Consider the following 57,671-nt stretch of genomic DNA (forward strand, 5'->3'; position numbering starts at 1 on the left):
ACGTCGCGCACAAGGACGAGGTGGCCCGCGCCGAGCAGCGGCTGCGCATCGAGCAGCTGGAGACCCGCGCGGTCGAGGAGCTGGGGCTCGACCCCGAGGTGCTGCTGGAGGAGTTCGGTCCGCACCGTGACGTCCCCGTCGTCCTGCCGCCCGGCACCGAGCCGGCGCCGGACGCGCCGACCGCCGTGCCCTACGTGCGGGCGGAGCAGGAGAAGCGGCTGCGGGCGGCCGAGCGTGCGCTCGCGCAGCTCGGGCGGGTCAACCCGCTGGCCCTCGAGGAGTTCGCGGCGCTGGAGGAGCGGCACCGGTTCCTCGTCGAGCAGCTCGCGGACCTCAAGAAGTCGCGCAGCGACCTGCTGGAGATCGTCAAGGACATCGACCAGCGGGTCGAGCAGGTGTTCACCGAGGCGTACCGGGACACCGCCGCGGCCTTCGACGTCGTCTTCCCGCGGCTGTTCCCCGGCGGTGAGGGGCGGCTGGTGCTCACCGACCCGGACGACATGCTGACCACGGGCATCGAGGTCGAGGCGCGACCCGCCGGCAAGAAGGTGAAGCGGCTGTCGCTGCTGTCGGGCGGTGAGCGCTCGCTCACGGCCGTCGCGCTCCTGGTGGCGATCTTCAAGGCGCGGCCGAGCCCGTTCTACGTCATGGACGAGGTCGAGGCGGCGCTGGACGACGCCAACCTCGGACGGCTGCTGGAGATCTTCCGGGAGCTGCAGCAGGACTCCCAGCTGATCGTCGTCACCCACCAGAAGCGCACCATGGAGATCGCGGACGCCCTGTACGGGGTGACGATGCGCGGCGACGGCGTGACCACCGTCATCAGCCAGCGCATGACCGAGGACGTCCCCGCCTGAGCCCCCGTCCCGGTCCGGGTCACCGGGCCGGTGGGTGGTCGGGTGACGCCGTGTGAAGGTTGTGCGGGGGTTGCCCGGCACACCGGGCGTGTGCGCGCCGGTCGCCGGCGGCGGTCGCAGAATCGTGTCGTGGCCGTCGTCATCACGCTTCTCCTCGCCGCCCTGCTCGTCGCCGCGGTGGTGCTCGTCGCCGTCCCCTCCGGGAGTGACGGCGAGAGCCCGTGGGTCGCGTTCCGACGTGGCCTGCGGGCACGCCGCGACCCGGACGCCGAGCAGACCGAGGCCGCCCGTGCCGCCGCCGCACGTCCGGTGGACCTGTCCCTGGCCGACTTCCTGCGGGCGACCGCCTCGGAGGGCGACGGCTACCTCCACCCCGACGAGCTGGCCGAGGACCTGCGACTCGCCCGCGAGCGTGCCGCCCACGTGCTGCGCGTCGGCCGCGAGACCACCCGGGCGCACGACGTCGGGCCCGACGGGGCACGCAGCCACGACGCCCACCGGTGATGCGGTCCTGACACCACCCTGACGTCCCGGGTCGCACCGGGGCCGCGCGGCCCGACAGACTGTCCGCGTGGACTTCAACGACCTCCTGCCCTACCTCGTCGGCGTGCCGGTGCTCGCCGCGGGCGTCGCCGCCGCGGTGCGCCTGCGCCGGCGTCCCACCGACACGCCGCCCGCCGACACCCCTGCCGCCGACACCCCTGCCGCCGGCAGCCCGCCCGCCGCGGGCGCGCAGGCCGCGGGGACCGCCGTCGCGGACCGTCCGGCCGCGCCCGCCGACGCCGGGCCGGCGGCGCCCGACGAGGGCCCGGACGGCGCGACCGACCTGCTCGAGGTCCCCGAGGACCTCGCGACCCCGCCGCTGGAGACCCCGGCCCCCACCGCGGGCCGGCTGCGGCGGCTGCGCGAGCGGCTCGCCCGCTCGGGCTCGCCCCTCGGCACCCGGCTGCTGGGCGTGCTCTCGCGCGACCAGCTGACGGAGGACGACTGGGACGAGCTCGAGGAGACGCTCCTGCTCGCGGACGTCGGCGCCGGCCCCACGGACGAGCTGATCCAGGCGCTGCGCACGCGCGTGCGCGTGGAGGGCCTGCGGGACGGCGAGCAGGCGCGCGCCGTGCTGCGCGAGCAGCTCCTCGCGCTCGTGGACCCCTCGCTCGACCGCACGCTGCACACCACGCCGTCCACGGGGGAGGACGGTGCGCGCGTGCCCGCCGTCGTGCTCGTCGTCGGGGTCAACGGCACCGGCAAGACCACCACGGTCGGCAAGCTGGCGCGCGTCCTGGTGGCCGACGGCAGCAGCGTCGTGCTCGGGGCGGCCGACACGTTCCGCGCCGCGGCGGCCGACCAGCTCGAGACCTGGGGCTCGCGCGTGGGGGTGCCCACGGTGCGCTCCGACCGCGACGGGGCCGACCCGGCCGCGGTCGCGTTCGACGCGGTGCGGGCGGGCGTGCGCGACGGCGCCGACGTGGTGCTGGTCGACACGGCCGGCCGGCTGCAGAACAAGGCCGGCCTGATGGACGAGCTCGGCAAGATCACGCGGGTCATCACCCGGACGGCCCCGCTGTCCGAGGTCCTGCTCGTGCTGGACGCGACGACCGGGCAGAACGGCCTGAACCAGGCGCGGGTGTTCGGCGAGGTCGCCGGCGTCACCGGCATCGTGCTGACCAAGCTCGACGGCACCGCCAAGGGCGGCATCGTCGTGGCCGTGCAGCGCGAGCTGGGCGTGCCGGTCAAGCTGGTCGGCCTGGGCGAGGGTCCCGACGACCTGGCGCCGTTCGACCCGGAGGCGTTCGTCGACGGTCTGCTGCAGTCCTGAGCCGCGACCGGGCCCCGTGCCGGGGCCCGGTCCGGTGCGGACCGGCTGTCGGGACGCGGCGTCCCGCACACTGGACATTTGCCCAGCACGAAACCCAACGTTTACGCGCGGGGGTCGGCTGTCACACGCGTGTAACCCTCGCGCCGGTACCGCGAAACGCGATCGCTCCACAGTTGTCCCCGTCCGGCCGCCCGGCTGGCGAGGGGAGTGCAGACATGGAGTGGGACACCGGAGCCGCAGCCTGGATGCTGACGTCAGCATCCCTCGTGCTCCTCATGACGCCAGGACTGGCGTTCTTCTACGGGGGCATGGTCAGGGGCAAGTCCGTCCTCAACATGATGATGATGTCGTTCGGCGCCATGGGCGTCGTCGGGGTCCTCTACGTGCTGTGGGGCTGGTCGATGTCGTACGGCTCGAGCGTGGCCGGCGTGTTCGGCAACCCGTTCGACCAGTTCGGCCTCAGCGGCACGCTCTTCGACGCGGACGGCCAGCCCATGGTCGGCCTGGGGAACTACCCGCAGGTCATCGACGTGGCGTTCCAGGTGACGTTCGCGATCATCACGGTCGCGCTCATCAGCGGCGCACTGGCCGACCGCACCAAGTTCGGGACCTGGATGGCGTTCGTCGCGGTGTGGGTCACCGTCACGTACTTCCCGATGGCCCACATGGTCTGGGGCGGCGGGCAGTTGTCCGGCGCCGAGGGCTCGATCGCGGCCGCCATGTTCGGCACCACCGACGGGGTGGCCAACACGGCGCCCATCGACTTCGCGGGCGGCACGGTCGTCCACATCAACGCCGGTGTCGCCGCGCTCGTCCTGGCGCTGCTCATCGGCAAGCGCAAGGGCTTCGGCACGGAGGCCATGCGGCCGCACAACCTGCCGTTCGTGATGCTCGGTGCCGCGCTGCTGTGGTTCGGCTGGTTCGGCTTCAACGCCGGCTCCGCCTTCGGTGCCGACGAGAACGCGGGCATGGCGTGGGTGAACACGACGACCTGCACCGCCGCAGCGATGCTCGCCTGGCTCATCACGGAGAAGATCCGTGACGGCCACGCGACGTCGCTGGGTGCCGCGTCGGGCATCGTCGCCGGCCTCGTCGCCATCACCCCGGCCGCCGGTGCGCTCCGCCCGGTCACGTCGATCGTCCTGGGCGTCATCGCGGGCGTGCTCTGCGCCCTCGCCGTCGGCCTGAAGTTCAAGTTCGGCTACGACGACTCGCTCGACGTCGTCGGTGTCCACCTCGTCGGCGGTCTCGTCGGTACCGTGATGATCGGCTTCCTGGCCGCCGACACGGGTCTGTTCTTCGGCGGTGGCGCCAACCAGCTCATCATCCAGATCGTGATCGCGCTCGTGGCGGTCGTCTTCTCCGGTCTGACGACGCTGGTGATCGGTCTCATCCTCAAGGCCACGCTCGGGTGGCGCGTCTCGCAGGACGTCGAGGTCGGCGGCATCGACCTCGCGGTGCACGGCGAGACGGCGTACGAGAACCTGGGCGGCGCCCGTGTCGTGTCGGAGGTGAAGTGATGACGAAGCTCGTGACGGCGATCATCCAGCCGCACCGGTTGGACGACGTGAAGTCGGCCCTCGAGGCCGCCGGGGTCCGCGGACTCACGGTCAGCGAGGCCAGCGGCTACGGCCGGCAGAAGGGCCACACCGAGGTCTACCGGGGTGCGGAGTACACCGTGGACCTGGTGCCGAAGGTGCGGATCGACGTCCTCGTCGCCGACGAGGACGTGGCAGGGGTCACCGAGGTGGTCGTCCAGGCCGCGCAGACCGGCAAGATCGGTGACGGCAAGGTCTGGGTGGTCCCGGTGGAGGACGTGGCTCGCGTCCGCACCGGTGAGCACGGCGACGACGCGCTCTAGGTCGCAGCCCACACATGACGACCGAACGGCCGCCCGCGGGGGGCGCGGCCGGGTCACCGCAGCAGCCGCAGGTCCCGTACCCCGCCGGGGTGCGGGACCTGCGCGCTGCCCGGCTCGACCTGGCCTCACGGATGACGGGACCGGGTGGGGACGGGGTGGCGCGCCGACGCGCCGTCGCGGACCTGGTGGTGGGTGCGCTCGCCCGCCTCTGGACGGAGGCGACGGACGGGCGCGACGTGCAGGGCGTCGCCCTGGGCGTCGTGGGGAGCATCGGACGCGGCGACGCCGGCCCGGTGTCCGACCTCGACCTCCTGCTCGTGCACGAGGGACGGGCGCGCTCGGCCGAGGAGCTCGGCGGCCTGGCCGAGCGGCTGTGGTACCCGATCTGGGACGCCGGGCTCGACCTCGACCACTCGGTGCGGTCGCTGGCGCAGTGCCGGCAGGTCGCGTCCAAGGACCTGCCCGCAGCGGTCGGGCTGCTCGAGCTGCAGCCCGTCGCGGGCGACGGCGTCGTCATCGCACGGGCGACGTCGGCCCTGCTCGCGGACTGGCGCTCGGCCGCGCGCCGCCGGCTGCCGGAGCTCCTCGCGTCGACCAGGCAGCGCGCGGACCGGCACGGGGAGCTCGCCTACCTCATCGAGCCGGACCTCAAGGAGGCCCGCGGCGGCATCCGTGACGCCGTGGTGCTCTCGGCGCTCGCCGCGACGTGGCTGACCGACCGGCCGCACGGGGCCGTCGACCACGCGTACACGCACCTGCTCGACGTGCGCGACGCGCTGCAGGTCGTCACGCGGCGCCGCACCAACCGCCTGCTGCAGGCCGACCAGGACGAGGTCGCCGCGCTCGTCGGCTTCGACGACCGGGACGACCTGCTCGCGTCCATCGCCGAGGCCGGGCGCGTGATCTCCTACGCGCTCGACACCACCGCACGCAACGCGCGGCAGGCCCTGCAGCGCCCCGCCCGCAAGCCGGTGCTGGTGCGCGGACGACGGACCCCGCCCCGGCTGCGCACGATCGCCGAGGGCCTGGTCGAGCACGACGGCGAGATCGTCCTGGCCGTGGACGCCCGGCCCGCCGAGGACCCGGTGCTGTCCCTGCGCGCGGCCGCGACGGCCACGCGCACGGGGCTCGTGCTGTCGCCGGTGACGGTGGCGAGCCTCGAGGCGACGCCGCCGCTGCCGACCCCGTGGCCGCGGGCGGCCCGCCAGCAGCTGCTGCACCTGCTGGGGTCGGGACAGGCGCAGATCCCCGTGTGGGAGGCGCTGGACCTGGCCGGGGTGGCCACCACCTGGATCCCGGAGTGGGCGGGGGTGCGCAACCGTCCGCAGCGCTCCGCCATCCACCGGCACACCGTGGACCGGCACCTCGTCGAGACCGTGGCGCGGGCAGGCCGCGACCGCCGCGCGGTGCAGGCCCCCGACACGCTGCTGCTCGCGGCGCTGCTGCACGACATCGGCAAGCGCGCCGGGGCGGGGGACCACTCCGTCGAGGGTGCGCGCCTGGCGGGGCCGGTCGTGGCGCGCATGGGCTTCGGCCCGCAGGTCGTCGGCGACGTCACGCGCCTGGTCCGGGAGCACCTGACGCTCTCCGAGCTCGCCACGACGGCCGACCCCGACGACCCGGCGACGATCGCACGGCTCCTCGACGCGGTCGACGGCAGGGCCGACCTGCTGACGATGCTGCGTGCGCTGACGGAGGCTGACGCGTCCGCCGCGGGGCCCGCCGCGTGGACCGCGTGGCGGGCCACGCTCGTCGACGACCTGACCGCCAGGGCCGCACGGGCGCTGGCGGGTACCCTGGGACGTCCGTAGCCGTCCGTCCGACCACCGCGAGGCCCAGGTTGTTCGCCACCCTCTCCGACCGTCTCACGTCGACGTTCAAGAACCTTCGTGCGAAGGGTCGCCTGTCCGAGGCGGACATCGACGCGACGATCCGCGAGATCCGCCGTGCGCTGCTCGACGCGGACGTCGCCGTGCCCGTCGTCCGGCAGTTCACCGGCGCCGTGCGCGAGCGCGCCCTCTCGGCCGAGGTGTCGGGGGCCCTGAACCCGGCGCAGCAGGTCGTCAAGATCGTCAACGACGAGCTCGTGGCGATCCTCGGCGGCCAGACGCGGCCGCTGACGTTCGCCAAGCAGCCGCCGACCGTCATCATGCTCGCGGGCCTCCAGGGCGCCGGGAAGACGACGCTCGCGGGCAAGCTCGCGCGGTGGCTGCGCGAGCAGGGGCACACGCCGCTGCTCGTCGCCGCGGACCTGCAGCGTCCCAACGCCGTCACGCAGCTCCAGGTCGTCGGCGAGCGTGCCGGCGTCCCTGTCCTCGCGCCGCACCCGGGCAACCAGGGCGCGGACGACGTGCTGCCCGCCGGTGCCGACCCCGTGGCCGTCGCCCGGGCCGGCCTCGAGACGGCCCGTCAGAAGCAGCACGACGTCGTGATCGTCGACACCGCCGGCCGCCTCGGCGTGGACGCCGAGCTCATGGCGCAGGCGGCGGACATCCGCGACGCCGTCTCCCCGGACGAGGTCCTCTTCGTCGTCGACGCGATGATCGGCCAGGACGCCGTGACCACGGCGCAGGCCTTCGCCGACGGCGTCGGGTTCACCGGTGTGGTCCTGTCGAAGCTCGACGGTGACGCCCGCGGTGGTGCGGCGCTGTCGATCGCCAGCGTGACCGGGCGCCCGATCATGTTCGCGTCGACCGGTGAGAAGCTCACCGACTTCGAGGTCTTCCACCCGGACCGCATGGCCTCGCGCATCCTCGACATGGGCGACGTCCTGACGCTCATCGAGCAGGCCGAGAAGGCGTTCGACGCCGGCGAGGCCGAGAAGATGGCCGGCAAGCTCGTCTCCGGCGAGGACTTCACGCTCGAGGACTTCCTCGTGCAGATGCAGCAGCTGAAGAACATGGGCTCCATCAAGAAGATGTTCGGCATGCTGCCGGGCATGGGGCAGATGCGTGAGGCCCTGGAGAACTTCGACGAGCGCGAGGTCGACCGGATCGAGGCGATCATCCGCTCGATGACGCCGGGTGAGCGGCAGAACCCGAAGATCATCAACGGCTCGCGCCGTGCGCGCATCGCGCGTGGGTCCGGCACCACCACGAGCGAGATCAACCAGCTGCTCGAGCGGTTCGACGGCGCCCGCAAGATGATGCGCCAGATGGCCAAGGGCGGCGGCATGCCCGGCGGGATGCCCGGGATGGGCAACCTGCCCGGCATGGGCGGCAAGAAGTCCCGTGGCAAGCAGGCGCCCGCGAAGCGGGCCAAGGGTGCCCGGTCGGGCAACCCCGCCAAGCGGGCCGAGCAGGAGCGTGCCGCGGCCGCGCGCGCGGCGGGGGCCACGCCGGCCGCACCCGCGGGCTCCGCGTTCGGCCTCGGCGGCGGCGCACCGGCTCCCACCGACCCCGCGTCCTTCGACCCGAGCGACCTGCCGACCGGGCTGGGTGACCTCTTCAAGGGTCGCTGACGCGCGTGATCACGCACCTGCGCGGCACGGTGGTCGTCGACGACGACCACGAGGTCGGTCAGGCGTGGGTCGTGGGGGACCGGCTCACCCTGGAGCGGCCGGGCCGTGCCCCGGACGCGGTGCTCGAGGGCTGGGTGCTGCCGGGCCTCGTCGACGTGCACTGCCACGTCGGCCTCGCGTCCGACGGCCCGGTGGACGACGCCACCGCGCAGGCGCAGGCGCGCGCCGACCGGGACGCCGGGGTGCTGCTCGTGCGTGATGCGGGCTCGCCCGCGGACACCCGCTGGATGGACGCGCGGGCGGACCTGCCGCGCCTGCTGCGGGCCGGTCGGCACCTGGCGCGCCCCAGGCGGTACCTGCGGCACTACGGACGCGAGCTGACCGACCCCGCGCAGCTGCCGCAGGCCGTGCGCGAGGAGGTGGCGCGCGGCGACGGCTGGGTCAAGCTCGTGGCCGACTGGATCGACCGTGACCTCGGACCCGACGGCGACCTCCGGCCGCTCTGGTCGGACGCGGTGCTGGCGGACGCGGTCGCGGCCGCGCACGACGCGGGCGCCCGCGTCACGGCCCACACGTTCAGCCACGAGGCGCTCGACGGGCTGCTCGACGCCGGCGTCGACGGGCTGGAGCACGCGACCGGCGCGACGCCGGAGCAGGTCGAGCGCATCGCCGCGGCCGGGGTGCCGGTCACGGCCACGCTGCTGCAGGTGGGGCAGTTCGCCGCGATCGCCGCGCAGGGCGAGGCGCGGTACCCCCGGTTCGCCGCGCGCATGCGTGCGATGCACGCCCGGCGGTACCAGCACGTGCGTGACCTGCACGACGCGGGCGTGCGGGTGCTGCTCGGCACCGACGCGGGCGGCACGATCGCGCACGGCCGCGTCGCCGACGAGGCCGCCGAGATGGTGCGCGCCGGCATCCCCACGCACGACGTCGTCGCAGCCGCGTCCTGGCGGACGCGTGCGTGGCTGGGCGTGCCGGGCGTCACCGAGGGCGCGAGCGCCGACGTCGTCGTCTACGACGAGGACCCGCGCGCCGACGTGCGGGCGCTGGCCCGTCCGACCGCGGTCGTGCTGCGGGGGGCGCGCGTCCGCTGACCGGTGGTCCGGGGGCGACGTGCCGGGGACCGACGGGTTGGGAGCGGTCGGTCACGTCTGGCACAATGGTCGGTTGTACTCGGTCCGTGCAGCCCCTCTACCTGCCCGGTGCCGTGTCCTCCGGCCGGAACGGCGCACCCACCCCACGGGACGCGCCGCGAGGCCACCCCAGCAGACATCAGGAGAACACCACCTCGTGGCAACGAAGATCCGTCTCAAGCGCATGGGCAAGATCCGCGCGCCGTACTACCGCATCGTCGTCGCCGACTCGCGCACCAAGCGCGACGGTCGCGTGATCGAGGAGATCGGCAAGTACCACCCCACCGAGGAGCCCTCGCTCATCGAGATCACCTCGGACCGGGCGCAGTACTGGCTGGGCGTCGGCGCGCAGCCGACCGAGCAGGTGCTCGCGCTGCTCAAGGTCACCGGTGACTGGCAGAAGTTCAAGGGCCTGCCGGGCGCCGAGGGCACGCTGCGCGTGAAGGCCCCCAAGGCCGACCCGAAGGCCGCCGTCGAGGCTGCCGCGCTCGACGCCGAGAAGGTCAAGGCCAAGGCGTCGGAGAAGAAGGCCGCCGCCACGGAGGAGCCCGCCGCGGCTCCCGCCGAGGACGAGCAGGCCTGATGCTGGCCGACGCGCTCGAGCACCTCGTGCGGGGCATCGTCGACCACCCCGACGACGTCCACGTCCGTGCGTCGTCGCTGCGCCGCGGTGAGATGCTCGAGGTGCGCGTGCACCCCGAGGACCTCGGGCGCGTCATCGGTCGGGGCGGCCGGACCGCGCGTGCGCTGCGCACGGTGGTCGGGGCGCTCTCGCCGGACGGTGCCGTGCGCGTCGACGTGGTCGACGTCGACCGGCGCTGACCGCAGACACCCGACGGCCCGGTCCCTCGACGAGGGACCGGGCCGTCGTCGTCCCCGACACGTCGGGGGAGGGAGTGACATGCTGCTGACCGTCGCCAGGGTCGGGCGTCCGCACGGTCTGCGGGGTGAGGTCGCACTCGACGTGCGCACCGACGTCCCGCAGGAGCGTCTGGTCGTCGGAGCCCGGTTCGTCACCGAGCCCGCCGCGGCGGGCCCGCTCGAGATCGCGCACGTGCGCGAGGCCCAGGGCCGTTGGTACGTGACGTTCGCGCAGGCGGACGACCGCACCGCGGCCGAAGGGCTGCGCGGCGTCGAGCTGCTCGTCGACAGCGACGAGGACGCGGACGACGACGACGGCTGGTACCCCCACGAGCTCGCGGGGCTGCGCGCCGAGCACGTGGCCGACGGGCGTCCGCTCGGCGAGGTCGTGGGGCTCGAGCACCTGCCGGCCCACGACGTGCTCGTGCTGCGGGAGCCCGACGGTGCGCGCACGCTCGTGCCGTTCGTCGAGGCCATCGTGCCCGTGGTGGACGTGGCCGGGGGCCGGGTCGTGCTCGACCCGCCGGGCGGTCTGCTCGCGGCCGACGCGGCCAACCTCGTCGTCAGCGACGAGACCCGCGGCACGGGCGAGGAGGCCTGAGGCGTGCGCGTCGACGTCGTCTCGATCTTCCCCGAGTACCTCGCGCCGCTCGAGCTCTCGCTCGTCGGCAAGGCCCGGACGGCCGGGCTCCTGGACCTGCAGGTCCACGACCTGCGCACGTGGACCGACGACCGGCACCGCACGGTCGACGACACGCCGTTCGGCGGTGGCGCGGGCATGGTCATGCGCCCCGACGTGTGGGGCCGCGCGCTGGACGACGTCCTGACGCCCGGCGCCCACCTGATCGTGCCGTCGCCCGCCGGGGCGCCCTTCACGCAGCGCACGGCCGAGGCGCTGGCGACCGAGCAGCACCTCGTCGTCGCCTGCGGTCGCTACGAGGGGATCGACGCCCGCGTGGCCGAGCACTATGCCGCGCAGGGCCGCGTGACCGAGCTGTCCCTGGGGGACTACGTCCTCAACGGCGGCGAGGTCGCGGCGCTGGTCGTCGTGGAGGCGGTGGCGCGGCTGCTGCCCGGTGTGGTGGGCAACCCGGAGTCGCTGGTCGAGGAGTCGCACGGGGCGGCGGGGCTGCTGGAGTACCCGGTCTACACCAAGCCGGCCACGTGGCAGGGGCACGCCGTCCCCGACGTGCTGCTGTCGGGACACCACGCGCGGATCGAGCGCTGGCGTCGCGACGAGGCGCTGCGGCGGACGGCGGCGCGGCGGCCGGACCTGCTGGCGGCGCTCGACGTCGCGGCGCTCGACCGCCACGACCGGGCCGTGCTGTCGGACTGCGGGTGGGACGTGGTGGACGGGGAGCTGCGTCCTGCGGGACCCGTGCCCGGGCAGGACACGCGCGCGGTGTGAGCGCCGTGCGATCCGCGGCTCGCGGCTTGGGTCGGTGCGGCGCGGTGTGGCAGACTGTGGCCTCGGTGTGCGTCGAGCGCCTCTCTGCCGCAGGGGAGGGTTCACGACGCGCGGACCGGACCGGCCCCGTGCCGACGATCCGGACCGACCGACCAGACCCGAACCACGGGCGCCTGCCCTGCCCCGGCAGCGCGCGCGCCCGTCGATCACGTTCCTGACCTGCGGCAGGGCGGGGAAGCGACACGACATGCAGACGCTCGACGCGGTCGACGCAGCATCGCTGCGCCAGGACCACCCGGACTTCCGTCCCGGCGACACCCTCAAGGTCAACGTGAAGGTCGTCGAGGGCAACCGCTCCCGTATCCAGGCCTTCCAGGGCGTCGTCATCGCCCGCCAGGGTGCCGGCGTGCGCGAGACCTTCACCATCCGCAAGATCAGCTTCGGGGTGGGTGTCGAGCGGACGTTCCCGCTGCACACGCCGTCGCTCGACTCGATCGAGGTCGTCACCCGCGGTGACGTGCGTCGCGCCAAGCTGTACTACCTGCGGGCGCTGCGCGGCAAGAAGGCGAAGATCAAGGAGAAGCGCGAGCAGGCACCGGCCAAGAAGGGCTGACCTGCTGCTCTCCCGGCACGACGCGACGGGCGGTTCCCCCTCGGGGGAGCCGCCCGTCGGCGTCCCCGCCGCCGCGCCGCGCGGGTGTCCGGCACCCGTCCACCGGGGTCTCGGGCTCCGGGTGGGCACCCCACGAACGCTGCGTCCGTGCGAGAGTGTGACCGTGAGCGAGTTCCGACCCGACGCGACGGGGCCGATGCCGTCCCCGACCCGCGCCACCCCCACCGCCGCCCGTCCGCTGTGGACGCCCACGGGCGCCCAGGGTGGCGGCAGCGGCCAGGACTGGGCGAGCCGGTCGCGGGACGCCGGTGACGGTGACGAGGGCACGGACGAGCCCGTCGTGGGCTCCCGGCGCCGGAACCGCGACACCGTCCGGCGCCGCCCCGGGACCGCGTGGTCCTGGCTGCGCGAGACGGCGATCATCCTGGTCAGCGCGCTGGTGCTGTCCCTGGTCGTCAAGACGTTCCTCGTGCAGGCGTTCTTCATCCCGTCGCAGTCGATGCAGGACACCCTGGTCGTCAACGACCGGATCCTGGTCAGCAAGCTGACGCCCGGCCCCTTCGACATCAAACGCGGGGACGTCGTGGTCTTCAAGGACCCCGGGGGGTGGCTCAACCCGCAGATCCAGGAGCCGCGCAGCCCCCTGGCGGAGGCGGTCACCGAGGGGCTCACGTTCGTCGGGCTGCTGCCGCAGGACGCCGGCGAGCACCTCGTCAAGCGGGTCATCGGCCTGCCGGGCGACCACGTGGCCTGCGCGGGGCCGGGCCAGCCCGTCACGGTCAACGGGGTCCCGATCGACGAGGAGTACCTCGCCCCGGGCTCCCAGCCGAGCGAGCGCGCGTTCGACGTCGTCGTGCCCCCCGACTCGCTGTGGGTCATGGGCGACAACCGGCAGCACTCGGCGGACTCGCGGTACAACACCGGCAGCCCGGGCGGCGGGTCGGTGCCCGTCGACAACGTCGTGGGGACCGCGTTCGTCACCGTGTGGCCGCTGGACCGCTTCACGCTCCTGCAGAACCCGTCCGCGACGTTCGCGGACGTCCCCGACGCGGGATGACGTCGGCGGCACCCGAGACCCCTGCGCGGACGCCGGTGCGGGTCGCGCGCCGCGCCGCGAGCCGTCCCACCCCGCACCTGCGGCACGAGCGGGCGCTGCTGCGCACGGGCCTGCGTCTCGTGGCCGGCATGGACGAGGTGGGCCGGGGGTCGCTCGCCGGCCCCGTGTCCGTCGGCGTCGTCGTGGTCGACCTCACCACCCGGTCGGCGCCGCGCGGCGTGGCCGACTCCAAGCTGCTCACGCCCGCGGCCCGGCGCGCGCTGCTGCCCGCGCTGGGCCGCTGGGGCGTCGCGCGCGCGGTGGGCCACGCCACGCCCGACGAGATCGACGAGCGGGGGATCGTGGCGGCCCTCCGCCTGGCGGGCACCCGGGCTCTCCGGTCGGTCGTCGACGTGGTCGGCCCCGTCGACGCCGTGGTGCTGGACGGCTCGCACGACTGGCTCACGCCCCCTGCTCCCGACCTGTTCGGCACCCAGGACGACCTGTTCGAGCCGCCGCGTGACCTGCCCGTGCCGGCCGTCCACCTCAAGGTGAAGGCCGATCGCTGCTGCGCGAGCGTCGCCGCCGCGAGCGTCCTGGCCAAGTGCGAGCGGGACGCCCTCATGGTGCGCCACGCCGCCGCCCACCCCGCCTACCGCTGGGACGAGAACAAGGGGTACGCGTCGCCCGAGCACCTGGCGGCGCTGCGGGAGCACGGCCCGAGCCCGCTGCACCGCCGGTCCTGGCGGCTGCCCGGCGTGCAGGAACCGCCCGTGGCGACGCGCGGGCCCGGGTGGGAGGTCGATGCCCTGCTCCCGGACCCGGGGCTCGCGCCGGGGTGGCGGGACGACGCCGTGCCCGCGTCCCCGCGCGGGTGGGCGTCCGACGCACCCGACGATGAGGGATGATGGTCCGGTGAGCGCCGAGGACCTGGAGAACTACGAGACCGACATGGAGCTCGCCCTGTACCGCGAGTACCGGGACGTGGTGGGCCTCTTCTCGTACGTCGTGGAGACGGAGCGACGGTTCTACCTCGCGAACCACGTCGACCTGCAGGTCCGGTCGGCCGCCGGCGAGGTCTACTTCGAGCTGTCGCTCGTCGACGCCTGGGTGTGGGACGTCTACCGCTCGGCCCGCTTCGTGAAGTCGGTGCGGGTGGTGACGTTCAAGGACGTCAACGTCGAGGAGCTGGCCAAGGCCGAGCTCGACCTCGGGTCCGGGGCGGGCTTCACCCGCTGACACGGGCGGTCCGGCGCCGCGCCCGCAGGGACGCCGGCGCGCCGCGACCGAGCCGACCACAGCCCCGGCGGCGGTCCGCGTCGCCCACGGATCGTCACCGGTCCTCACCGCTGACCGCCGCGCGCGCGGCAGGGTCGGTGCCGGAGGTGGTCGACGTGCGGGCGAAGGACGCGGTCGGGCGGTACGGGGAGGACGTGGCGACGGCGTTCGTCACGCAGGCGGGCTGGACGGTCCTGGCGCGCAACTGGCGGTGCGCCGAGGGTGAGCTGGACATCGTCGCGCTCGACGGTGACGCGGTCGTGGCGGTCGAGGTCAAGACCCGGCGCTCGGACGCCTACGGGCACCCCGCGGAGGCCGTCACGTACCGCAAGCTGGCGCGGCTGCGGCGCCTGACCGCGCGCTGGTTGCGGGAGCACGACGTGCGGGCGGGTTCCGTGCGGGTCGACGTCATCGCCGTGGTCCTGCCGCGCCGCGGCGCGGCCCAGGTCGAGCACCTGGTCGGGGTGGTCTGAGTGCTCGGACGCACCCGCGCCGTCGCGCTCGTGGGACTGGTCGGCCACCCCGTCGACGTCGAGTCCCACCTGGCGCCCTCGTTGCCGGGATTCACCCTCGTCGGCCTGCCCGACGCCTCGCTCGCCGAGGCGCGGGACCGGGTGCGCGCCGCCGTGACGTCCTCCGGGCTCGCGTGGCCGACGCGCCGGATCACGGTCAACCTCTCGCCGGCCACGCTGCCCAAGACCGGCTCGTCGTTCGACCTCGCCGTCGCCGTCGCCACGCTCGCCGGCGCGGGACTCGTGGACGCGGCGTCGGTCGCTGCCTGGGTGCACCTGGGCGAGCTGGGCCTGGACGGGCGGCTGCGGCCCGTGCGCGGTGTGCTGCCGTGCGTGGCGGCGGCCGTCGCGGCGGGTCATCCCCGGGTCGTCGTCCCACGCGGCAACGCAGTCGAGGCGTGCCTGGTGCCGGGCGCGCAGGTGCTGGCGGCGGACAGCCTCGCGCAGGTCGCCGCGCACCACGGCGCCGAGATCGAGGTGCCCGACGTCGAGCCCGTGCACGACGTGCGGACGGCGACCTCGCGCGGCACGGCACCCGACCTGGCGGACGTGCTCGGTCAGGAGGACGCGCGCCACGGCCTGGAGGTGGCCGCGGCGGGCGGGCACCACCTGCTCATGGTGGGACCGCCCGGCGCCGGCAAGACGATGCTCGCGGCCCGACTGCCCGGCCTGCTCCCCGACCTCTCCGAGCCCGACGCCGTGGAGGTCACCGCCGTGCACTCCGTGGCCGGCACGTTCGACCCCGCGCAGGGTCTCGTCCGCCGACCCCCGTTCGAGGACCCGCACCACACCGCGACGCCCGCGAGCATCGTCGGCGGCGGGTCGGGCACGCCACGGCCGGGGGCGGCCTCCCGCGCCCACCGGGGCGTCCTGTTCCTCGACGAGGCCCCGGAGTTCACCTCGGGGGTGCTGCAGACGCTCCGGCAGCCCCTCGAGCACGGCGAGCTGGTGCTGCACCGCGCCGGTGGCACCGCGCGGTACCCCGCCCGGTTCCAGCTGGTCCTGGCGGCCAACCCGTGCCCGTGCGGCAACGCGGTCGGCAAGGGGCTGACGTGCACCTGCCGCCCCGAGCAGCGCCGACGCTACTTCGGCAAGCTCTCGGGCCCGCTGCTCGACCGGGTGGACCTGCAGCTCGAGGTGCCGGCCGCTCGCCCGGCCGGTGCCGCGGGCGAGGCCACGGTGGCGGTCGCGGCACGGGTCGCGACGGCACGCCTCGCGCAGCTCGCACGGTGGCGGGGCACGGCGTGGCGCACCAACGCGGAGGTTCCCGGCCGGGAGCTGCAGGCGCGGCTACGCGCCGACCGGCGGCTCGTGGCCGACCTCGACCGTGCCGTGGACCGCGGCACGCTGAGCCTGCGCGGGGCGGACCGTGTCCTGCGGGTCGCGTGGACGCTCGCCGACCTCGAGGGCCGGGACGGCCCCCGGCGCACGGACGTGGCCCACGCCCTGGTGCTGCGGACGCGGGGGCACGGCGCGTGACGGGCGTCGGGGTGCCCGGGTGGCTCACCGCCCGGGTCCGGCAGGACGACGACCGGTCGTCCCGGGCGGTCTGGAGCGCGCTGGCCGAGCCGGGCGACGCGGTCGCGGGGGCACTGGTCGGTGCGTGCGGCGCGACGGCGGCGCTGGACTGGGTGGCCGGCGTGGTGAGCGGCGCGGTCCCGCAACCGCTTCCGCTCGTGCCGACGGACTCCCCGGACGCGGCGGCCCGCCGCCTGCGGGCGGCGGCGGAGCGCTGGGCGGCGCGCTGGCACGCCGTGGACCCGGACCGGGACCTGGCCGCGGCGGCGCGCTGCGGGGCACGGCTCGTCGTGCCGGGCGACCCGGCGTGGCCGTGCGGCCTCGACGACCTCGGTGCACTCGCCCCGTTCGCCCTGTGGGTGCGGGGAGCACCGCCCTCGGCACCCCGGTCGGTCGCGCTGGTCGGCGCGCGTGCGTGCACCACCTACGGCGAGCGGGTCGCCGTGGACCTCGCCGCCGGGCTGGCAGGGCGCGGCTGGGCCGTCGTCTCGGGCGGGGCGTACGGCGTCGACGCCGCCGCGCACCGAGGTGCGCTGCTCGTCGGCGGCCCGACCGTCGTGGCGCTGGCCGGGGGAGTGGACCGTGCGTACCCGGTCGGCAACGCGCGGCTGCTGGAGGAGGTCGTGGGCACGGGCGGGAGCCTGGTGAGCGAGGTGCCGCCCGGTGCCGCGCCCACCCGCAGCCGCTTCCTGCAGCGCAACCGGCTGATCGCGGCGATGTCGGCGGCCACGGTGGTGGTGGAGGCCGCGTGGCGGTCGGGCGCCGCCAGCACCGCGCACCACGCGGCGCGGCTGCTGCGACCCGTGGGGGCGGTGCCCGGACCGATCACCTCGGCCGCCTCGGCCGGGTGCCACCGGCTGCTGCGCGAGGGCGTCGCCGTGTGCGTGACGGACGTCGACGAGGTCGTGGACCTGGCGGGCGACGTGGGTGCCGACGTCGCGCCGGTGCACCACGAGGACGACACGCGCGCCGTCGACGGCCTGGACCCGCTCGCGCGTCGCGTGCACGACGGCCTGTCGCGACGGGTGCCGCACGACACGGCGCAGGTCGCCGCGCGCGCCGGGACGACCGTGGCGCAGGCGCGTGCGATGCTCGGGCTGCTCGAGCTCGAGGGCCTCGCACGCCGCCTCGGGTCGGGATGGGTCGTGGATGCCGCAGGTGAGTAGCGGATGGGTGAAAAAAACCGGCGTTCGTGGGAATCCTCGCCGCCGGATCGGACATTGACGGCCAATCCGAGCAGAAGTTCGCGGGCGGTCTGGGAACCATCCTTGTCGAACTGCGTGCGCCACGTCACCTTAGGGGCATGCACATGGCCGCGATCAGCACCGGAGCCGCTCAGCGCGAGCTCCTGCGCGCTGATTTCGCGACCCATCTGCGGGCCCAGCGCGGGGTTTCGGCCCACACCGTGCGGGCGTATCTCGGTGACGTGGACCATCTGCTGGACCACGCGGCACGTCATGGCGCGACCGATCTCGGCGACGTCGACATCGCGATCCTGCGGGGGTGGCTCGCCGCGATGGCGAACGCCGACCGCAGCCGCGCCACCCTCGCGCGGCGGGCTGCCGCGGCTCGGACCTTCTTCCGCTGGGCGGTCCACACCGGCCGCGTCGCCACCGACCCGACCCTGCGGCTCGGGACGGCGCGTGCCGCCGGCACCCTGCCCACCGTGCTCGCCGTCGAGCCGGTCACCCGCCTGCTCGACGCCGCACGGGACCGCGCCCTCGACGGCGACCCCGTGCACGTGCGGGACTGGGCGGCGGTCGAGCTGCTCTACGCGACCGGTGCCCGCGTCGGCGAGCTCTGCGGTGCGGACGTCGACGACCTCGACGCTGCCGAGCTGACGCTGCGCGTCGTGGGCAAGGGCGACAAGGAGCGCGTCGTCCCCTTCGGTCGGCCCGCGGCGCAGGCGGTCGACGCCTGGTTGCGCACGGGACGTCCGCGTCTGGCGCGCGACGGCTCACCGCCCGCGCTGCTCCTGGGCAGCCGCGGCGGCCGCATCGACCAGCGGCAGGTCCGCACGGTCGTGCACGACCTCGCCCGCGAGGTCGGGGTCGAGGACGTCGCGCCGCACGCGCTGCGCCACACCGCGGCCACCCACCTGCTCGAGGGCGGCTCCGACCTGCGGACGGTCCAGGAGATCCTCGGCCACGCCAGCCTGTCGACGACGCAGCGCTACACCCACGTCTCGGCGGAGCGCCTGCGCTCCGCCTTCCAGCTCGCCCATCCGCGGGCGTGATGCCGTGACGACCACCCGGGGCGCGGTGCCCTCCCTCCGCCCGACGACCAGCACCACCCGCAGAGAGACGGAGCCGACGATGACGGCCCTGCACGACGACCTCGCCGAGACGGGCGCCCCCGTCGCCCTGCGGGCGTACCGCCCGGGGACCGCCCCGGCCGGCGTGATCCCCCAGCAGCGTCCGGCCGTCGAGGGTGCTGCGCCCTCCGGGCCGCCGACGGACACGACTCCCGTCGCGCCCGTCGAGGTGTCCGCGGTCGACGCGGCGTGGACGCGGTTCACCGCGACGCACTGCCCGGAGGCGCGCGAGGAGCTGATCCTCCACTACGTCCCGCTCGTCACGGCCGTCGCCGGGCGCATCGGCATGCGCCTGCCCTCGACCGTCGAGCACGCCGACCTCGTCTCCTACGGCGTCTTCGGGCTGATCGACGCGATCGAGAAGTACCGGACCGACCGTGCCGTGCGGTTCGAGTCGTACGCCTCCTCGCGGATCCGTGGCGCCATCATCGACGAGCTGCGCGCGATGGACTGGGTGCCCCGGTCGGTGCGGACCAAGGCGCGCGCCGTCGACCGCGCGTACGGCGAGCTCGAGGCCCTGCTGCACCGCGCGCCCACCGAGGCCGAGGTCGCGCAGCGGCTCGAGCTGCCCGTGGGGGAGCTGCGCGCCGTGTACTCGCAGCTGGCGTCCGTCAACATCGCCGCGCTCGACGAGATGCTCGCCGGCAGCGACGACCGGCCCGGTGCGGCCACGCTGGCGGACACGCTGGGCGACCGCCGTGCGGACGACCCCGCGGGCTCCGTCGAGGCGCAGGAGACCAAGTACCTGCTCTCGCGGGCCATCGAGTGCCTCGGCGAGCGTGAGCGCCTCGTCGTGGTCCTCTACTACTATGAGAGCATGACGCTCGCGGAGATCGGGCGCGTGCTCGGGGTGACGGAGTCACGCATCTCGCAGATCCACACCGCGGCGATGGCCCGGCTGCGCACCCGCCTGCTGGACGCCGAGCGCGCCTGACCCCCCGTGGCGCTGCCGACCGCTCACCGCAGCGGGAGGAGCACCACCGGGCCGTGGCCCGGCAGCAGGTCCCAGGGGTCGACGTAGCGGTCACCGTCCCGGACGCCCCAGTGCAGCGCGGGCCCTCCCGGCGTGCCGCCGTGGGCGTCGCCCGCGAGCGTCCCCAGGGCCTGGCCCGCGTCGACACGGGCACCCTTCCCGACCTCCACCGCCAGGGGCTCGAGGCTGCTGCGCAGGCCGTCGTCGTGCAGGACCGTCACGACGCCACGGCCCGCGACGTCCCCCGCGAAGGTCACCGTGCCGGCGCGGGGGGCCCGGACCGTCGTCCCGGGTCCGGCCGCGACGTCGACGCCGCGGTGACCGGCCATCCACGGCTGCGGCGGCGGGTCGAAGGCGCGCACCAGCCGCGGTACGCCGTCCACCGGCGCCCGGTACCCGCCCACCTCCGCCTCCTCGGGATCCGCACGCGCCGGGACCGCGCTCACCCGGACGGCGGTGGGCGCGACGACGCCGCCCGTCAGGACGGGCGACCCGCGGTCGGCCCGCGCGGCGCTGACGGGCGCCGTCGCGCGGGCACCCGCGACGCGAGCAGCCGGCGCATCGGCGAGGGGACGCCCGCCGGGCGCCGTCGCGACAGGGCCCGCGCCCGCGGAGAGTGCGACCACGGACCGGTCGACCGCGGGCAGGGCCACCACGACGAGGGCGCCCGCGACGAGGGCGAGCACGGACAGGGCGACGACGGACAGGGCGCGGCCGGGCAAGGCGACGGGACCGTGACGCAGGGCGGTCGCGGGCGGGCGGCAGGCTGAGGGCACCGGCCCAGGATGGGCGGCCGCCCGGCCCCGCCGCCCCCGGCGGTGCCGCGGCTGGGGACGAGGGTCCACGGCGCGGGAACGTGGTCGGCTCGGCGCGTGGGGGCAGGCGCGGCCGGTGCGTCGGGGAGGCCTCCGTCGGTGGGATAGACTTCTGCCACGACCGGCGTGTGCCGGTCGAATTCGCGTGCCACGACCTCGGTCGTCCACCTCCACGCCCGACGCCCGTCGAACCGCCCTGTGCGGGACCGGCGGCCGGACGGCGGGGACAGGACGGCAGGGTCTCGTCCGCAGCGGTCCGGGCCTCGTGCCCGGCGCGGACGGGGTGTGGCACCAGGGGCACGGCCGCCGGCCGTGCCGACAACCGAGATCGCGGGCCCGGGGGGTCCGCACACATGCGCGTGCACCTCGCGGTGCATGCCGGAAGGACGTGCCATGGCCGTCGTGACCATGCGCCAGCTGCTCGAGAGCGGTGTCCACTTCGGGCACCAGACCCGCCGCTGGAACCCCAAGATGAAGCGCTTCATCTTCACCGAGCGCAACGGCATCTACATCGTCGACCTGCAGCAGTCGCTGTCCTACATCGACCGCGCGTACGAGTTCGTCTCCCAGACGGTCGCGCACGGCGGCTCGATCCTCTTCGTGGGGACGAAGAAGCAGGCGCAGGAGCCCGTCGCCGAGCAGGCCGCCCGTGTCGGCATGCCCTACGTCAACCAGCGCTGGCTCGGTGGCATGCTCACCAACTTCACCACGGTGCACAAGCGCCTGCAGCGCCTCAAGGAGCTCGAGCAGATCGACTTCGACGACGTCGCGGCCTCGGGCCTGACGAAGAAGGAGCTGCTCGTCCTCCGTCGCGAGAAGGACAAGCTCACCAAGACGCTCGGCGGCATCCGTGACATGGCCAAGGTCCCCTCGGCCGTGTGGATCGTCGACACGAACAAGGAGCACCTCGCGGTCGACGAGGCGCGCAAGCTGGGCATCCCGGTCGTCGCGATCCTCGACACCAACTGCGACCCCGACGTCGTCGACTACCCGATCCCGGGCAACGACGACGCCATCCGCGCCGTCCAGCTGCTGACCCGCGTGATCGCCGACGCGGTCGCCGACGGCACGCTCAAGCGGCACTCCGGTGGCGCCGCGGCCAGCCAGGCGGGCGAGCCCGCCGCCGAGCCGCTCGCCGAGTGGGAGCGGGAGCTCCTGGCGGGTGCCGAGGCCGGCCTGCAGGACCCGGCGCTGGCGCCGGCTGCGGTCGACGCCGCCGCCGCGCAGGCGGGCGACCCGCAGGCCGCCCCGGGTGAGGCGACGCCGGACGAGTCGGCCGTCGCTCCCGGTCAGGACGCCGCGCCCGCCGTCGAGGCCGCTGCCGCGGCCGAGGCGCGCGAGGAGGCCACGGTCGAGGGCACCGAGCCCGCCGCCGAGGGCACCGAGCAGGCCTGACGCCAGCGCCCCCGGGCGCCCGGTACGACCCCACGGGTGCGGCGCGGACCACCGCGCCGCACCCGGCATGCCGAGGACGTCGGCATGACGAGAACTCGAGGACGGACGGAACTGATGGCGAACTACTCGCTGGCAGACATCAAGGCCCTGCGCGAGCGCACCGGTGCGGGCATGCTCGACGTGAAGAAGGCCCTCGAGGAGGCCGACGGCGACGCCGACAAGGCCCTCGAGATCATCCGCGTGAAGGGCCTCAAGGGCGTCGGCAAGCGCGAGGGCCGCGCCGCCTCCGACGGCCTTGTCGCCGCGCACGTCGGCCCGACGGCCGACGGCGAGGGCCAGGTGGGCGTGCTCGTCGAGGTCAACTCCGAGACGGACTTCGTCGCCAAGAACCAGACCTTCATCTCGCTGGCCGACCGCGTGCTCGCCGCCGCGGTCGCCTCGGGTGCCGGTGACGCGGACGCGCTGCTCGCGGCCGAGTCCGACGGCACGCCCGTGCAGACGGTCGTCGACGAGACGGCCGCCACGCTCGGCGAGAAGATCGTCGTGCGGCGCGTCGCGCGTCTCGCCGGCGAGCACGTCGAGGTCTACCTCCACAAGGTCAACAAGGACCTGCCCCCGCAGGTCGGCGTCCTCGTGGCCACGGACGCGGCCGGTGCCGCGGTCGCGCGCGACATCGCGACCCACGTCGCGGCGTTCTCGCCGACGTACCTGACGCGTGACGAGGTCCCCGCGGACGTCGTGGAGAACGAGCGCCGCATCGCCGAGGAGACGGCGCGCAACGAGGGCAAGCCCGAGGGTGCGCTCCCGAAGATCGTCGAGGGTCGCCTCAACGGGTTCTTCAAGGAGTCCGTCCTGGTGGACCAGGCGTTCGCCAAGGACAACAAGAAGTCGGTCGGCCAGGTCCTCGCGGAGGCCGGCGGCACGGTGACGGGCTTCGTCCGCTACCGCGTGGGCGCCTGAGCGACACGATGACGACGGTGGCCCCGGCCCGCGTGGGCCGGGGCCACCGCCGCACCGGGTGCCCGCGGTCCGCCGGGCGACCCGCACCGACCCAGCGGGCACGCGCCACGCGGCGCACGAGCGAGGTGGAGGACACGTGAGCCAGCAGCCGTCGTCGCAGGAGCAGCACCGGAACGGGTCCGGGGACGCACGCCGCGTCCTGCTCAAGCTCTCGGGTGAGAGCTTCGGTGGTGGCTCCATCGGCCTGGCCGTGCCCGTCGTGCGCCGGATCGCCGGCGAGATCGCCGCCGCCGTGCGCAGCGGCGTGCAGGTCGCGATCGTCGTGGGCGGGGGCAACTTCTTCCGCGGCGCCGAGCTGCAGGTCAGCGGGATGGACCGGGCGCGTGCCGACTACATGGGCATGCTCGGCACCGTGATGAACTGCCTCGCCCTGCAGGACTTCCTCGAGCAGGCGGGCGTGAGCACCCGCGTGCAGACCGCCATCACGATGGGCCAGGTCGCCGAGCCGTACATCCCGCTGCGCGCGATCCGGCACCTCGAGAAGGGGCGCGTCGTGATCTTCGGCGCCGGCGCGGGGATGCCCTACTTCTCCACCGACACCGTGGCGGTGCAGCGCGCGCTCGAGACGCACTGCCAGGAGGTCCTCATGGGCAAGAACGGTGTCGACGGCGTCTACACGGCGGACCCCCGGCGAGACCCCGACGCGCGCAAGCTGGACCACCTGACCTACACCGAGGCCATCGTGGGCGAGCTCGGTGTCATGGACACGTCGGCGCTCAGCCTCTGCCGTGACAACGACGTGCCCATGCGGGTCTTCGGCCTCGAGGCCGAGGGCAACGTCACGCGCGCCCTCGAGGGTGAGAAGATCGGGACGCTCATCACTGCGAGCTGAGCACGACGACGGCGCCGCGCGGCGCCTGCAGGCCCAGGTCCGCACGACACAGACGAAGGAGCACCGGTGATCGACGACACACTCCTCGAGGCCGAGGAGAAGATGGACAAGGCCGTGGAGGTCGCGAAGGAGGACTTCGCCGCCATCCGCACCGGTCGGGCGAACGCCGCGATGTTCGCGAAGGTGTTCGTCGACTACTACGGCTCGCCGACGCCGCTGCAGCAGCTCGCGTCGTTCAACGTCGTCGAGGCGCGCACCATCCTCGTCTCGCCGTTCGACAAGTCGTCGATGACGGCGATCGAGAAGGCGCTGCGCGACTCCGACCTCGGCGTGAACCCGACGAACGACGGCAACGTCGTGCGTGTGGTGCTGCCCGCGCTGACGGCCGAGCGTCGCAAGGACTTCGTCAAGCTCGCCAAGTCCAAGGCCGAGGACGCGCGCATCTCGGTGCGGTCGATCCGTCGTCGTGCCAAGGAGGAGCTCGACCGCATCGCGAAGGACGGCGAGGCGGGCGAGGACGAGGTGGGGCGTGCCGAGAAGGAGCTCGAGGCGCTGACCAAGAAGCACGTCGAGCTCGTCGACCAGCTGCTCGCCTCCAAGGAGAGCGAGCTGCTCGAGGTCTGATGACGCAGCTCGCCGCTCCTCGCACCACCCGCGCCGGTCGGAACCTCCCGGCGGCGGTGACGGTCGCCGTGGTCCTGCTCGGCGCCGTCGGGGCCTCCCTGTTCATCCGCAAGGACGCGTTCGCGGTCTTCGCCGTGCTCGCCGTGTCCGCCGCGATGTGGGAGCTGGCACAGGCGTTCGCGCGGCGCTCGATCCACCTGCCGCTGGTCCCGCTGATCGTCGGCGCCGCCGGCATCCTCGTCTCGGCGTACGTCGCCGGACCGGAGGCCCTGTTCGTGGCCTTCCTGCTGACCGTCGGCGGTGCCGTGGTCTGGCGCGTCCTCGACGGCAGCGGGGAGGCGGCCCTGCGGGACGCGTCCGCTGCGACGTTCGCCGCCGCGTACCTGCCGTTCCTCGGCGGGTTCGTCATGCTCATGCTCGCCGAGCCCGACGGGCCGGCGCGGGTCGCGCTGTTCATCCTGCTGGCCGTCGCGTGCGACACCGGCGGCTACGTGGTCGGCACGCTCCTGGGCCGCCACCCGCTGGCACCCTCCGTCAGCCCCAAGAAGTCGTGGGAGGGCCTGTTCGGCTCGCTCGTCCTGACGAGCGTCGTGGGTGTCGTCGGCATCCAGACCGTGTTCCACGGCGAGCCGCTGGTCGGCGCGATCCTGGGCGTCGGGGTCGTCGTGAGCGCGACGCTCGGCGACCTGGCCGAGTCGATGATCAAGCGCGACCTCGAGCTCAAGGACATGGGCCGGCTGCTGCCGGGCCACGGCGGCGTGCTCGACCGGCTCGACTCCCTCCTGCTCACCGCCCCGACCGTGTGGGTGCTGCTCACGTACCTGCAGCCCCCGGCCGGGTGACCGCACCGCCCACCCCTGGAAGGAGGCGCCGACCGTGAACGCCACCCCCGTGCGCCTGCAGCTCACCGCCCCGACCCGGGGCGCGCGCGGCAAGCCCCCGCGCCACTTCGTCGACCTCACGCCCGAGGAGCGGGTCGCCGCCGTCACCACGCTCGGTGAGAAGCCGTTCCGCGCCAAGCAGCTCGCGACGCACTACTTCACGCACCTGACGGCCGACGCCGACGCGATGACGGACCTGCCGAAGGCGTCCCGCGACGCGCTCGTCGAGGACCTGTTCCCGCAGCTGCTCACCACCAGCCGCACCCTGACCGCCGACCACGGCACGACCGTGAAGACGCTGTACCACCTGTTCGACGGCGCCAAGGTCGAGTCGGTGCTCATGCGGTACGCCAGCCGCACGACGCTGTGCGTGTCGTCGCAGGCCGGGTGCGGCCTGGCGTGCTCGTTCTGCGCGACCGGGAAGATGGGCCTGCTGCGCAACCTGTCGACCGCGGAGATCGTCGAGCAGGTGCGCGAGGCCGCCCGCGCGCTGGCTGCCGGTGAGGTGGCCGGCGGTGCCACCCGGCTGAGCAACGTGGTCTTCATGGGCATGGGCGAGCCGCTGGCGAACTACAAGGCGGTCATGGCGACCGTGCGCACGCTGGTCGCGCCCGCGCCGGACGGCCTGGGCATGTCGGCACGCAACGTGACGGTCTCCACGGTGGGACTGGTGCCCGCCATGGACCGGCTCGCCGGCGAGGGGATCCCCGTGACGCTTGCGCTGTCGCTGCACGCCCCGGACGACGAGCTGCGCAGCGAGCTGGTGCCGGTCAACACCCGGTGGAGCGTGGACGAGGCGCTGGACTCCGCCCGGCGGTACTTCGACGTCACGGGGCGGCGCGTCTCGATCGAGTACGCCCTGATCCGCGACGTCAACGACCACGCGTGGCGGGCCGACCTGCTGGGCGAGAAGCTGCTCGCCCGCGGCGGGTCCGGCTGGGTCCACTGCAACCCCATCCCGCTCAACCCGACACCCGGTTCGCGCTGGACGGCGAGCGATCCCGAGGTCGAGCGCGAGTTCGTGGCACGCTTGCGGGCGCACGGGATCCCCACGACCATCCGGGACACCCGCGGCAGCGACATCGACGGTGCGTGCGGCCAGCTCGCCGCGGAGGAGGACGAGTGAGCGACGGGATGTTCCGCACCGTCTCCGGCCTGCGTCGGGGCTACGACCCGGACGAGGTCGACGAGTTCTTCTCGCACGCGCGCTCGGTGTACGAGCAGGGCCCCCCGACGGCGCTGTCCGGCGCGGACGTCCGCGACGTCGCCTTCGACCTCGTGCGAGGCGGGTACGTGACCGCGGCCGTGGACGCGGCGCTCGACCGTCTCGAGGCGGCGTTCGTGGCGCGGCACCGCGCGCAGTTCGTCGCCGAGCGGGGCCAGGAGGCCTGGATGGCGCACCTCGGCGCGCAGGCCCGCACCCTGTACGGGCGGCTCGGTCGCCCGGACGGCGACCGCTTCGCGCCGCCCGAGGGCCGCAAGCCGGGCTACGAGCCGGCGGACGTCGACGAGCTGTGCCACCGACTGGTCGCCTACTTCGACACCGGGGCGCCGCTCACGGCCGCCGAGGTGCGCGCGACGACGTTCCGGCGCCGCAACGGGCGCAACGGCTACGCGGAGGGGCCCGTCGACGCGTTCGTGGCGCGTGCGGTCGAGGTCCTTCTCGGCGTCGAGTGAGCGCGCACGCCGACGGCGCTGCGCGCCGGTCCGTCGTCGTCCTGGGCTCCACGGGGTCCATCGGGACGCAGGCCCTGGACATCGTGGCGGCCAACCCGGACCGGTTCACGGTCACCGGCCTGTCCGCCGGGGGCGCACAGGTCGCGCGGCTGATCGCCCAGGCGCGCCGGTTCGGCGTGCCGACCGTGGCGGTGGCCGACCCCGCCGCCGCCGCCGCCGTGCGGGACGCGCTGCCCGGGACGCGGGTGCTCGCGGGACCCGACGCCGCCGCCGAGCTGGCCGGGTCCGGGGCGGACGTCGTGCTCAACGGCATCACCGGGTCGGTCGGTCTGCTGCCCACGCTCGCGGCGCTGCGGGCCGGGAGCACGCTCGCGCTGGCGAACAAGGAGTCGCTGGTCGTGGGGGGCGCGCTCGTGCACGCGGCGGCTGTCCGGCCCGACCAGATCGTGCCGGTCGACTCCGAGCACTCGGCGATCGCCCAGGCGCTGCGCTCCGGGAGCCGGGCCGAGGTGGCGCGGCTGGTGCTCACCGCGTCGGGCGGGCCGTTCCGCGGCTGGACGGCCGAGCAGGTCGCGGCCGCCACGCCGCAGCAGGCGCTCGCCCACCCCACGTGGTCGATGGGCCCGGTCGTCACCGTGAACTCGGCGAGCCTCATGAACAAGGGCCTGGAGCTGATCGAGGCGCACCTGCTCTTCGACGTGCCGGTCGCGGACATCGCGGTGGTGGTGCACCCGCAGTCGGTCGTGCACTCCATGGTCGAGTTCGTCGACGGGTCGACGATCGCGCAGGCCTCGCCGCCCGACATGCGCCTGCCCATCGCGCTGGGGCTGGCGTGGCCCGACCGGGTGGCGGGCGCCGCGCGCGCCTGCGACTGGTCCACCGCGACGTCGTGGACGTTCGAGCCGCTGGACGAGACCGTGTTCCCGGCGGTCGGGCTCGCACGCGCCGCCGTCGCCGCCTCGGCGACGCACCCGGCGGTGTACAACGCGGCGAACGAGGAGGCGGTCGGGGCGTTCCTGGCCGGTGACATCGGCTTCGGCCAGGTGGTCGCCACCGTGGAGCGTGTGCTGGGCGAGCACGTCGGCACCCCGGCCACGGAGCTCACCCTCGGGGCGGTCCTCGACGCCGAGCGCTGGGCCCGCACGCGCGCGCACGAGGTGCTGGCAGCGGGCTGACCTGCCGACCCCGGACCGGTCGTGTCAGCCGCCCGTGACGCGGGCGAGCAGCCCGCCGGTGCGTCCCACGCGGCCGGTGCGCCGCTCGGCCCGGTCGGCGCGGTGCGCGGCCCAGCGGGCCGCGGTGATGCCGGCCCACCGCACGGGCTCGGGCTCCCACGGCGGCGACCGGTGGCCCACCCAGGGCAACCGCGTCAGTGCTGACTCCGCACCGGTGACGAGGTCGGCGAGCGTGCGCCCGGCGAGGTTCGCCGTCGCGACGCCGTCGCCGACGTAGCCACCGGCCCACCCGATCCCGGTCGCGGTGTCCAGGCCGACGGAGGGGTGCCAGTCGCGGGGCACCCCCAGCGGACCGCCCCACGTGTGGGTCACCGCGTGGCCGGCCACCGACGGGAAGAGGTCGACGAGCGCCCGCCGCAGGTGGGCGTGGACGCGCGGTGCGTGGTCGTGCGCGGGCTCCACGGTGGACCCGAGGTGGTACGGGGCGCCCCGGCCGCCGAACGCCAGGCGGTCGTCCGCGGTCCGCTGCCCGTACACCAGCAGGTGGCGGGCGTCGGTGAACGTCTGCCCACGCTGCAGCCCGATCTGCGACCACACGTCCGCCGGGAGCGGCGCGGTGGCGATCATCAGCGAGTACACCGGCACCAGCGCGCGGCGCGTGCCCGGCAGCGTCGGGGTCCACCCCTCGGTCGCGCGGACGACCCACCGGCACCGGGCCGTGCCCCGGTCGGTGACGACCGCCCGTGGCGCGATGCGCAGCGCACGGGTGCCCTCCGCGATGCGGACCCCCCGCTGCTCGACGACGCGGGCGAGCCCGTGCGCGAGGCGCGCGGGCTGCACGCGTGCGCAGTCGGGCGTCCAGGCCCCGCCCAGCACGTCCGTCGCCCGCACGTGCGCGGCCACGCCCTGCGGGTCGAGCAGGTGCAGCTCGTCACCCCAGCGGCCGGCCTCGGCGACCTCGGCGGCGACGCGGTCCACCTGGGCGGCGTTGCGTGCCAGCGTCACCGTGCCGCCGAACCGGAAGTCGCAGTCGATCTGCTCGGCCGCGGTCACGCCACCCACCTCGACCACCGTGTCGCGCATCGCGGCGCGCATCGCGTGCGCCGCGTCCGGGCCGTACCGCCGCGCGAGCGCGTCACCCCCCACGGGGAACAGCGCCGAGCACCAGCCGCCGTTGCGCCCGCTGGCGCCGAACCCGGCGGCGTGCGCGTCGAGCACGAGCACGTCGAGCGACGGGTCGGCCTCCAGCAGGTAGTAGGCCGTCCACAGGCCGGTGTACCCGGCACCGACGACGACGACGTCCGCGGTGGTGTCCCCGTCCAGCGGCGGGCGGGGGCGGGCGGCGGTGGGGTCGTCGGCGACGACCTGGTCCCACCACAGCGAGACGTCCGCGAGCGTCACAGCCGCGCCCACGCCCGCGTGAGCACGTCGCGCAGGATCTGCTCGATCTCGTCGAACTGCGCCGGCCCGCAGGTCAGGGGAGGGGCGAGCTGGACGACCGGGTCGCCGCGGTCGTCGGCGCGGCAGTACAGGCCCGCCTCGTACAGGCCCGGGGTGAGGAACCCGCGCAGCAGCCGCTCGGACTCCTCGTCGTCGAACGTCTCCCGGGTCGCACGGTCCTTGACCAGCTCGATGCCGTAGAAGAAGCCCTCCCCGCGGACGTCGCCGACGATCGGCAGGTCCAGCAGCCGCTCGAGGGTGCTGCGCAGCACCGGGGCCTCGCGGCGCACGTGGTCCACGACGCCCTCGGCGTCGAACAGGTCCAGGTTCGCCATCGCGACCGCGGCGGACACCGGGTGGCCCCCGAACGTGTACCCGTGCGCGAAGCTCGTCGTCCCCGTCGCGAAGGGCTCGAACACCCGGTCCGACACGATGCACGCGCCGATGGGGGAGTAGCCGGAGGTCATGCCCTTGGCGCACGTGATCATGTCCGGCACGTAGCCGAGGTCGGTGCACGCGAACATCCCGCCGATGCGGCCGAAGGCGCAGATCACCTCGTCCGACACGAGCAGGACGTCGTGCTCGTCGCAGATCTCGCGCACGCGCTCGAGGTAGCCCGGCGGCGGCGGGAAGCACCCGCCGGCGTTCTGCACGGGCTCGAGGAACACGGCCGCCACCGTGTCGGGGCCCTCGAACTCGATGGCCTCCGCGATGCGGTCCGCGGCCCAGCGGCCGAACGCCTTGGGGTCGTCCCGCAGGTGCTCCGGCGCCCGGTAGGCGTTGGTGTTGGGCACCTTGTGCGCGCCGGGGACCAGCGGCTCGAAGGGCGCCCGGAGCTCGGGCAGGCCCGTGATGGCCAGGGCGCCGTGCGTCGTGCCGTGGTAGGCGATCGCCCGCGAGACCACCTTGTGCTTGCCGGGCTTCCCCCGCAGCCGCCAGTAGTTCTTCGCCAGCTTCCACGCGGTCTCGACGGCCTCGCCCCCGCCCGTGGTGAAGAAGACCCGGTTCAGGTCGCCCGGCGCGTAGGACGCCAGCCGCTCGGCGAGGTCGATGGCCTGTGGGTGGGCGTACGACCACACGGGGAAGTACGCGAGCTCGCGCGCCTGCGCCGCGGCGGCGGCGGCCAGCTCCTCACGGCCGTGGCCGAGCTGCACGACGAACAACCCGGACAGCCCGTCGATGAGTCGGTGCCCGTCGGCGTCCCAGATGTGGTGCCCCTCGCCCCGCACGATCGTCGGCACGCCCGCCTCCCACGCGCTCTGCCGGGTGAAGTGCCCCCACAGGTGGGTGCGGGCGGCCGTCTGCCGGTCGGTGCCGAGCGGCGTGGTGCTCATCGCGTCCCCCAGTTGTAGAGCTGCTTGTGCAGGCGCAGGTACACGAACGTCTCGGTGCTGCGCACGCCCGGCAGGGCGCGGACGGCGTCGTTGAGCACGGTGAGCAGGTGCTCGTCGTCCTCGCAGACGACCTCGACCAGCACGTCGAACGACCCGGCGGTGACGACGACGTAGTCGACCTCCGGGATGGTCGCGACCCGCTCGGCCAGCTCGTTGAGGTCCCCGTCGGCCCGGATGCCGATCATCGCCTGCCGCCGGAAGCCGACCTGCAGGGGGTCGGTCACCGCCACGATCTGGATGACGCCCTGCTCCTGCAGGCGCTGGACGCGCTGGCGGACGGCCGCCTCGGACAGCCCGACGGCCCTGCCGATGGTGGCGTACGGACGTCGGCCGTCCTCCTGGAGCTGTTCGATGATGCCCTTCGCCGCCGCGTCGAGCGCGACGGCGGTGCGGTCCCGCTGCGTCATGCCCCCGATCGTGGCGCGGACGGCGGCGCGGCCGCAAGGGATTCCGTCGGCGCGCAGGGGCGGGCGCGACGGATCCGTCACCCGGACCGGGGCAGCACCCCGGATTTCGATCTCCTCGTGGCCGTCGCCCTACCGTGCGGGCCGCCGGCGCACTAGCCTCGCCGCACCGCACGCCACGTCGGCCGCCCTGCGGGGCGTCAGGAGGACGACCGTGACCGACACCCCGCTCGAGCTCGGCAACGTCGTCGACGGCCGGGACGTCCCGGCGCGCGACGGGTCCACCACCGCGGTGGTGGACCCCAGCACGGGCCGGTCGTACGGCACGGCGCCGCTCAGCGGTCCCGAGGACGTCGACGCGGCGTACGCCGCCGCCGACCGCGCCGCCGCCGGGTGGGCACGCACCACGCCGGCCGAGCGGCAGGCGGCACTGCTCGCGCTGGCCGACCTCGTCGACGCGCACGCCGACGAGCTGGTGGCCGCGGAGTCCCGGAACACGGGCAAGCCGCTGCACCTGACGGTGACCGACGAGGTGCCGCCGTGCGCCGACCAGCTGCGGTTCTTCGCCGGGGCGGCGCGCGTGCTGCCCGGTCTGGCGGCCGGTGAGTACCTCGAGGGGCACACGTCCTGGCTGCGCCGTGAGCCCGTGGGCGTGGTCGGGCAGGTCACCCCCTGGAACTACCCGCTGATGATGGCGGTGTGGAAGATCGCCCCCGCGCTCGCGGCCGGCAACACGGTCGTCCTCAAGCCGTCCGACACCACACCGGTCACCACGGTGCGGCTGGCCCGGCTCGCGGCGCAGGTGCTGCCGCCCGGCGTGCTCAACGTCGTGTGCGGCGACCGCGGGACCGGTCGCGCGGTCGTCGCCCACCCGCGCGCGGACATGGTGGCGATCACCGGGTCCGTCCGCGCCGGGCGGGAGGTCGCGCGCGCGGCCGCGGACGGCCTCAAGCGCGTCCACCTCGAGCTCGGTGGCAACGCCCCGGTCGTCGTGTTCGACGACGCCGACCTGGAGGCCGCGGCGGAGGGCATCGCGGACGCGGCGTACTACAACGCGGGCCAGGACTGCACGGCCGCGTCCCGCGTCCTGGTCCAGGCCGGTGCGCACGACGACCTGGTCGCCGCGCTCGCGCGGGCCGCCGCCGCGCGGCGCACGGGGCCTCCGGACGACCCGGAGGTGGCCTTCGGGCCGCTGAACAACGAGCGGCAGCTGGCACGGGTCACCGGGCTGCTGGCGCGGCTGCCGGCGCACGCCACGGTGGTGGCGGGGGGCGGCAGACCCGCCCGTGACGGCTGGTTCCACGAGGCGACGGTGGTCGACGGGCTGCAGCAGCAGGACGAGATCGTGCAGGAGGAGGTCTTCGGCCCGGTCGTCACCGTCCAGACGTTCACCGACGAGGAGGAGGCGGTGCGTCTGGCGAACGACGTCCGCTACGGGCTCGCGTCCTCGGTGTGGACCCGGGACCACGCCCGGGCGCTGCGGACGACCCGCGCGCTGGACTTCGGCGTGGTCTGGGTCAACACCCACCTGCCGTTCGTGGCCGAGATGCCGCACGGCGGCTTCAAGCACTCGGGGTACGGCAAGGACCTCTCGCTGCTCGGGCTCGAGGACTACACCCGCGTCAAGCACGTGATGTCGGCGTTCGACGCGTAGGCCGTCGGAGGGTCGCTCCGGGCGGCACGCGCAGGGGGCGCGGACGAACGCGGACGAACACGGACGAGTCCGACCCGTGGTCACGCCTGTCGCTCCCGCGGGGCGCGCTCGTAGCATGTGCGCGCCGTCGCCGCACCACGGGTGTTCTCCGTCGCGAATGTTCCACCGATGGAAACTTTTCGTTGCAACAGGTGCTCGGCGCGACGGATTCCTTGTGCGGGCACCCGCGGGTGCGCCACCATCCACGCAGGCCGGGGGCGGCCGCGAGAGGAGCGAGATGAGCAGCGGTCGACGTGAGCTCCCGGGTGACCCCCGTGTGCGCGAGCTGGTGCGGCAGGCCCGTGGGGTGTCCCGCCGCAGGTTCCTCGCCGGTGCGGCGGGCACGGCCGGTGCGGGCGCGCTGCTCGCCGCCTGCGGCACCGCCGGCTCGACCCGCGCGGAGGACGGCGGCGGGGGCGCCGGGGGCCCGCTGCGGTGGGCGAACTGGACGCAGTACCTCGACCAGGACGAGTCGGGGACGAGCTTCCCGACGCTCGCGGCGTTCGAGGAGCGGTCCGGCATCGCCGTCGACTACGCGGAGGACGTCGAGGACAACGACTCGTTCTACGGGAAGGTCTCGCGCCAGCTCGAGAACGGCCAGGACATCGGCTACGACGTCGTCACCCTCACCGACTGGATGACGGCACGCTGGATCCGCCAGGAGTACGCGGCCGAGCTCGACCGGTCACGGATCCCCAACGCCGACAACATCCTGCCGAACCTCGCGGCGGTCGACTTCGACGACGGCCGGCGGTTCTCCCTGACGTGGCAGTCGGGCTTCGCCGGGATCGCGTGGGACACCCAGGCGATCCCCGACGGGCTGCGATCCGTCTCGGACCTGTGGGACCCGCAGTACAAGGGCCGCGTCGAGGTGCTGTCGGAGATGCGCGACACCATCGGGCTGATCATGCTCGAGAACGGCACGGACCCCGCGGGCGACTGGAGCACGGACGACTGGTTCGACGCGCTCGACGTGGTGCAGCGCCACCTCGACGACGGGCAGATCCGTCAGGTCCGGGGCAACTCCTACGTGCAGGACCTGGCCTCGGGCGACGCCGTGGCGTGCATCGCGTGGTCGGGTGACATCACGTCGCTGAACTACGAGTACGACGGGCGGTTCGCGTTCGCGATCCCCGACGCCGGCGGCACGCTGTGGAGCGACAACCTCATGGTCCCTCGCGCGTCGCCGCGCAGGGCGCAGGCCGAGGAGCTGTTCGACTACTACTACGACCCGCAGGTCGCCGCGGAGGTGGCCGCCTGGGTCAACTACATCACGCCGGTGCAGGGCGCCCAGGAGGCGATGGCGAGCATCGACCCCGAGCTCGCCGAGGACCCCATGATCTTCCCGACCGAGGAGATCCTGTCGCAGGTGCGCGTGTTCCGGACGCTCACCCCCGCGGAGGAGGAGCGCTACAACGGGCAGTTCCTCACGGCGATCGGGGCGTGAGGACGTGACCGCGGTCGGCACGGACGACCCGACGGTCGAGCGCGCGACCGCGGCGGGGGCCGCGCTGGAGATCGAGGGCGTCAGCAGGCGGTTCGGTGACTTCCTCGCGGTGGACGACCTCACCCTCGCGGTCGCGTCGGGCACCTTCTTCGCGCTGCTCGGCCCGTCGGGCTGCGGGAAGACGACCACGCTGCGGATGGTCGCCGGGCTGGAGCGGCCCTCGGCGGGCACCGTGCGCCTCGCCGGTCAGGACGTGACGGGCGTCCCGGCGCACCGGCGCCCGGTCAACACCGTGTTCCAGTCCTACGCGCTCTTCCCGCACCTCGACGTGCTCGAGAACGTGGCGTTCGGGCTCCGCCGGCGCAGGACGCGCGACGTGCGGGCGCGGGCGCTCGAGGCGCTCGAGCTCGTCGAGCTCGCGCACCTCGCCGACCGGCGTCCGGCACAGCTGTCCGGTGGGCAGCAGCAGCGGGTGGCGCTCGCGCGAGCCGTGGTCAACCGGCCGGCCCTGCTCCTGCTGGACGAGCCGCTCGGCGCGCTCGACCTCAAGCTGCGGCGGCGGATGCAGCTGGAGCTCAAGCGCATCCAGGCGGAGGTGGGCATCACGTTCGTCCACGTCACGCACGACCAGGAGGAGGCCATGACGATGGCCGACACCGTCGCGGTGATGAACCGGGGTCGCATCGAGCAGGTCGGCGCGCCCGCGGACCTGTACGAGCACCCGCGGACCGCGTTCGTCGCGAACTTCCTGGGGCAGTCGAACCTGGTCCCCGGCACCGTGGTCGAGGTGCTCGACGGCGGGCGGGTGCTGGGCGTCGACGTCGCCGGCACCCGGCTGCGCGTGCCCGCGGCCCGCAGCGTCGCGGCAGGTCCCCGCGTGCTCGTGGGCGTGCGACCGGAGAAGATCCGGCTGGTCGGGGCGGACGAGCAGGTCGGCACGGCGCACGACGTCCTGCGGGGCGGCACCGTGGTCGACACGTCGTTCACCGGGGTCAGCACCCAGTACCAGGTGGACGTGGGCGCGCTGGGCACGGTCGGGGTCTTCGCCCAGAACGCCGGCGGGACGCCGGTCCACCCGCCCGGCACCCCGGTGGCGCTGGCGTGGGACCCGGACTTCGCCTTCGCCCTCGACGGCGACGAGGAGCCCGCCGCGGGCACGGTCGACCTGGACGACGAGCCGTGAGTGCGGCAACGGTGCTGAGGCGGTCCCGCGCCGGCACCGCCCTCGCGGGGCAGCCCCCGGCACCGGCGGGCGGACGCGGCGCACGCCGCCTCCTGGTGCCGGGCGTGCTCTACCTCGGCGTGTTCTTCGTGCTTCCCGTGGGCACCCTGCTCGCGACGTCCCTGTACGCGCCCGTGCCCGGCGGCGAGCTGGGGCAGTACACGCCCGCCCTGCGGTGGCAGAACTACCCGGAGGCGCTCGGCGCGTTCTGGCCCCAGCTGGTCCGCTCGTTCGCGTTCGCGGGCGCCGCGACCGTGGTGGCGCTCGTCGTCGGGTACCCGATGGCGTACGTCATCGCCGTCCGGGCCCGCGGGCGCCGGACGCTGCAGGGGCTGCTCGTGGTCCTGGTCGTGGCGCCGTTCTTCACGAGCTTCATCCTGCGGACCATCGCGTGGAAGCAGATCCTCGCGGACGGGGGAGCGGTGGTCGGCGCGCTGCGCTGGCTGCACGTCCTGCCGCCGGACGGCCGGGTGTCCGCCACGTCGGCCGCGGTCGTCGTGGGCCTGACGTACTCCTTCCTGCCCTTCATGGTCCTGCCGCTGTTCGCCGCGCTCGAGCGCCTGGACCCCCGGCTGCTGGAGGCGGGGGCCGACCTGTACGCCGCACCCGCGACGACGTTCCGACGCGTGACCCTCCCGCTGTCGATGCCGGGCGTCGTGGCCGGCACGCTGCTGACGTTCATCCCCGCCGTCGGTGACTACGTCAACTCCTCGCTCCTGGGCAACAGCACCACGACCGTCATGATCGGCCAGGTCGTCGACGCCCGGTTCTTCCGGCTGCTGGACTACCCGACCGCCGCGGTGCTGTCGGTCGTCCTCATGGTCACGATCCTCGTGCTCGTCACGGCGTACGTGCGGCGCGCGGGCACCGAGGACCTGGTGTGACCCGGCTGCGGCTCGGCGGCGCGGTCGTCCCGACGTTCGCCGCGCTCGGGTTCCTGTTCCTGCTCGTGCCCGTGGCGTACACCGTGCTGTTCTCGTTCAACGACGGTGGCAAGACCAACCTCGTGTGGCGCGGGTTCACGCTCGACGCGTGGCGGAACCCCTGCGGTGCGCCGCGGGTCTGCTCCGCCCTGGTCGGGTCCCTGCAGGTCGGCGCGGTCTCGACGGTCGTCGCGACGACGCTCGGCACCCTCCTGGCCATCGGGCTCGTGCGGGCGCGGTTCGGTGGTCGCCCGGCGGTCGACCTGCTGGTCTTCCTGCCCATGGCCACGCCCGAGGTCGTCCTCGGCGCCGCGCTCGTCTCGCAGTTCCTGTCCCTGCGCCTGCCGCTCGGGTTCGGCACCGTGGTGCTGGCGCACGTGATGTTCTGCCTGAGCTTCGTGGTCGTGGCCGTCAAGGCCCGCGTCTCGACGCTCGACCCGGCGCTCGAGCAGGCGGCGGCGGACCTGTACGCCACGCCCTGGCAGGCGTTCTGGCGCGTCACGTTCCCGCTGCTGCTGCCCGGGATCGGGGCCGCCGCCCTGCTGGCCTTCAGCCTCAGCTTCGACGACTTCATCGTCACGAGCTTCACGTCGGGCGGGTTCACGACGTTCCCGAAGTTCGTCTACGTGTCGGCGACCCGGGGCATCCCCCCGCAGGCCAACGTCATCAGCTCCGCGATGTTCGTCCTGGCGCTGCTCGTCGTGCTGGTCGTGCAGGTGGTCGCGCGGGCGCGTCGCCGCTGAGCGCTGCGCCGCCCGGGGGACCGGCGCACCGGTTCACAGGCGGACCGGGGATGATGTGCTGCGGCGGACGTACCCTGTCCGCGCACGCAGGGCCGACCGCGGCCCGCAGGAGGGGGTGTCGTGGAGACCGTCGTCGGGGTGCTCGTCTTCGTCGTCGTGCTGCTCGGCTCGATCGCGCTGCACGAGGTGGGGCACATGGTGCCCGCCAAGCGGTTCGGCGTGCGCGTCAGCCAGTACATGGTCGGGTTCGGCCCCACGCTGTGGTCCCGCACGCGCGGTGAGACCGAGTACGGCATCAAGGCGCTGCCGCTGGGCGGGTACGTCCGGCTCATCGGCATGTACCCGCCGGACGAGGCCGTCGGCGCGCGGGCGCCGCGCACCTGGTGGCAGCGACTGGCCGCCGACGCGCGTGCCGCCAGCGCCGAGGAGATCCGCCCCGGCGAGGACCACCGCGCCTTCTACCGGCTGACGACGCCCAGGAAGCTCGTCGTCATGCTGGGCGGCCCGGTGATGAACCTCCTCATCGCGGTGGTCCTGCTGCTCGTGGCGTATGTCGGCATCGGCGTGCCCGTGCCCGGCACCACGGTCGCGAGCGTCTCGGAGTGCATCGTCGCCGCGGACGCGCCGGCCGGTACCGCGTGCGCGGCGGACGACCCGCCGGCGCCCGCGGCGGCCGCGGGCGTGCAGCCGGGGGACCGCCTCGTGTCGTTCGACGGCGTCGAGGTGACCTCGTGGGCGCAGGTCAGCGGTCTCATCCGGGACGCCGGCGACCGGACGGTCCCGCTCGTCGTCGAGCGGGACGGCCGGCAGGTCGAGCTGACGGCCACGCCCGTGGTGGCCGAGCGCCCCGTCGTCGACGACGACGGCTTCGCGGTGACGGACGACGCCGGCGCGGTGGTGACCCGCGAGGTCGGGTTCCTCGGGCTCTCCCCGGCGTCGGTCATCCAACGGCAGTCGGTCGGCGAGGCGCTGTCCGTCGCCGCGTCCGGGACGTGGCAGACCGTGCAGGTGGTCGTGACGCTCCCGCAGCGCGTGGCGGACCTCGTCACCACCACCGCCACGGGTGGTGAGCGGGACCAGACGTCGATCGTCGGCCCCGTGGGGGTGGGCCGGTTCGCCGGCGAGATCGCGGCGATGGACACCGAGCCGGTCGCGGTGCGTGCCGCGGGTCTGCTGTCGACGCTCGCGATGCTCAACCTCGCGCTGTTCGTGTTCAACCTGCTGCCCCTGCCGCCGCTGGACGGCGGGCACGTGGTCACCGCGCTGTGGGAGGGCGCACGGCGTCAGGTCGCCCGCCGACGCGGTACCGCGCGACCGCGGCCGGCCGACTCCGCGCGCCTCGTGCCGCTCGCGTACACGGTCTTCGTCGTCCTGGGCGGCGTCGGTCTGCTGCTGGTGTACCTCGACATCGTGGACCCCGTCCGGATCGGCTGACCGGTGCGGCGGGCGCCGCGGTCGTGGACGTCCGGTGACGGCTCGGTGAGCATGCGTGTGATGCACCCCGCCCTCCGCGGACGCGGGCGCGGGAGGATGGGATGATGGGAAGGTGAGCACCCCGATCAGCCTCGGCATGCCGCAGGCCCCCGCACCCGTGCTGGCCCCGCGGCGCCCCACCCGCAAGATCCGCGTCGGCAAGGTCGAGGTCGGCGGCGACGCCCCGGTCTCGGTGCAGTCGATGACGACGACGCCGACGACCGACATCAACCGCACGCTGCAGCAGATCGCGGAGCTGACGGCCTCGGGCTGCGACATCGTGCGGGTCGCCGTGCCCAGCCAGGACGACGCGGACGCGCTGCCCGCGATCGCGCGCAAGTCGCAGATCCCCGTGATCGCGGACATCCACTTCCAGCCGAAGTACGTGTTCGCGGCGATCGACGCCGGCTGCGCGGCCGTGCGCGTCAACCCGGGCAACATCCGCAAGTTCGACGACCAGGTCAAGGAGATCGCCCAGGCGGCCACCGACGCGGGCGTCTCGATCCGGATCGGTGTCAACGCCGGCTCGCTGGACCCGCGGCTGCTCGCCAAGTACGGCAAGGCGACGCCCGAGGCGCTCGTCGAGTCGGCCGTCTGGGAGGCCTCGCTGTTCGAGGAGCACGGGTTCCGTGACTTCAAGATCAGCGTCAAGCACAACGACCCCGTCGTCATGGTCCGCGCGTACGAGCTGCTGTCCGAGCGCGGCGACTGGCCCCTGCACCTCGGTGTCACCGAGGCCGGGCCGGCGTTCCAGGGCACGATCAAGTCCGCCACCGCCTTCGGTGCGCTGCTGAGCAAGGGCATCGGCGACACCATCCGCGTGTCGCTGTCGGCCCCGCCGGTCGAGGAGGTGAAGGTCGGCATCCAGATCCTGCAGTCCCTGAACCTGCGCCCGCGCAAGCTGGAGATCGTCTCGTGCCCGTCGTGCGGTCGCGCGCAGGTCGACGTCTACACGCTGGCCGAGAAGGTCACCGCGGGCCTGGAGGGCATGGAGGTGCCGCTGCGCGTCGCCGTCATGGGCTGCGTCGTCAACGGCCCCGGCGAGGCGCGCGAGGCCGACCTCGGTGTGGCCTCCGGCAACGGCAAGGGGCAGATCTTCGTCAAGGGCGAGGTCATCAAGACCGTGCCCGAGTCGATGATCGTCGAGACGCTCATCGAGGAGGCCATGCGGCTGGCCGAGACGATGGACCCCGTCGAGGCGGGCAACGGCACGCCTGTCGTCAGCGTCGGCTGAGTGACGGGCGCGGACCGCGTCGCCGCACGCGCGACAGCCGCGTGTGACCTGGGGCACAATCAGGACATGGTGCTGCCGCCGGCGACGACGCTCTCGGGACGCACCGGTGCGGCCGTGCTCGGCGACGGCGACGTGCCGGCCGCCCTCGCGGTCTGCGCGACGGACCCCGTCGGGTCGGTGCTCGCCGCCAGCCGCCTCGAGCACGCGGCGACCGTGGGTGTGCGGCGGGCCGGCGGCGAGCTGTGGGGCTACGCCGAGGACGACGTCCTGCTGGCGATCTGCTGGGTCGGCGCCAACCTGGTCCCGGTCGTGGGGACGAGCGACCCGGCGGTCCACACCCGCGCGACGGCAGCGTTCGCCGAGCTCGGTGCCACCCGCGGGCGCCGCTGCTCGTCGATCGTCGGCCCGGCGCCGACCGTGCTCGACCTGTGGGGCCGGCTGCGCGGCACCTGGCCCGTGGAGCGCGAGGTGCGGGCGCACCAGCCGTCGATGGTCCTCGACACCGAACCGCTCGTCGCGTCGGACCCGCGGGTGCGCCGTTCCCGCGCCGACGAGTACGACATCGTGCTGCCCGCGTGCATCCGCATGTTCACCGAGGAGGTCGGGTACTCCCCGGCCAGCGGCCCGGGGGGTCCGTACGAGACGCGGGTGCGCCGGCTCGTCGAGGAGGGACGCTCCTTCGTGCTGGTCGACCGCTCGGGCGGGTGGCGCCGGCCACGGGTCGTGTTCAAGGCCGAGGTGCCGGCCGTGGCCGGTGGCGTCGCCCAGGTGCAGGGCGTGTGGGTCGACCCCGAGCGCCGCGGCGAGCGCCTCTCCGAGAGCGGGATGGCGGCAGTCGTCCGGGCGACCCGCGCCGACGTCGCACCCGTCGTGTCCCTGTACGTCAACGGCTACAACACCCGGGCCGTGAGGGCCTACGAGGCCGTCGGCTTCCGCGAGGTCGGCGCGTACGCCACCGTGCTGTTCTGACCGGCCGGGCGCCACCGCGACCGGCGGCCGGCGTCAGCGCAGCAGCCGCGACATGCGCCGGTCCGCGAGCGGCTTGCCCCCGGTCTGGCACGTGGGGCAGTACTGCAGCGACGAGTCCGCGAAGGACACCTCGTGGACCGTGTCCCCGCACGGGGTGCCGTCCCACCCGGGGCACGGCTCGCCGGTGCGGCCGTGCACGCGCATGCCGCGGCGCTTGGCGTCCTTCAGCTCGGCGGCCGGGCGCCCCGAGGCGGTCGCGACCGCCTCCGTGAGGACCTCACGGATCGCGGTGTGCAACGTGCGGGTGCGGGCCTCGTCGTAGGAGCGGGTGGGGGCGAACGGGCTCGTGCGGGCCACCAGCAGGATCTCGTCGGAGTAGGCGTTGCCGATGCCGGCGATCGTGCCCTGGTCCCGCAGCAGGCCCTTGACCTGCTGGTTGCGTGCCGCGAGCAGCTCGCCCAGCCGCTCGGGCGTGAACTCGTCCGAGAGCGGCTCGACGCCGAGCGTCGCGATCGCCGGCACGTCGTCGGGGTCCGCGACGACGTGCACGGCCAGCCGCTTGCGCGTCCCCGCCTCGGTCAGGTCGAAGCCCGATCCGTCGTCGAACCCGACGCGCAGCGCGATCGGCGACCTCCCGGGCCGCGCGGGCCGCTCCGGCAGGTCGTCGTACCAGCGGACCCAGCCCGCACGGGCGAGGTGCCACACGAGGTGCAGCGGACCGTCCGCAGGGGAGTCCACCGCGGTGTCCAGCCACTTGCCGTGCCGCGCCACGTCCGTCACCCGCCCACCGCGCAGCGCGGTCGGGGCGGGGCGGAACGTCTTGAGCGCACTGATCGCCGCGACCTCGACGCGGGTCACGGTGCGGCCGACCGTCCGCCCGCGCAGGTGCTGCGCGAGCGCCTCGACCTCGGGCAGCTCCGGCACGGGGTCATCCTCGCACCGGGGGGCGCCCCGCCGCCCGCGCACGGTCCGCCGGTGCGCGCCGGGCATCGACGCCCGCGCAGCGTCGGTGCGCGCCCGGCACGCGCACTAGGCTCGTCGCCATGCTCCTGCGCATGTCCACACTGTTCCTCCGTACCCTGCGCGAGGACCCCGCCGACGCCGAGGTCGCCAGCCACCGGCTGCTCGTGCGCGCGGGGTACATCCGCCGCGCCGCCCCCGGGATCTACACCTGGCTGCCGCTGGGTCTGCGGGTCCTGTCGAAGGTCGAGCAGGTGGTCCGCGAGGAGATGGCGGCGATCGGCGCGCAGGAGGTGCACTTCCCGGCCCTCCTGCCCAAGGAGCCGTACGAGGCGACGGGCCGGTGGGCGGAGTACGGGCCCAACATCTTCCGCCTCAAGGACCGCAAGGGCGGCGACTACCTGCTCGCGCCCACGCACGAGGAGATGTTCACGCTCCTGGTGAAGGACCTGTACTCCTCGTACAAGGACCTGCCGCTCGCGCTCTACCAGATCCAGACCAAGTACCGCGACGAGGCCCGGCCCCGCGCCGGCCTCATCCGCGGCCGCGAGTTCGTCATGAAGGACGCGTACTCGTTCGACGTCGACGACGAGGGCCTGGCGGCGTCCTACGAGGCGCAGCGCGGTGCCTACCAGCGGATCTTCGACCGGCTCGGGCTCGAGTACGTCATCGTCGCCGCGACCTCCGGCGCCATGGGCGGCTCGCGGTCCGAGGAGTTCCTCACCCCGACGGCCATCGGCGAGGACACGTTCGTGCGCTCGCCCGGCGGGTACGCGGCGAACGTCGAGGCGGTCACCACCGTGGTGCCCGACGCGATCGACTGGTCCGCCGCGCCCGCCGCGCACGTCGAGGACACCCCGGACACGCCCACGATCGACTCGCTCGTCGCGCTCGCCAACGAGCGCCTGCCGCGGGACGACCGGCCGTGGACGGCCGCGGACACGCTGAAGAACGTCGTCGTGGCGCTCGTGCAGCCCACCGGTGAGCGCGAGCTGCTCGTCGTCGGCCTGCCCGGCGACCGTGAGGTCGACCTCAAGCGGCTCGAGGCCGCCGTCGCGCCCGCCGAGGTCGAGCCCGCGGGGGACGCCGACTTCGCCGCGCACCCCGAGCTCGTCCGCGGGTACATCGGCCCGTCCGTGCTCGGGCCCAACGTGCCCGTGGCGGACGGCGAGGAGCGCACCGCGCTGCGTTACCTCCTCGACCCCCGCGTGGTGCCGGGCACCCGCTGGATCACGGGCGCGAACGCGCCCGGACGCCACGTCTTCGACCTGGTGGCCGGCCGCGACTTCACCGCCGACGGCACCGTCGAGGCCGCCGAGGTGCGCGCGGGCGACCCCGCACCCGACGGGTCGGGCCCGCTCGAGCTCGCGCGCGGCATCGAGATCGGCCACATCTTCCAGCTGGGTCGCAAGTACGCGCAGGCCCTCGGCCTGACGGTCCTCGACCAGAACGGCAAGTCGCGGGTCGTCACCATGGGCTCCTACGGCATCGGCGTCACGCGCGTGCTCGCCGCGCTCGCCGAGGCCAACCACGACGACCGCGGGCTCGCCTGGCCGGCCGACGTCGCGCCCGCGCACGTCCACGTCGTGGCGACGGGCAAGGACGCCGCCGTCTTCGAGGCGGCCGAGGCCCTGGCCACGACGCTGTCGGCGCGCGGCGTCGAGGTGCTGTACGACGACCGGCCCAAGGTCTCGCCCGGTGTGAAGTTCGCCGACGCCGAGCTGCTGGGCGTCCCGCTCGTCGTGGTCGTCGGACGTGGCCTGGCCGAGGGCGTGGTCGAGGTCCGGCCGCGGGTCGGCGGCACCCCCGAGCAGGTCCCCGTCGCCACGGCGGCCGACCGCGTCGCCGAGATGGTCGACGAGCTGGTCGCCGGCTGACGCCCGCCCCGGCGCGATCGGGACGACGCCCGCTCGACCGACCTCAGCGGCCGGGTCGGGCGGGCGTCCCGCGTCCGGGCCGACCGTCGGCCTCGGTGCCGGCGGTCAGCCCACCGGGGTGGTCGCGAGCTCCGGCATGCCGGGGAAGGGGACGGCGGCTGCGCCCCAGGCGACCGCGGCGACCGTCGCCGTGCGCAACGACGCGATCGCGTCGGCCCGCGCCCCCGCCGGCGCGTCGGCCACGGCCTGTGCGGAGGCGTCGGCCACGGCCTGCTCCAGCGTGCGGGGCAGGGCGTCGGCGACCGTCGGGTCGTCCAGCCCGCCGGGCAGGGCGTACGCGGCCCGGCGCGGGTCGGTCGGCCGGCCGACGACGCCGGCGGTCGCCGCCCACGTGTCCGACGCCCGGCGGTGCCCGTCCGCGGCTGCCAGCAGGGTGGCGCGCCGGTCGTCCGCAGCGCGGGCGGCGAGGACGGCCAGCGTCCACGCGGCCTCGTCGTGCGCGAGCGCCAGGGCCCTCGCGCCGTCCCGTGCCGCGGGCGTCGCGTCACCGGGGGTCGCCTCACCGGTGGGCGCGGCCGTGGGGTCGGCGGTGGCGTCTGCCGCCGTGCCCGCGGCCACGTCGGGCGCTGCGGGGGCCGGGTCGGGGCGCGGCGCGCCCGTCGCGGCCGCGAGCCGGTCGGCCAGCGCGTCGCGCGACACCGACACCGACGCCACCAGCCGGGCGAGCGCACCGTCCGGCACGTCGTCCGCGTCGTCCGCCGCACGCGCCGCGTCGTCCACCAGTGCGCCCAGCACGCCGGTGACGTCCGTCACCGCGGGCGTCGTCGCAGCGGTCCCGGGCGTGGGCGTCGCGTCCGGCAGCCCGGAGTCGTAGACGCCGCCGAGGGCCTCGACGTGCCGGTCCGAGAACGCGGCGACGTCGTCCAGGACGGTCCGGGTCGCCTCGTCGGCGGACGGTGCGGCGGCGCGCGCGGCGTCGGCCAGCGCGAGGGCGTCGTCCACCGTCCGGGCCCGGACCTGCTCGATCGCGTCCGGGGACGGCTCGGCCGGCGGCGGTGACTCGAGCCGCACGCCGCACCCGCCGAGCGCGAGCGCACCCGTCAGCAGGGCGGACGCCACGCGCAGCAGCGGTGCGCGCCGGCGCGTGGACGGGTGTGCGGGGGGTGGGGTGGGGTGGCGGTCCATCGGGCGCGATCCTGCCATGCCCGCCGCCCACGGCCCGGCACGTCCGGTGGGGACGCCGGGAGTCGTTAGGCTGGCTCCACAACGTCACAGGGTCGCCGCCTGCGCCCCACCGTGCAGGAGAGTCGACAGGAGGCCGGGTCATGGGCGCGCCAGCCACCGCACCCCGGGTGCGGGAGATCGTGGAGGCAGCCGTGACCGGTGCCGGTCTGCTGCTCGACGACCTCCAGGTCGCCGGCAGCGGACGCGGCACGGTCGTGCGCGTGGTCGTGGACCTGCGCGACGAGGACCCGGGCACGCTCGACCTCGACCGGGTGGGTGACGTCACGCGCGCCGTGTCGGACGCGCTCGACGCCGCCGACGTGCTGCCCGCGGCCTACACGCTGGAGGTCGGCAGCCCCGGCGCCGAGCGCCCGCTCACGGCCGCACGGCACTGGCGGCGGGCCCGGGGGCGCACCGTCGTGGTGCGGTGCACCGACGGGCGCACGCTCACCGGCCGCCTGGAGCAGGTCGGCGACGGCGAGCGGCCGGACCTCGTGGTGGTGCCGGTGACGGCCCCCGGCAAGGGCCGTCGGCCCGTGCAGGGCGCGCCCGTGACGCTGACCTGGGACGACGTGCGTGACGCACGGGTGCAGGTGGACCTCGCCGCAGTGCGCGACGCCGAGGACGACGACGACGCGGTCTCTCGGGACGGCGCAGGAAGGGGCTGACGTGGACATCGACATGCAGGCGCTGCGACTCATCGAGCGCGAGCGGGAGATCAGCCTCGACGTGCTCGTCGAGGCCATCGAGCAGGCGCTGCTCTCCGCCTACCACCGCACGCCCGGCGCGCAGGCGCGCGCGCGGGTCGAGCTGGACCGGCGCAGCGGTCACGTGACCGTCTGGGCACGCGACCCGCTGCCGGAGGACGCAGAGCCCGGCACGCCGGACACGCCGGAGTACGAGGACACCCCCGCGGGCTTCGGCCGCATCGCGACCGCGACCGCGCGTCAGGTCATCGTGCAGCGCCTGCGCGACGCCGAGGACGACCAGGTGCTCGGCACGTTCCGCAGCAAGGCGGGCGAGGTGCTCGGCGGCGTCATCCAGCAGGGACGCGACCCGCGCACCGTGCTCGTCGACGTCGGCGGTGTCGAAGCCGTCCTGCCGGCGCACGAGCAGGTGCCGGGGGAGCGCTACGTGCACGGCGAGCGGCTGCGCGCCTACGTGCTCGACGTCGCCCGCGGTCAGCGCGGGCCGCAGATCACGCTGTCGCGCACGCACCCGAACCTCGTGCGCAAGCTGTTCGCCCTGGAGGTGCCGGAGATCGCCGACGGCACGGTCGAGATCACCGCGATGGCCCGCGAGGCCGGCCACCGGACCAAGATGGCCGTGCGTGCGAACGTGCCCGGCGTCAACGCCAAGGGCGCCTGCATCGGCCCCATGGGCGGGCGGGTGCGCGCCGTCATGGCCGAGCTCCACGGCGAGAAGATCGACATCGTCGACCACTCCGACGACCCGGCCGAGATGATCGCCCACGCGCTCTCCCCGGCACGTGTGCTCGACGTCACGATCGTCGACCCCGTCGCCCGTGCCGCACGCGTCGTGGTCCCCGACTACCAGCTCTCCCTCGCCATCGGCAAGGAGGGTCAGAACGCCCGTCTGGCCGCGAAGCTGACCGGTTGGCGCATCGACATCCGGTCCGACGCGGAGCCCGCGGAGGGCGCCGCACCCGGGCCGTCCCGCGGTGCCGACGACCCGGCTGCGGGGGCGTCCGGTCCCGTCCGGTGACCAGGCGCGCTAGACTCGCTGAGGCTGGGCCGGCTGCCCGGCTCTCCTCGCCGAGCAGGCGGAACCCCGATCCCGCGCCCCAGGCGCCCGAACAGGGTCCCGTCCGCACGTGTGTGGGGTGCCGTGCGACCGGCCTCAGGTCGGCCCTGCTGAGGGTGGTGCTGTCCGACGACGGCGCGGGAGATCCCGTGCTCGTGGTGGACGAGCGCCGCCGGATGCCGGGCCGGGGTGCGTGGCTGCACCCCGACCAGCGTTGCCTCGAGCTCGCCGTACGACGGCGGGCCTTCGGCCGGGCGCTGCGGCACACCGGCCCCCTGGGGGTCGATGTCGTGGAGCAGGTCGTCACGCGGCTCGCCGTGCAGGATCAGCCACAGCACAGCACCACGGTGCCGGGACCGACTCCGGTACCGACCGTCGACCGGGAAAGCGGGTTGGAAGCCGATGGCTACCCGATGAGCACGCACCGATGAGTACCCAGCGATGAGTACCTCGCACTAACGACGGTCCGACCCTGTCCGGGCGGACCAGGACAGGAGAGATGTGGCCAAGGTCCGCGTCTACGAGCTCGCGAAGGAGCTCGGGGTCGACAGCAAGACCATCATGACCAAGCTCAACGAGCTCGGAGAGTTCGTCCGCTCGGCGTCATCGACGATCGAGCCCCCCGTCGTGCGCAAGCTGCGCGACACGTACCCGGTGGGCGGCTCCGGCAAGCCCGCCGCACCCGCGCGCCCCGCCGCGCCGCAGGCGGCCGCACCGTCCGGGGGCACGCCCGCCCCGGCACCGGCGCGTCCCGCGGCACCTGCCGCTCCCGCACCGGCCGCTCCGGCGCCGGCCGCGGCAGCACCGCAGGCCCCGGCACCCCTGGCCCCGGCCCCGCAGGCTCCGGCACCGCAGGCCCCGGCCGCGCAGGCCCCGGCGCCCCAGGCTCCGGCCCCGCAGGCGCCCGCCGCCCAGTCCCCGGCCCCGCGCGCGGCCGCACCGGCCAACCCCGGTGCCCGTCCGTCGCAGTCGGCCCCGCAGGGCGCCCGTCCCGGCGCACCCCGTCCGCCGCAGTCCGGTGGCCAGGGCGGTGCCCGTCCCGGTGCCCCGCGTCCCGCGGCACGTCCGGGCAACAACCCGTTCGCCCCGGCCCAGGGCATGCCCCGCCAGGGCGAGCGCCCCGGCGGTCCGCGTCCCGGCGGCCCGCGTCCGGGCAACAACCCGTTCGCCCCCTCGCAGGGCATGCCGCGTCCCGGTGACCGCCGTCCCGCACCCGCCGAGGGTGCGCCCGCGGCGGCTGCCGGCGAGCGCCCCGGCGGTCCCCGCCCCGGCGGTCCGCGTCCCGGTGGCCCGCGCCCCAACCCGGGCATGATGCCCGGTCGCACGCAGAGCGGCGTCGGTCGCCCCGGTGAGCGTCCGGCCCCGGCCGGCCGCGGCGGTGGCGGTCGTCCCGGCGGTGGCGGCGGCGGGTACGGCGCCCGTCCCGGTGGCGGCGCCCCCGGTGGCGGTGGCGGCTTCGCCGGTCGTCCCGGCGGTGGCGGTCGTCCCGGCGGTGCCGGTCGCGGCTCCACCCAGGGTGCGTTCGGTCGCGCCGGTGGTCGCCCCGTCCGTGGGCGCAAGTCCAAGCGGGCGAAGCGCCAGGAGTTCGAGCAGATGCAGGCGCCGTCGCTGGGCGGCGTGTCCGTCCCGCGCGGCAACGGCAAGACGGTCGTGCGCCTGCGTCACGGCTCGTCGCTGAACGACTTCGCCGACAAGATCGACGCCAACCCGGCCTCGCTCGTCACCGTGCTGTTCCACCTCGGTGAGATGGCGACGGCGACGCAGTCGCTCGACGAGGACACCTTCGGTGCGCTCGCGTCCGAGCTCGGCTACGTCATCGAGATGGTGTCGGCCGAGGAGGAGGACCGCGAGCTGCTCGGGGCCTTCGACATCGACCTGGAGGCCGAGCTCGAGGCCGAGGGCGACGAGGTCCTGGAGGCACGGCCCCCGGTCGTCACCGTCATGGGTCACGTCGACCACGGCAAGACCAAGCTCCTCGACGCCATCCGGTCCACGGACGTCGTCGCGGGCGAGGCCGGCGGCATCACCCAGCACATCGGTGCGTACCAGGTGCGCGCCGAGCACGAGGGCGTCGAGCGGGCCATCACCTTCATCGACACCCCGGGTCACGAGGCGTTCACCGCCATGCGTGCCCGTGGTGCCCAGGTCACCGACATCGCGATCCTCGTGGTCGCGGCGGACGACGGCGTGATGCCCCAGACGATCGAGGCGCTCAACCACGCGCAGTCGGCCAACGTGCCGATCGTCGTCGCGGTCAACAAGGTGGACAAGGAGGGGGCCAACCCCGACAAGATCCGCCAGCAGCTCACCGAGTACAACCTGGTGGCCGAGGAGTACGGCGGCGACACGATGTTCGTCGACGTCTCCGCCAAGCAGCGCCAGGGGATCGACCAGCTGCTCGAGGCCGTCCTGCTCACCGCGGACGCGGCCCTCGACCTGCGGGCGAACCCCGACAAGGACGCGCGCGGCGTCGCCATCGAGGCGAACCTCGACAAGGGCCGCGGTGCGGTCGCGACGGTGCTGGTCCAGTCCGGTTCGCTGCACGTCGGTGACGCGATCGTCGCCGGCACGGCCCACGGCCGCGTGCGCGCCATGCTCGACGAGCACGGCGAGAACCTCACCGAGGCGGGCCCGGCCCGTCCCGTGCAGGTGCTCGGTCTGTCCTCGGTGCCCCGCGCGGGCGACACGTTCCTCGTGGCGCCCGACGAGCGCACCGCGCGTCAGATCGCCGAGAAGCGTGAGTCGGCCGAGCGTGCCGCCCTCCTGGCCAAGCGCCGCAAGCGCATCAGCCTCGAGGACTTCACGCAGGCGCTGCAGCAGGGCAAGGTCGAGACCCTCAACCTGGTCCTCAAGGGCGACGTGTCCGGTGCCGTCGAGGCGCTCGAGGACGCGCTGCTCAAGATCGACGTCGGGGACGAGGTCGACCTGCGCGTCATCCACCGCGGTGTGGGTGCCATCACGCAGAACGACGTCAACCTGGCGACGGTCGACAACGCGATCATCATCGGCTTCAACGTGAAGCTGGCGCCGCGTGTCGAGGAGCTGGCGGACCGCGAGGGCGTCGACGTGCGCTTCTACTCGGTCATCTACCAGGCGATCGACGACGTCGAGGCGGCCCTCAAGGGCATGCTCAAGCCGGAGTACGAGGAGGCGCAGCTCGGCAGCGCCGAGGTCCGCGAGATCTTCCGCTCCTCGAAGTTCGGCAACATCGCCGGGTGCATCGTGCGCTCCGGCGAGATCCGCCGGAACACCAAGGCGCGCGTGCTCCGCAAGGGCAAGGTCATCGGGGACAACCTCACGATCGAGTCGCTCAAGCGGTTCAAGGACGACGCGACCGAGGTCCGCGAGGGCTACGAGTGCGGTATCGGCCTCGGGTCGTTCAACGACCTGCAGCTCGAGGACGTCATCGAGACCTTCGAGATGCGCGAGAAGCCGCGCAGCTGACGATCGTGAGGTCGTCCCTCGGACGACCTGACGGGAGGGACGGCGGGCCGCACGGCCCGCCGTCCCTCCCTCCGATCGTCCTCGTCAGTTCGTCACCCCTCGTCACCCTTGCGGTGAGGAGGGCTAGGGAAAGGTGGCGGCATGGCCGACACAGGACGGGCGCGCAAGCTGGCCGAGCGGGTCCAGCAGGTGGTCGCGCAGATGATCGACACGCGGGTCAAGGACCCGCGCCTCGGGTTCGTGACGGTGACCGACGTCCGCGTCACCGGCGACCTGCAGCACGCGGACGTGTACTACACGGTCCTCGGTGACGAGGAGGCCCGTGAGGGGTCCGCGAAGGCGCTCGAGAGCGCCAAGGGCCTCATCCGGTCGGAGGTCGGCAAGCAGACGGGCATCCGTCTCACGCCGACGCTGGCCTTCCACCTCGACGCGGTGCCGGAGACGGCGGCGCACCTCGAGGAGGCGCTGTCCGAGGCGGCCCGGCGGGACGCCGAGGTGGCACGGCTCGCCGCGAGCGCCCGGTACGCCGGCGAGGCCGACCCGTACCGTCGCGACGACGACGAGACCGGCACCGACTGAGCACCCCTCGACGGGCCCCGCGCCACGGCCACGTGCCGGCGCGGGGCCCGTCGTGGTCGCCGGCCCGTCTCCCATGTCGTCGTGGCGTCGTTCCGGCGTCGTCCCGGCGTCGTCGCGCTGCCCGCCCGCCCGACGTCCCGGTGCGGTGTCCCCGGGGCAGCGGTGGACGCACCCGCGTGCGGCACGCCGTGGGTCCGCCGCTAGCCTGGCCGGATGCCGACCGCACCGCACCACGTCCCGGTGTCCGCATGAGCGCCCCCGCGCGCCGGGGTGACGCCCGGCAGGCCGGGCCCCGCCGGCCGACCGCCGCCGACGGGCTCCTCGTGGTCGACAAGCCCGCGGGGTGGACGAGTCACGACGTGGTCGCGCGCGTGCGGCGGCTGGCGTCGACCCGCAAGGTCGGGCACGCCGGGACGCTCGACCCCATGGCGACCGGTGTCCTGGTCCTCGGCATCGGCAGGGCCACCCGGCTGCTCACGTACGTCACCGGGGCGGACAAGGACTACGCGGCGACCGTGCGCCTGGGCGTGGCCACCACGACGGACGACGCGGAGGGTGAGGTCGTGGCCCGGGTCGACGCGTCGGCGGTCGCGCGCGCCGAGCTGCTCGCGCGCGTGGCGGCGCTGACCGGCGACATCCGCCAGGTCCCCAGCGCGGTGTCGGCGATCAAGGTCGACGGGCAGCGCGCCTACGCGCGCGTGCGCGCCGGTGAGGACGTCGAGCTGGCCGCGCGGCCCGTGCGCGTGGCCCGGTTCGAGGTCGTGGCCGCGCGGCCCGACGTCGACGACGGCGTGCCGGTGCTGGACGTCGACGTCGAGGTCACCTGCTCGTCGGGGACGTACGTGCGGGCGCTGGCGCGGGACCTCGGTGACGCCCTCGACGTCGGCGGGCACCTCACGGCCCTGCGTCGCACACGCGTCGGCGGGTTCGGGCTGGGGCAGGCGCGCACCCTCGACGAGCTCGGTGCGACGCCGGACGACGTGGCGGTGACCGTGGTGCCGCTCGCGGAGGCGGCCCGCGGTGTGCTGCCCGTGCGGGAGCTCACGGAGCCGGAGGCGCGGGCGCTGTCCTACGGGCAGGGCGTCGACGCTCCCGACGCTCCCGATGCTCCGGGCGGCCCGCTGGCGGCTATCGCGCCCGACGGGACGCTCGTCGCGGTCGTGGAACGGCGGGGTGGGCGCCTGCGGCCCGCGGTGGTGTTCGCGCCGGCGTCCTGACCTGCAACGGGAGGGGACGAAACGATTCGCGGCCGGGCGGGCCCCGGCCGTGGCTTCCGGTTCGTCCGGTTCGCCCGTAGCCTGTCGCCCGCAGGACGGGCGCCCGGCACGCCGAGGTGTGGGAGCGCTTCTAGTCACCCCGGGGAGACGACGTGGTTTCTCGAACGACACGACGCGCGGCGCGCGCGGCGACGGCGATCGGCAGCGCGGCGGTGCTCGCGGCGGTCGGTCTGCTGCCGGCGGTCGCGGTCGACGACACCTTCGACGACGGACCCGGCGCGTGGATCGCGTACGGCACCGACGGCGGGATCGACACGAGCAGCGGCGCGCTGTGCGTGGACGTGCCCGCCGGGTCGGCGCAGTACGGCGTCGGCGTGGTGCTCAACGGCGTGGCCGTGGAGCAGGACACGACGTACACGCTCGCCTACACGGCCCGGGCGACCACCGACGTGACGATCCGCGCGCTGGTCGGCCAGAACGGCGCGCCGTACGGCACCGTGCTCGACACGAGCCCGGCGCTCACCGCCGAGCCGACGGCGGTCGAGGAGACGTTCACCGCCACCGCGTCGTACCCCGCCACGCCGACCGACGAGGCGCCCGAGGGGCAGATCGCCTTCCAGCTGGGCGGCTTCGCCGACGAGGCGTGGACGTTCTGCCTCGACGACGTGTCGCTGAGCAGCGACAGCGAGCTGCTGCCGCACACGTCGTTCGCCGAGGACCTGGGCCCCTGGGGGCTGTACGGGACGGGTGACCCGACGTTCGCCGACGGTGAGATGTGCGTCGAGGTGCCCGGCGGCAACGTCAACCCCTGGGACGCGGGCCTGTCGTTCACCGGCCTGCCGATCGAGGAGGGCGAGAGCTATGTGCTGTCCCTGACGGGGCGCACGGAGCCCGCGACGCCCGTCCGGGTGATCGTCGGTGAGGGCGGCGGCGCGTACCGCACCGCGTTCGAGCAGTCGGCGGCCCCGCTGACCGAGGAGCGCACCACACTGTCGTACCCCTTCACCGCGGGGCTGACGTTCCCCGCCGACGGTGACGCGCCCGGTCAGGTCGCGATCCACCTCGGCAAGGCCGCGCCGTACACGTTCTGCCTCTCGGAGGTCTCGTTGAGCACGTCCGCCACGCCGCCGCCGCCCTACGAGCCGGACACCGGTCCGCGGGTCCGCGTCAACCAGGTCGGCTACCTGCCGCAGGCGGTCAAGCGCGCGACGCTCGTCACCGACGCGACCGAGGCGGTCGGCTGGCAGCTGCTGGACGCGGACGGCGAGCAGGTCGCGCAGGGCCGGTCCGAGCCGGTCGGCCCGGACGCGTCGTCGGGCGAGAACGTCCACGTGATCGACTTCTCCGACGTCACGACCACCGGGGCGGACCTCACCCTCGTCGCCGACGGTGAGACGAGCCACCCGTTCGCGATCGCGAAGGACCTCTACTCCCAGCTCCGCTACGACGCGCTGAACTACTTCTACCTGGCGCGGTCGGGCATCGACATCGAGGCCTCGATCGTCGGCGAGGAGTACGCCCGGGAGGCCGGGCACGTGGGGGTCGCCCCCAACCAGGGCGACACCGACGTGCCGTGCATCGGCCCGCGCGACTACTACGACGGCTGGACCTGCGACTACACGCTCGACGTCACCGGCGGCTGGTACGACGCGGGGGACCACGGCAAGTACGTCGTCAACGGCGGCATCGCCGTCGCCCAGCTGCTCTCGACGTACGAGCGCACGCTGACCGCGCCCGGTGCCCGCGCCGGTGCGCTCGACGACGGCACGCTCGACCTTCCCGAGCACGGCAACGGCGTGCCCGACGTGCTGGACGAGGCACGCTGGGAGCTCGAGTGGATGCTGACGATGGTGGCCCCCTCCGGTGAGTACGCCGGCATGGTGCACCACAAGATCCACGACGAGGGCTGGACGGGCCTGCCGCTGGCCCCGGCCGACGACCCGCAGGCACGCTCCCTGCACCGCCCGTCCACCGCGGCGACGCTCAACCTCGCGGCGGTCGCCGCGCAGGGTGCACGGCTGTTCGCCGACATCGACCCGGAGTTCGCCGCGACGCTCCTGACGACGGCGCGCAGCACGTACGAGGCGGCGCTCGCGCACCCCGACGTGTACGCGCCCGCCGCGGCCGGCAGCGACGGCGGCGGCCCCTACGACGACGCGGACGTCAGCGACGAGTTCTACTGGGCGGCGGCCGAGCTGTACGTCACGACCGGGGACGACCGCTACGCGGCGGACGTCACCGCGAGCCCGCACCACACCGGTGACGTCTTCGGGCCGGGCGGGTTCTTCTGGGGTGGCACCGCCGCGCTGGGCCGCCTCACGCTCGCGACGGTCCCGAACGGGCTGCCCGACCGTGCCGAGGTGCGCGCGTCCGTCGTGGCCGCCGCGGACCGGTACCTCGCGGCCCAGGCGCAGCAGCCCTGGGGCTCGGTCTACTCGCCCACCGGCGGGGTCTACGACTGGGGCTCGAACTCGTCGGTGACCAACGTCCTCGTGGTGGTCGCGACGGCGTACGACCTCACGGGCGACGAGTCCTACCTGCAGGGGACCCTGGAGGGGCTCGACTACCTGTTCGGTCGCAACGCGCTCAACCGGTCGTACGTGACCGGCTGGGGCACGGTCTCCTCGCAGAACCAGCACTCGCGCTGGTTCGCGCACCAGCTCGACCCGTCCCTGCCCAACCCGCCGAAGGGGTCCTTGGCCGGGGGGCCCAACTCGATCCGCAGCACGTGGGACCCCACCATGCAGGCGACGCTCCCCGAGGACTGCGCCCCCGCGACGTGCTACCTGGACGAGATCAGCTCGTGGGCGTCCAACGAGATCACGGTCAACTGGAACTCGTCGCTCTCCTGGGTCGCGTCCTTCGCCGCGGACCAGCAGGACGGCGCGCCCGCCGCGGTCGCCCCGGTGGTCACCACGCAGCCGGTCGACGTGACGGCCGCGCTGGGGACGATGGCGACGTTCACGGCGGCCGCGACCGGTGTCCCGGCGCCCGACGTGCGCTGGCAGGTCCGCTCCGGCGGGACGTGGCGGGACGTGCCCGGTGCGACGGGCACCACCCTGCAGGTCGTCGCCACGTCGGCGAACGCCGGTGCGCAGTACCGGGCGGTGTTCACCAACGCCTCGGGCACCGTCACCACCACCGGCGCACGCCTGCTGGTGCCCCAGCGGGCGCCGTCCGTCGTCCGGCACCCCACCGACACGGCCGGTCGGGTCGGCACCTTCGTGGAGTTCACGGCCGCCGCCAGCGGGCAGCCCGCACCCACCGTGCAGTGGCAGTGGCGCTGGGGGAGGGGCCCGTGGCTCCCGGTGCCCTTCGCCCGCAGCAGCACGTTGCGCGTGCTGGTGACGCCGCTCGCCCTCGGGACGGAGTACCGCGCGGTGTTCCGCAACCCCGCCGGCACGGCCGTGACCGACGGCGCCCGCCTCACGCCGCGGTTCGGCCGCTGACGCGGTCCGCCGGCCCCGGGCACGTCCGCCCGGGGCCGGCGGTGCCGTGCGGCCCCCGCGTCGTGGCAGGCTTGTCCGCCGGGACCCGCGACGGGCGGGTGCGGTGGACGGGAGCTGGTGTGCAGGTCTGGACCGACGTGTCGCAGGTGCCCCCCGGGTGGGGGCCGTCCGTGGTGACGCTCGGGAACTTCGACGGCGTCCACCGCGGGCACGTCGCGGTGCTGACCCGCATGGTCGACGACGCGCGCGCGGTCGGTGCGCACGCGGTGGCCGTGACGTTCACGCCTCACCCCGCCCAGGTCCACCGTCCGGACGAGGCGCCCGAGCTGCTGCTCGGCGACGCGGACCGGCTCGAGCTGCTCGCGGCCACCGGGTTGGACGCGGTCCTGCTCGTGCCGTACACGCTCGCGTTCGCGCGCCAGAGCCCCGAGGAGTTCGTGCAGCGCTACCTGGTGGCGGCGCTGCGGGCGCGCACGGTCGTCGTCGGCCACGACGTGCGGTTCGGCTGGCAGAACGCGGGCGACCTGACGACGATGCGCCGGCTGGGGGAGCGGTACGGGTTCACGGTCGACGTCATCGACGACGTGCGTCCCGGCGGGGCGGTCGAGGACACTCCCGCGCACCGACGCTGGTCCTCGACGTGGGTGCGTGAGCTCCTGGCGCGCGGTGAGGTCGAGGAGGCGGCGCAGGTGCTCGGCCGGCTGCACCGCGTCCGGGGCGTCGTGGTGCACGGCGACGCGCGCGGGCGCGAGCTGGGGTACCCGACCGCCAACCTCGGTGACACGGTGGGCATGGTGCCCGCGGACGGCGTCTACGCCGGGTGGTTGCGGCGTGCGGAGCGCCGCCCCGACGAGCTGCCGGTGCCGGCCGCCGACCGCCTCCTGCCCGTCGCCGTCTCGATCGGCACCAACCCGACCTTCGGTGGCCGTGGACGCCGGGTCGAGGCCTACGTGCTCGACCGCACCGACCTGGACCTGTACGACGAGGAGGTCGTGCTCGAGCTCGTCGCGCGGCTGCGCCCCACGGTGCGCTTCGACACGGTCGACGCGTTGCTGGAGCAGATGGCGCAGGACGTGCGCGACGTCCGCAGCGAGCTCCGTACGGGTGCCCCTGGCACCGCATGACGAGGTGAGCGGCGTGTCCTGGTAGTCTGGGCGAGCCGTACGACCGGCCGCGGACCGAGAGAGCCCGGGTGGACATGCCCCGGCGCACCGCGCAACGAGAATCCTGAGGAGACCCTGTGCCGCTCGACCTTGCCACCAAGCAGTCCATCATGACCGAGTACGCCACCCACGAGGGTGACACCGGTTCGCCGGAGGTCCAGATCGCGGTCCTGACGCAGCGGATCAAGGACCTCACGGAGCACCTGAAGACCCACAAGCACGACCACCACAGCCGCCGCGGGCTGCTGCTGCTCGTCGGGCGCCGTCGCCGGCTGCTCGGCTACCTGCAGAAGGTCGACATCAACCGCTACCGCGCGCTCATCGAGCGCCTCGGCCTGCGCCGCTGAACGACCCGCACCAGCCCGGACCGTGTCGGTCCGGGCTGGTCCTGCGTCGGGCCCCGTCCTCACGGACGGCCTGACGCGGGTCAGCACGACACGCACCACCCGCACCACCGCACGACCAGCACAACCACCGCGCCGACCCCGCTCGTCCGGTCCTCGGTAGTGGCCCCCGGAACACGTGTCCGGGCGCCACGGTCGAAGACCGCCGCGGGGCAGGGCGGCGCCTTCGAGAACAAGGAGGGCACCCATGGAGGGTCCCGAGATCCAGTTCGCCGAGGCCACGATCGACAACGGTCGCTTCGGCACCCGCACCGTCCGCTTCGAGACCGGCAGGCTGGCCAAGCAGGCCGCCGGTGCCGCCGTCGCGTACCTCGACGACGACACGATGCTGCTGTCGGCCACCACGGCCGGCAAGCACCCGCGTGAGCAGTTCGACTTCTTCCCGCTCACGGTGGACGTCGAGGAGCGGCAGTACGCCGCCGGCAAGATCCCCGGCTCGTTCTTCCGTCGCGAGGGTCGTCCCTCGACCGAGGCGATCCTCGCCTGCCGCCTGATCGACCGCCCCCTGCGCCCCCTGTTCGTCAAGGGTCTGCGCAACGAGGTGCAGGTCGTCGTGACGGTCCTGTCGATCAACCCCGACGACGCGTAC

54 protein-coding genes (2 of these 54 cut by a window edge) are annotated in these 57,671 nt (G+C 74.6%); 48 read left to right on the top strand and 6 right to left on the bottom strand.

The genetic code is table 11. The features are described from left to right. The 21 genes from smc to BMZ16_RS14795 form a co-directional block, all read left to right on the top strand. Nucleotides 1–857 carry the end of a chromosome segregation protein SMC gene (smc, locus tag BMZ16_RS14695; protein ID WP_177199726.1) on the top strand. It extends 2,704 nt beyond the left edge of the window, so only the last 857 of its 3,561 coding nucleotides appear in the window; its start codon lies off the left edge, out of view; it ends in the stop codon at nucleotides 855–857. A 129-nt stretch (nucleotides 858–986) separates the two neighbouring features. Then, on the top strand, nucleotides 987–1,361 hold the full coding sequence (locus tag BMZ16_RS14700; RefSeq protein WP_255366703.1) for a hypothetical protein: 375 nt from the start codon (nucleotides 987–989) through the stop codon (nucleotides 1,359–1,361). 67 nt (nucleotides 1,362–1,428) lie between these two features. Beyond that, nucleotides 1,429–2,673, top strand: coding sequence for a signal recognition particle-docking protein FtsY (ftsY, locus tag BMZ16_RS14705; RefSeq protein WP_089801750.1), 1,245 nt, complete (start codon nucleotides 1,429–1,431; stop codon nucleotides 2,671–2,673). Nucleotides 2,674–2,888: 215 nt separating this feature from the next. Then, nucleotides 2,889–4,193 (top strand): ammonium transporter, encoded by a 1,305-nt coding sequence (locus BMZ16_RS14710; RefSeq protein ID WP_089801752.1) that lies wholly within the window; start codon nucleotides 2,889–2,891, stop codon nucleotides 4,191–4,193. Then, nucleotides 4,193–4,534: a P-II family nitrogen regulator gene (locus BMZ16_RS14715; protein WP_013116698.1), complete on the top strand. Its 342-nt coding sequence runs from the start codon at nucleotides 4,193–4,195 to the stop codon at nucleotides 4,532–4,534. The genes BMZ16_RS14710 and BMZ16_RS14715 overlap by 1 nt, the downstream gene beginning before the upstream one ends. Nucleotides 4,535–4,548: 14 nt before the next feature. Beyond that, nucleotides 4,549–6,345, top strand: coding sequence for a [protein-PII] uridylyltransferase (locus tag BMZ16_RS14720; protein WP_089801754.1), 1,797 nt, complete (start codon nucleotides 4,549–4,551; stop codon nucleotides 6,343–6,345). Between the two features lie 29 nt (nucleotides 6,346–6,374). After that, nucleotides 6,375–7,994, top strand: coding sequence for a signal recognition particle protein (gene ffh / locus BMZ16_RS14725; RefSeq protein WP_089801756.1), 1,620 nt, complete (start codon nucleotides 6,375–6,377; stop codon nucleotides 7,992–7,994). Nucleotides 7,995–7,999: 5 nt separating this feature from the next. After that, nucleotides 8,000–9,088 carry an amidohydrolase family protein gene (locus tag BMZ16_RS14730; protein ID WP_089801758.1) on the top strand — a complete coding sequence of 363 codons (1,089 nt, stop codon included), beginning with the start codon at nucleotides 8,000–8,002 and terminating at the stop codon, nucleotides 9,086–9,088. A gap of 196 nt (nucleotides 9,089–9,284) precedes the next feature. After that, nucleotides 9,285–9,710 carry a 30S ribosomal protein S16 gene (rpsP, locus tag BMZ16_RS14735; RefSeq protein WP_089801760.1) on the top strand — a complete coding sequence of 142 codons (426 nt, stop codon included), beginning with the start codon at nucleotides 9,285–9,287 and terminating at the stop codon, nucleotides 9,708–9,710. Continuing rightward, nucleotides 9,710–9,949 (top strand): RNA-binding protein, encoded by a 240-nt coding sequence (locus BMZ16_RS14740; RefSeq protein WP_089801762.1) that lies wholly within the window; start codon nucleotides 9,710–9,712, stop codon nucleotides 9,947–9,949. Before rpsP ends, BMZ16_RS14740 begins: the two co-directional genes overlap by 1 nt. Before the next feature lie 79 nt (nucleotides 9,950–10,028). Beyond that, nucleotides 10,029–10,589: a ribosome maturation factor RimM gene (gene rimM / locus BMZ16_RS14745; protein WP_089801764.1), complete on the top strand. Its 561-nt coding sequence runs from the start codon at nucleotides 10,029–10,031 to the stop codon at nucleotides 10,587–10,589. A 3-nt stretch (nucleotides 10,590–10,592) separates the two neighbouring features. After that, nucleotides 10,593–11,396, top strand: a complete 804-nt coding sequence (trmD, locus tag BMZ16_RS14750; RefSeq protein ID WP_089801766.1) for a tRNA (guanosine(37)-N1)-methyltransferase TrmD — start codon at nucleotides 10,593–10,595, stop codon at nucleotides 11,394–11,396. A gap of 247 nt (nucleotides 11,397–11,643) precedes the next feature. Then, nucleotides 11,644–12,009 (top strand): 50S ribosomal protein L19, encoded by a 366-nt coding sequence (gene rplS / locus BMZ16_RS14755; RefSeq protein WP_089801768.1) that lies wholly within the window; start codon nucleotides 11,644–11,646, stop codon nucleotides 12,007–12,009. Between the two features lie 163 nt (nucleotides 12,010–12,172). After that, nucleotides 12,173–13,066, top strand: a complete 894-nt coding sequence (lepB, locus tag BMZ16_RS14760; protein WP_255366706.1) for a signal peptidase I — start codon at nucleotides 12,173–12,175, stop codon at nucleotides 13,064–13,066. Beyond that, nucleotides 13,063–13,953 carry a ribonuclease HII gene (locus BMZ16_RS14765; RefSeq protein WP_089801770.1) on the top strand — a complete coding sequence of 297 codons (891 nt, stop codon included), beginning with the start codon at nucleotides 13,063–13,065 and terminating at the stop codon, nucleotides 13,951–13,953. Before lepB ends, BMZ16_RS14765 begins: the two co-directional genes overlap by 4 nt. A 7-nt stretch (nucleotides 13,954–13,960) precedes the next feature. Next, nucleotides 13,961–14,284 (top strand): DUF2469 domain-containing protein, encoded by a 324-nt coding sequence (locus tag BMZ16_RS14770; protein ID WP_089801771.1) that lies wholly within the window; start codon nucleotides 13,961–13,963, stop codon nucleotides 14,282–14,284. Between the two features lie 155 nt (nucleotides 14,285–14,439). Further along, a complete protein-coding gene (locus tag BMZ16_RS14775; protein ID WP_089802157.1) occupies nucleotides 14,440–14,796 on the top strand; it encodes a YraN family protein in 357 nt (118 codons plus the stop codon). After that, nucleotides 14,797–16,314: a YifB family Mg chelatase-like AAA ATPase gene (locus BMZ16_RS14780; RefSeq protein WP_089801773.1), complete on the top strand. Its 1,518-nt coding sequence runs from the start codon at nucleotides 14,797–14,799 to the stop codon at nucleotides 16,312–16,314. Beyond that, entirely contained in the window at nucleotides 16,311–17,519 is a 1,209-nt protein-coding gene (dprA, locus tag BMZ16_RS14785) for a DNA-processing protein DprA (RefSeq protein ID WP_255366708.1), read from the top strand. The genes BMZ16_RS14780 and dprA overlap by 4 nt, the downstream gene beginning before the upstream one ends. A 143-nt stretch (nucleotides 17,520–17,662) precedes the next feature. Further along, a complete protein-coding gene (locus tag BMZ16_RS14790) occupies nucleotides 17,663–18,589 on the top strand; it encodes a tyrosine recombinase XerC (protein ID WP_089802161.1) in 927 nt (308 codons plus the stop codon). A gap of 166 nt (nucleotides 18,590–18,755) precedes the next feature. After that, nucleotides 18,756–19,601: a FliA/WhiG family RNA polymerase sigma factor gene (locus BMZ16_RS14795; RefSeq protein WP_369822644.1), complete on the top strand. Its 846-nt coding sequence runs from the start codon at nucleotides 18,756–18,758 to the stop codon at nucleotides 19,599–19,601. A 23-nt stretch (nucleotides 19,602–19,624) separates the two neighbouring features. On the opposite strand, the gene BMZ16_RS19835 is transcribed toward BMZ16_RS14795, so the two are convergent. Continuing rightward, a complete protein-coding gene (locus BMZ16_RS19835; protein ID WP_255366712.1) occupies nucleotides 19,625–20,362 on the bottom strand; it encodes a peptidoglycan DD-metalloendopeptidase family protein in 738 nt (245 codons plus the stop codon). Between the two features lie 486 nt (nucleotides 20,363–20,848). Between BMZ16_RS19835 and rpsB the strand changes: the two genes are divergently transcribed. From rpsB to dxr, 8 genes are all read left to right on the top strand, one after another. Next, on the top strand, nucleotides 20,849–21,850 hold the full coding sequence (gene rpsB, locus BMZ16_RS14805; RefSeq protein WP_089801777.1) for a 30S ribosomal protein S2: 1,002 nt from the start codon (nucleotides 20,849–20,851) through the stop codon (nucleotides 21,848–21,850). Nucleotides 21,851–21,964: 114 nt separating this feature from the next. Beyond that, the gene (gene tsf / locus BMZ16_RS14810; protein ID WP_089801779.1) at nucleotides 21,965–22,810 is read left to right on the top strand and encodes a translation elongation factor Ts; all 846 of its coding nucleotides are present in this window, start codon (nucleotides 21,965–21,967) and stop codon (nucleotides 22,808–22,810) included. A gap of 136 nt (nucleotides 22,811–22,946) precedes the next feature. After that, a complete protein-coding gene (gene pyrH, locus BMZ16_RS14815) occupies nucleotides 22,947–23,702 on the top strand; it encodes a UMP kinase (RefSeq protein ID WP_089801782.1) in 756 nt (251 codons plus the stop codon). A gap of 66 nt (nucleotides 23,703–23,768) precedes the next feature. Next, nucleotides 23,769–24,326, top strand: coding sequence for a ribosome recycling factor (frr, locus tag BMZ16_RS14820; protein WP_089801784.1), 558 nt, complete (start codon nucleotides 23,769–23,771; stop codon nucleotides 24,324–24,326). Further along, the gene (locus tag BMZ16_RS14825; protein WP_089801786.1) at nucleotides 24,326–25,168 is read left to right on the top strand and encodes a phosphatidate cytidylyltransferase; all 843 of its coding nucleotides are present in this window, start codon (nucleotides 24,326–24,328) and stop codon (nucleotides 25,166–25,168) included. The genes frr and BMZ16_RS14825 overlap by 1 nt, the downstream gene beginning before the upstream one ends. A 34-nt stretch (nucleotides 25,169–25,202) precedes the next feature. Beyond that, a complete protein-coding gene (gene rlmN / locus BMZ16_RS14830) occupies nucleotides 25,203–26,333 on the top strand; it encodes a dual-specificity RNA methyltransferase RlmN (protein WP_089801788.1) in 1,131 nt (376 codons plus the stop codon). Then, on the top strand, nucleotides 26,330–26,884 hold the full coding sequence (locus BMZ16_RS14835) for a DivIVA domain-containing protein (RefSeq protein ID WP_089801790.1): 555 nt from the start codon (nucleotides 26,330–26,332) through the stop codon (nucleotides 26,882–26,884). Before rlmN ends, BMZ16_RS14835 begins: the two co-directional genes overlap by 4 nt. Next, nucleotides 26,881–28,059: a 1-deoxy-D-xylulose-5-phosphate reductoisomerase gene (gene dxr / locus BMZ16_RS14840; RefSeq protein ID WP_089801792.1), complete on the top strand. Its 1,179-nt coding sequence runs from the start codon at nucleotides 26,881–26,883 to the stop codon at nucleotides 28,057–28,059. The genes BMZ16_RS14835 and dxr overlap by 4 nt, the downstream gene beginning before the upstream one ends. Nucleotides 28,060–28,083: 24 nt before the next feature. Here the strand turns inward: dxr and BMZ16_RS14845 are convergent, their stop codons facing one another. The 3 genes from BMZ16_RS14845 to BMZ16_RS14855 are packed head-to-tail and all read right to left on the bottom strand — an operon-like array spanning nucleotide 28,084 to nucleotide 31,300. After that, nucleotides 28,084–29,472: an NAD(P)/FAD-dependent oxidoreductase gene (locus tag BMZ16_RS14845; RefSeq protein ID WP_089801794.1), complete on the bottom strand. Its 1,389-nt coding sequence runs from the start codon at nucleotides 29,470–29,472 to the stop codon at nucleotides 28,084–28,086. After that, nucleotides 29,457–30,833: an aspartate aminotransferase family protein gene (locus tag BMZ16_RS14850; protein WP_089801797.1), complete on the bottom strand. Its 1,377-nt coding sequence runs from the start codon at nucleotides 30,831–30,833 to the stop codon at nucleotides 29,457–29,459. Before BMZ16_RS14850 ends, BMZ16_RS14845 begins: the two co-directional genes overlap by 16 nt. Beyond that, entirely contained in the window at nucleotides 30,830–31,300 is a 471-nt protein-coding gene (locus tag BMZ16_RS14855; RefSeq protein WP_089801799.1) for an Lrp/AsnC family transcriptional regulator, read from the bottom strand. The genes BMZ16_RS14850 and BMZ16_RS14855 overlap by 4 nt, the downstream gene beginning before the upstream one ends. A 211-nt stretch (nucleotides 31,301–31,511) precedes the next feature. Here BMZ16_RS14855 and BMZ16_RS14860 point away from each other — a divergent pair, with 211 nt between their 5' ends. The 8 genes from BMZ16_RS14860 (at nucleotide 31,512) to BMZ16_RS14895 (ending at nucleotide 41,001) form a co-directional block, all read left to right on the top strand. Further along, nucleotides 31,512–32,951: a gamma-aminobutyraldehyde dehydrogenase gene (locus BMZ16_RS14860; RefSeq protein ID WP_089801801.1), complete on the top strand. Its 1,440-nt coding sequence runs from the start codon at nucleotides 31,512–31,514 to the stop codon at nucleotides 32,949–32,951. Between the two features lie 277 nt (nucleotides 32,952–33,228). Continuing rightward, nucleotides 33,229–34,437 (top strand): polyamine ABC transporter substrate-binding protein, encoded by a 1,209-nt coding sequence (locus BMZ16_RS14865; RefSeq protein WP_089801803.1) that lies wholly within the window; start codon nucleotides 33,229–33,231, stop codon nucleotides 34,435–34,437. 4 nt (nucleotides 34,438–34,441) lie between these two features. Beyond that, nucleotides 34,442–35,620 carry an ABC transporter ATP-binding protein gene (locus BMZ16_RS14870; protein ID WP_089801805.1) on the top strand — a complete coding sequence of 393 codons (1,179 nt, stop codon included), beginning with the start codon at nucleotides 34,442–34,444 and terminating at the stop codon, nucleotides 35,618–35,620. After that, nucleotides 35,617–36,543, top strand: coding sequence for an ABC transporter permease (locus BMZ16_RS14875; protein WP_255366714.1), 927 nt, complete (start codon nucleotides 35,617–35,619; stop codon nucleotides 36,541–36,543). The genes BMZ16_RS14870 and BMZ16_RS14875 overlap by 4 nt, the downstream gene beginning before the upstream one ends. Further along, nucleotides 36,540–37,325: an ABC transporter permease gene (locus BMZ16_RS14880; RefSeq protein ID WP_369822630.1), complete on the top strand. Its 786-nt coding sequence runs from the start codon at nucleotides 36,540–36,542 to the stop codon at nucleotides 37,323–37,325. Before BMZ16_RS14875 ends, BMZ16_RS14880 begins: the two co-directional genes overlap by 4 nt. 120 nt (nucleotides 37,326–37,445) lie before the next feature. Continuing rightward, a complete protein-coding gene (locus BMZ16_RS14885) occupies nucleotides 37,446–38,759 on the top strand; it encodes a M50 family metallopeptidase (RefSeq protein ID WP_089801810.1) in 1,314 nt (437 codons plus the stop codon). A 136-nt stretch (nucleotides 38,760–38,895) separates the two neighbouring features. Next, entirely contained in the window at nucleotides 38,896–40,032 is a 1,137-nt protein-coding gene (gene ispG / locus BMZ16_RS14890; RefSeq protein WP_177199737.1) for a flavodoxin-dependent (E)-4-hydroxy-3-methylbut-2-enyl-diphosphate synthase, read from the top strand. 66 nt (nucleotides 40,033–40,098) lie between these two features. After that, nucleotides 40,099–41,001, top strand: a complete 903-nt coding sequence (locus BMZ16_RS14895) for a GNAT family N-acetyltransferase (protein ID WP_089801813.1) — start codon at nucleotides 40,099–40,101, stop codon at nucleotides 40,999–41,001. A 33-nt stretch (nucleotides 41,002–41,034) separates the two neighbouring features. On the opposite strand, the gene BMZ16_RS14900 is transcribed toward BMZ16_RS14895, so the two are convergent. Continuing rightward, nucleotides 41,035–41,925 (bottom strand): Fpg/Nei family DNA glycosylase, encoded by an 891-nt coding sequence (locus BMZ16_RS14900; protein ID WP_089801815.1) that lies wholly within the window; start codon nucleotides 41,923–41,925, stop codon nucleotides 41,035–41,037. Nucleotides 41,926–42,044: 119 nt separating this feature from the next. Here BMZ16_RS14900 and BMZ16_RS14905 point away from each other — a divergent pair, with 119 nt between their 5' ends. Further along, nucleotides 42,045–43,838, top strand: coding sequence for a proline--tRNA ligase (locus tag BMZ16_RS14905; RefSeq protein ID WP_089801817.1), 1,794 nt, complete (start codon nucleotides 42,045–42,047; stop codon nucleotides 43,836–43,838). A gap of 105 nt (nucleotides 43,839–43,943) precedes the next feature. On the opposite strand, the gene BMZ16_RS14910 is transcribed toward BMZ16_RS14905, so the two are convergent. Then, the gene (locus tag BMZ16_RS14910; RefSeq protein WP_143082855.1) at nucleotides 43,944–45,023 is read right to left on the bottom strand and encodes a DUF4439 domain-containing protein; all 1,080 of its coding nucleotides are present in this window, start codon (nucleotides 45,021–45,023) and stop codon (nucleotides 43,944–43,946) included. Nucleotides 45,024–45,163: 140 nt separating this feature from the next. On the opposite strand from BMZ16_RS14910, the gene rimP reads away from it, so the two are divergent. The 10 genes from rimP to BMZ16_RS14960 all read left to right on the top strand — a co-directional run. Continuing rightward, the gene (gene rimP, locus BMZ16_RS14915) at nucleotides 45,164–45,730 is read left to right on the top strand and encodes a ribosome maturation factor RimP (protein WP_089801821.1); all 567 of its coding nucleotides are present in this window, start codon (nucleotides 45,164–45,166) and stop codon (nucleotides 45,728–45,730) included. A 1-nt stretch (nucleotide 45,731) separates the two neighbouring features. Next, entirely contained in the window at nucleotides 45,732–46,787 is a 1,056-nt protein-coding gene (gene nusA, locus BMZ16_RS14920; RefSeq protein ID WP_089801823.1) for a transcription termination factor NusA, read from the top strand. 158 nt (nucleotides 46,788–46,945) lie between these two features. Further along, nucleotides 46,946–47,257 (top strand): YlxR family protein, encoded by a 312-nt coding sequence (locus BMZ16_RS14925; RefSeq protein WP_369822631.1) that lies wholly within the window; start codon nucleotides 46,946–46,948, stop codon nucleotides 47,255–47,257. A 70-nt stretch (nucleotides 47,258–47,327) separates the two neighbouring features. Then, on the top strand, nucleotides 47,328–50,270 hold the full coding sequence (infB, locus tag BMZ16_RS14930) for a translation initiation factor IF-2 (RefSeq protein ID WP_089801827.1): 2,943 nt from the start codon (nucleotides 47,328–47,330) through the stop codon (nucleotides 50,268–50,270). A 141-nt stretch (nucleotides 50,271–50,411) separates the two neighbouring features. After that, nucleotides 50,412–50,849, top strand: a complete 438-nt coding sequence (gene rbfA, locus BMZ16_RS14935) for a 30S ribosome-binding factor RbfA (protein ID WP_089801829.1) — start codon at nucleotides 50,412–50,414, stop codon at nucleotides 50,847–50,849. A gap of 248 nt (nucleotides 50,850–51,097) precedes the next feature. Then, entirely contained in the window at nucleotides 51,098–52,066 is a 969-nt protein-coding gene (gene truB / locus BMZ16_RS14940; RefSeq protein ID WP_089801831.1) for a tRNA pseudouridine(55) synthase TruB, read from the top strand. Between the two features lie 152 nt (nucleotides 52,067–52,218). Further along, nucleotides 52,219–55,515: a glycoside hydrolase family 9 protein gene (locus BMZ16_RS14945; RefSeq protein ID WP_089801833.1), complete on the top strand. Its 3,297-nt coding sequence runs from the start codon at nucleotides 52,219–52,221 to the stop codon at nucleotides 55,513–55,515. Nucleotides 55,516–55,634: 119 nt separating this feature from the next. Further along, the gene (locus BMZ16_RS14950; protein ID WP_089801836.1) at nucleotides 55,635–56,639 is read left to right on the top strand and encodes a bifunctional riboflavin kinase/FAD synthetase; all 1,005 of its coding nucleotides are present in this window, start codon (nucleotides 55,635–55,637) and stop codon (nucleotides 56,637–56,639) included. Nucleotides 56,640–56,755: 116 nt separating this feature from the next. Further along, a complete protein-coding gene (gene rpsO / locus BMZ16_RS14955; protein WP_089801838.1) occupies nucleotides 56,756–57,025 on the top strand; it encodes a 30S ribosomal protein S15 in 270 nt (89 codons plus the stop codon). A gap of 244 nt (nucleotides 57,026–57,269) precedes the next feature. Then, nucleotides 57,270–57,671 carry the beginning of a polyribonucleotide nucleotidyltransferase gene (locus BMZ16_RS14960; RefSeq protein ID WP_089801840.1) on the top strand. Its footprint extends 1,833 nt past the window's final position, so only the first 402 of its 2,235 coding nucleotides appear in the window; the start codon lies at nucleotides 57,270–57,272; its stop codon lies off the right edge, out of view.

Origin of the sequence: Cellulomonas sp. KH9, from assembly GCF_900114185.1 — a bacterium.
In the GTDB taxonomy this organism is placed as follows: Bacteria; Actinomycetota; Actinomycetes; order Actinomycetales; family Cellulomonadaceae; genus Cellulomonas.

Bases quoted from the DNA above. Each gene is read 5' to 3' on its own strand.
- BMZ16_RS14710 (WP_089801752.1), top strand. From the start codon at position 2,889: ATGGAGTGGGACACCGGAGCCGCAGCCTGGATGCTGACGTCAGCATCC.
- BMZ16_RS14715 (WP_013116698.1), top strand. From the start codon at position 4,193: ATGACGAAGCTCGTGACGGCGATCATCCAGCCGCACCGGTTGGACGAC.
- BMZ16_RS14720 (WP_089801754.1), top strand. From the start codon at position 4,549: ATGACGACCGAACGGCCGCCCGCGGGGGGCGCGGCCGGGTCACCGCAG.
- BMZ16_RS14740 (WP_089801762.1), top strand. From the start codon at position 9,710: ATGCTGGCCGACGCGCTCGAGCACCTCGTGCGGGGCATCGTCGACCAC.
- rimM (WP_089801764.1), top strand. From the start codon at position 10,029: ATGCTGCTGACCGTCGCCAGGGTCGGGCGTCCGCACGGTCTGCGGGGT.
- rplS (WP_089801768.1), top strand. From the start codon at position 11,644: ATGCAGACGCTCGACGCGGTCGACGCAGCATCGCTGCGCCAGGACCAC.
- BMZ16_RS14765 (WP_089801770.1), top strand. From the start codon at position 13,063: ATGACGTCGGCGGCACCCGAGACCCCTGCGCGGACGCCGGTGCGGGTC.
- BMZ16_RS14790 (WP_089802161.1), top strand. From the start codon at position 17,663: ATGGCCGCGATCAGCACCGGAGCCGCTCAGCGCGAGCTCCTGCGCGCT.
- rpsB (WP_089801777.1), top strand. From the start codon at position 20,849: ATGGCCGTCGTGACCATGCGCCAGCTGCTCGAGAGCGGTGTCCACTTC.
- tsf (WP_089801779.1), top strand. From the start codon at position 21,965: ATGGCGAACTACTCGCTGGCAGACATCAAGGCCCTGCGCGAGCGCACC.
- BMZ16_RS14825 (WP_089801786.1), top strand. From the start codon at position 24,326: ATGACGCAGCTCGCCGCTCCTCGCACCACCCGCGCCGGTCGGAACCTC.
- BMZ16_RS14850 (WP_089801797.1), bottom strand. From the start codon at position 30,833: ATGAGCACCACGCCGCTCGGCACCGACCGGCAGACGGCCGCCCGCACC.
- BMZ16_RS14855 (WP_089801799.1), bottom strand. From the start codon at position 31,300: ATGACGCAGCGGGACCGCACCGCCGTCGCGCTCGACGCGGCGGCGAAG.
- BMZ16_RS14865 (WP_089801803.1), top strand. From the start codon at position 33,229: ATGAGCAGCGGTCGACGTGAGCTCCCGGGTGACCCCCGTGTGCGCGAG.
- ispG (WP_177199737.1), top strand. From the start codon at position 38,896: ATGCCGCAGGCCCCCGCACCCGTGCTGGCCCCGCGGCGCCCCACCCGC.
- BMZ16_RS14895 (WP_089801813.1), top strand. From the start codon at position 40,099: ATGGTGCTGCCGCCGGCGACGACGCTCTCGGGACGCACCGGTGCGGCC.
- BMZ16_RS14905 (WP_089801817.1), top strand. From the start codon at position 42,045: ATGCTCCTGCGCATGTCCACACTGTTCCTCCGTACCCTGCGCGAGGAC.
- BMZ16_RS14910 (WP_143082855.1), bottom strand. From the start codon at position 45,023: ATGGACCGCCACCCCACCCCACCCCCCGCACACCCGTCCACGCGCCGG.
- rimP (WP_089801821.1), top strand. From the start codon at position 45,164: ATGGGCGCGCCAGCCACCGCACCCCGGGTGCGGGAGATCGTGGAGGCA.
- rbfA (WP_089801829.1), top strand. From the start codon at position 50,412: ATGGCCGACACAGGACGGGCGCGCAAGCTGGCCGAGCGGGTCCAGCAG.
- truB (WP_089801831.1), top strand. From the start codon at position 51,098: ATGAGCGCCCCCGCGCGCCGGGGTGACGCCCGGCAGGCCGGGCCCCGC.